Origin of the sequence: Oligella sp. HMSC09E12 (assembly GCF_001808505.1) — a bacterium.
GTDB classification, from domain to species: Bacteria; Pseudomonadota; Gammaproteobacteria; order Burkholderiales; family Burkholderiaceae_B; genus Oligella; species Oligella urethralis.
In genome coordinates this window covers 1-41,394 of sequence record NZ_KV793524.1, presented here as the reverse complement: position 1 = coordinate 41,394, position 41,394 = coordinate 1, and the positions used below count along the sequence as shown (strand labels likewise).

Genomic DNA, 41,394 nt, shown 5'->3' with positions numbered 1-41,394 from the left:
ACTTTCGGGCTGTGTTAAGAATGGGGTAGGTTCAAATGGATTGTGTTGTTACTGCATTGATTTATCTATTCAACCGATGGTGGCTACTCGCTATCATTGCGATGCCATTGGCTTATTTTATTTTTTATAAAAGATCGGGCAGTCCATCCCTTTTGGCACTCAGTGTGTTTTCTTTCTTAGGTCTTATCATTGTGTTGTCTTTTTTTCTCAGCGGGGTATTGTCGGCGCCAGTGATTCATCATTTTGGGAAGTTGGGTATTGGCTACGTCACCGCTTCAGAGAAGACGATGTTTTTCTCAGCAACGTATAAGAATTACTCCTCTGTTAGTGCAAGACTTGAGGCTTTGGATGGTGAGACCCAGCAAATTCGTTATTGGGATATGCGTTGGCGCGTGTATCCGGTCTTTGAGGGTTACGGCATACCGACGGGTAAGGAGTCATTTTTTGTGGCGAAATACATGCCTATAAAGCCCAGTGAATTTGTGTTTATTGCTAAGTTTAGCGAAGGTGATAAAAAGCGCTATTGCCCTCAAATAAAGGACGAACTAGCTAAGATACTGCAAGAAAGAAAGCTTGTAGATCAGGAGGTTCAGCACCTGCAGCAGAGTTTATTTGGGAGTTTATCGGAAGAAGAGACAGACGCTAGGCTGCGTAAAATTCGTCGCGCCAAGGATTTGGATGAGGCTGAGCAACGCTTTAAAGCCTTATCGGAAAAACGAGATTATCTGTGGTTAAAGCGTGATTATTTAGAAAGGCTACTGTATGGCGATAATTTTTGTGAAGAATGAGGTAGTGTGGTAACCATCCTCTAGATAAAACAGCTTTTACATTGTCCCTAGCATAGGAGCGTGATTTGTCTTTTGTAGCATCGCTCATTGTTTTTTTAATTAAACAGATTTGGCCATTTGTTATTATTGGCTTGCTTGTGGGTTTTTGGGCGACGATGCGTTTTCAACCATCGATCCAGCAGCCGCCAGCTGAACAAAAGAGGCTGAAAAGACTGCGAGCATTTTTTCAGTCATGGGTAGTCGTGTTGCCAAGCGTAGTTTATTTGCTAGGCTCATATATTAGTAATCCTTTGATTTATTACACGGGCATAGAGGCAAGCGCTAAAGTGATCTCTCAAGAGCAAACAAGGACATTGCGTAATTACGAGCGAGTCCTGCAAATGAACGTGGTGTTTGTGAGGGCGGATGGCGAATTGCAAAGGAGCTCTTTTAGAACTGATGAGTTTAACCTCTACCCTAAAGATGGTCCTGCCGTTTATCCTAGGCCAGGTGAAGAATTTAAGGTGAGGTACCTGCCTAAGATACCGCGTTATTTTGTTATTCTAAATACGCTACCGATTCGGTGATCATACAATCGCAACATGTTCCAATCTATTTTACAATCGTTGATCTGGGCTATTGATAAAGTATGGCCAGTGCCGATCCTGGTTCTTATTAGCTATTTATTATGGCATGTCATACGTGTCGCCTTATATTCCACCTTGCCCATCCTGAATAAAAATCGTGGGCGCTTGTTGAGGCCAGAGTTAAGTGATATTTGCTCTGTTTTTTGGTGGATCATACCCCTATGCCTTTGTTTTGTCTGCGTATTATGCTCCCTTTTATTGGTAGAAAACACGGTGGTACGTGCGGTTAGTCGCTTGGGCCAAGCGACTAAAGCAACGGTGATTAAGCGTGAAGTGGCAGATGTTGAGGTCAATTATCAACCCACTGACAGGCTCACATTGAGTTATACCACCGCCGATCAGCAAGTGGTTGAGAGTAGTTATTTGTCCTCGTCTTATCGCTATTATCCAATTCGAGAAGTCTATCGTTTACCCGTTGAAGGGAGTGTGATCGATATTAAGTATTTGCCATATAGACTGTCTGTGTTTATTATTTTGCAAGCCAATGAGTTCAATCAAGAGTAGGGAGCAAGAAGCCCGGTGATGCCCCAAGCAATTCATAACAAGTAGCAGTAGCGTATTTTAGGACCTTAAGTCATCATGAAAATTCTATCCATAGCGATTATTTGGGCGCTTTATAAAGTCTGGCCTTTATTTATAGTTATTGTGCTGGCATTAGTTATTGTGAATCGGCTAGCACCGCCTCCTAAGCGCCACGCCATGACCGTAGTTGTTGGCTTTTTGTTGCTTGTGCTGTGTGTAGTGTCAGCATTTTTTTTGCGACCAATGATTGTGGGCTTTTTAACCAATTATTATGGTGAGGTGGCGCAGGGCAAGGTGGTTTCAAGTGCTGGGCTTAGTCGTATCCATAATGAGCAACGCGTTTTTAGAAGTCATATTATTTATAAAACGGTGGATGGTCAATTGATTGAGACCTTTTTTGATAGTGATGATTTTAATTTCTATCCTTTCCGCAATTCGGTACGCTACCCGGCGGTGGGTCAAGAATTTAGCTTAAAGTATATTCCGGAGCTACCACAATATGTGATTATTTTGAGGGATGAGAAGAAGGAGCAATGCGAGAAATTGCGTCTTAAACTGTATGAGCTACAAAATAAATTGCAGTTTGCGCCGGGTAATGCCGACTTTTTACGTGAAATTCAGGAGCTGCTTGCGCAAATTGAGGTTCAAGGCTGTTAACGGCGGTTTTGAGACTCAACTTAGGTCGTTTAGATTTCTTTGTTTTGCCTAAAAAATCCCCGCTTGCTGAGTTGCCAAGCATTACAATAGGAGCTTTTATTAGCTCCTTTTTTCGTGAGTCATCGCAATGGATTTTGTCTTGTCGTGGGAAGTGCTATTGCTGTTGTTTGCATTAGCAATGCTTGCTGGTTTTGTGGATACTTTGGCCGGTGGGGGTGGCTTAATTACCGTGCCGGTATTATTGTTAAGCGGCTTGCCACCAATTCATGCCTTAGCGACGAATAAAATTCAAAGTGCTTTCGGGACCATGGTGGCCACTGGCAATATGCTGCGCAGTCGCTTAATCCAGTTTGAGACGATTCGATTCCCTTTTATGATGTCCTTAATCGGCTCCGCATTGGGTACCTTATTGGTGCAACAGCTGAATGTGGCGGTGCTGGATATTGTGATTCCTATCGTGCTGGTATTGATTGGATTGTATTTTTTATTAGCCAAAGGGGCGGGTGCAGTTGAGCGTAAACCACGCATGGCAGAAAGGCCATTTAATCTGTCGGTGGTGCCTATCATCGGCTTTTATGATGGTTTATTCGGTCCTGGCACTGGCTCGTTTTTCTCCTTGGCAAATGTCGCCCTGCGCGGTGAAAAAATTATTCAGGCCACTGCTCGCGCTAAGGCCTTTAACTTTGCCAGTAATATTGCTTCGGCGGTGGTGTTTATTGTTGGCGGTAAGGTGGTGTGGTCGGTCGGCATTGCGATGATGATAGGTCAAGTGATTGGAGCAACCTTAGGCTCCAAGGTGATGATTAGTCATGGCGCCAAAATCATTCGCCCCATTATTGTGAGCGTCTGCTTTTTGATGGTGCTACGCTATTTATGGGATAAATTCTGATTTTCTCAGTTTTACAATGGCTTAGCACGCTACTGCGGTCGCTTTTCCCTTATGATAGATAGTATCTTTAAATTAGCACAAGGATGATTGTGAGTAATCGCAAAGCAGATTTAGACGCCGAAATCCCTTTATTACTGATACCGGGCGATCAGGCCTCTGCCTATGATCCGGATGTACCAAGCCGTGAGGATATTCTGGCGTATTTTAGAGCGCATACTGATGGCCTTGCCTTAGATGATTTGACAGCGCACTTTAGGGTCGAGCGCGAAGCCACGTTGATTGGTCTGAAGCGTCGCTTGACGGCAATGGCACGTGACGGTCAGTTAATCACCCGTGCCGGTGTTTGGCATATGGTCAAATCCAATCCGGCCATTTTAGAAGGTAGGATTCAAGGTCACCGTGACGGTTTCGGCTTTTTTATACCGGACAACCCAGAGTTGCCGGATATTTTTTTACCACCCATTGAAATGCGCAAGGTATTGCACGGTGATCGGGTGCGTGTTAATCCCACGGGCAACTATAAGGGTAAGTTAGAGGGCAGTATTGTTGAGGTGTTGGAGCGTGGCACCACTGCCTTAGTGGGACGATTGCTGCACGAGGACGGTGGTTATGTGGTGGTGCCCGAGGATCGTCGCATTAAGCATGATGTGTATATTGCGCCCGGTGATTTAGGCGGTGCGGTGCATGGTCAGGTCGTGAGTTGTGAAATTATCCGTCAACCGAGTCGCCACTTGCCACCGCAGGGCAAAATCACTGAGATACTCGGAGAGATAGATGACCCCGGTATGGAGATTGAGATTGCGGTGCGTAAATTTGATGTGCCGCATCAATTTAGTGAAGCGACTTTAGCCGAAGCAGCTAAACTACCGACGCGGGTGATGGCGGCCGATCTGCAGGGGCGGGTAGACTTGCGTGAGGTGCCATTTTTTACCATTGACGGTGAGGATGCACGTGATTTTGACGATGCTGTGTATGGTGAGCTAACGGAGATTCCTAGCGGTCGTGGCAGCAAGCAGGCATGGCGTTTATTAGTCGCCATTGCCGACGTGTCGCATTATGTTAAACCAGATCATCCTATTGATGAGGATGCCTTGGAGCGGGGTACTAGTGTGTATTTTCCGCGCCGAGTGATACCAATGCTCCCCGAAAGTTTGTCTAACGGCATCTGCTCTTTAAATCCGCATGAGGATCGTTTGGTCTTAGTGTGTGACATGATCGTGCATGCCAGCGGTGCGCATGCGGGCACGGTGCAGGGGTATCAGTTTTATCCGGCGGTGATTTGCTCACACGCTCGTACCACCTATACCCAGGTCTGGAATATGATTCAGCAGCCAGATGGACCGACGGCTAGGGAGTTTGCCGAGATCAAAGAACAGGTGCTACAGCTGTATGAGTTATATCAGCTGTTTGCGCAGCAACGAGTGAATCGTGGCGCCATGGATTTTGATACGGTGGAGACGCAAATTATCTGCAATGAGATGGGTAAGATTGAGCAGATTGTGCCCTTACATCGCAATCATGCGCACCGGATGATTGAGGAGTTTATGTTGGCGGCCAACACCTGCGCTGCTGATTTTCTGACGCGTCATAAGCGCTTGGGTCTTTATCGCGTGCATGAGAGCTCAACACCTGAAAAACTAGGTCAATTACGTGAGTATCTGCGTGCTTTGGGATTGCATTTGGGCGGTGGTGATGAGCCAAGTAGCTTGGATTTTTCAGCCCTCTTGGCTAAAGCCAAGGAGCGTGAGGATTATGAAGTGATCCAAACCATGATTATGCGCTCCATGTCGCAGGCGATTTATACCCCAGAAAACTCTGGTCATTTTGGCTTAGCTTATAGCGATTATGCGCATTTTACTTCGCCGATCCGACGCTATCCGGATTTGTTGAATCATCGGGTGATTAAGGCGACCTTAAATCGTCGCAAATACACTCCCAAGGCAGACGGCGTTGTGCGCGCTAAGGGTGAACCGCTCAAAGAGTATGAGTTCAGTGTGTGGGATCGTTTAGGGGTGGTGCTGTCGGCGCATGAGCGTCGTGCAGATGAGGCTTCCTATGATGTGCAGGCCTGGTTAAAGTGCTGGTATGTGCGTGAGCATATCGGTGGCGTCTTTAGTGGCAAGGTCACCGGTGTCACCAGTTTTGGTTTATTTGTGACCTTGGATAGTTTGTATGTTGAAGGCTTAGTGCATATTTCTGAATTGGGTTCTGAGTACTTCCAATATAATGAGGCGATGCACGAGTTACGGGGTGAGCGTACGGGTAAGCGTTATCGCTTAACGGATGAAGTACATGTGCAAATTAGTCGGGTTGATTTGGAGGCTAGACGCATTGATTTTAGCTTGGTTAAAAACCCCCTAAGCTACGAGGCGGTGCAGCGCGAGATTCAACGAGGCGGTGAGGAACCGAGTCGACGCTATAAAAAACCCGCCAAGCCTAAACCCGAAGCATTGCGTGGCACAACGGCTAAGCAACGGCGTGAGGCACAACGCCAAGCGGCTAAGAAAAAAGCCGCCGCTGCTCGTAGTAAAAGCAGTAAAAGTAGTAAGAAGTCCGGCCGAAAATCACGTTAACTTTGATATCAATTAATCTACATGAGTGAAACACATATTTTGGCGGGCTTCCATGCGGTACAAGCCCGCTTACGTCATCATCCAGAATCCATTAAGGAAGTGTATTTTGATCAAAAGCGTCGCGATAAGCGCATGCAACAATTAGTGGATCGGGCGCAGTCGGCTGGTGCAGAATTAGTGCCGCTAAGCGCTGATGCGCTCAATGACTTAGCCAAGGGGATGCGTCATCAGGGCGTCGTCGCTTTGGCAACGCCCAGTCCCTTAGCGGTGACGGTGGATGAAGTACTGGACGTGCTAGATGAGCCGGCCTTGTTATTAATTTTAGATGGTGTCACCGATCCGCACAATTTAGGCGCCTGCTTACGAACGGCGGATGCGGCCGGTGTGCATGCGGTGATTGCTCCCAAAGACCGTGCCGTTGGCTTAAATGCCACGGTGAGACGGGTTGCTTGCGGTGCTGCGGAGACCGTACCCTACATCACGGTGACTAATTTAGTGCGTACCATGCGTGCTTTAAAGGAGCGCGATGTGTGGTTAGTCGGCACCTCCGATCAGGCTGAGGGTGATTTGCACTCAATCGATGCTAGGCGTGCTATGGCGTGGGTGATGGGCGCTGAAGGTGAGGGTATGCGTCGTTTAACTCAAGAAACTTGTGATGAGCTGGTGAGTATCCCGATGGCGGGCACGGTAGAAAGTTTAAATGTCAGTGTTGCCAGTGCGGTTTGTCTTTATGAGACCGTGCGTCAGCGCAAGCCATAGTCTATATAAACTGCGGTTATAAGTTTATTAGCCCTAAATAAAAAAAATATTGAATAATACTAGGATTTAGCAGTCGATTAAATCCCGAGATAGTGATGGAAAAATACGGATTAAGCACGGAAATCGTGCATGCAGAGCGTCGTCAACAGATTGAAAACGGTGCTGTTCACAAAGCCATTTATACCTCCAGTCAATACGCCTATGACGATGCCAATGATTTGGTAGCGGTATTCCAAGGTCAACCAGGTTTTTCCTATGCGCGTCAGGGTACACCCACCACGGCCAGCTTAGAAAAAGTGATTAATCAGATGGAAGCCGGTGCAGGTACTTGCACCTTTGCTACGGGGATGGCCGCACTAAGCGCGGTATTTTTTACCTTGTTAAAGGCTGGTGATCATCTGATCAGCAGTCAGTTCATTTTTGGTAATACCAATAGTCTGTTAATCAGTCTGGCTCGCTTAGGGGTTGAGGTGACGCATGTGGACGGCCGTGATGTGGAGCAGGTTAGAGCCGCTATCCGTCCTAATACTCGCATGGTGTTTATGGAAACTATCGCTAACCCCGGTACGCAGTTGGTTGATTTGGCGGCGATTGGTGATTTATGCGAGGAGCATAAGCTCTTGTATTTAATAGACAACACCATGACCACACCGTATTTGCTTAAGGGCAGGGATGTGAAAGCAGGTCTAGTGGTGAATTCGCTCTCGAAAATGATTTGTGGCCATGCGAATGCGCTCGGTGGGGCTGTGACCAGCACCGGTCTTTTTGATTGGAGCGAGTATGACAATATCTATGATGACTATAAAAAGGGTGACCCAAGGGCTTGGGGCTTGATACAGGTACGTAAAAAGGGGCTTCGTGATATGGGGGCGACCCTCAGTGCTGATGCGGCACATCGTATCGCTGTGGGGGCGGAGACCTTTGAGCTAAGAATGCAAAAAAGCTGTGCCAATGCCTTGGCTTTAGCGCATTTCTTAGAGCAACATCCGGGCGTGGTGTCCGTCAGCTATCCAGGTTTAGCCTCACATCCGCAACATGCACGCGCTAAGGCCTTATTTGGTGATAAAGGCTATGGTACCTTATTAGCTTTTGAATTAGCAGAGGGTATTGATTGTATTGATTTTCTGAATCGATTAGATATCGTGTTGTTGGCAACACATTTGGGTGATACCCGTACATTAAGTTTACCCGTGGCCAAAACGATTTATCACGAAATGGGGCCTCAAAAACGTAAAGCGATGGGAATTGCCGACGGTTTACTTAGGGTTTCGGTGGGTATTGAAAATGAAAGTGATTTAATTGGTGATTTTGCGCAAGCTTTGGATTATTATAGCTAGTAGAGCAATCAATAATCGCTTACTATAAGGGTGGGGATATGGCGATGATGAGCGTTTTTTGAGTGATATGATTCAGATTTACCATATTCTGCGGTTGTTAGGGAAGTTTAGATGTTATTTTTCTTGACAACTCTCTGAATTCTAGCGATTATAGAGCTAGTGGCGCGGTAGGCATTAGTATTGCTGTCGCATCTTTTTACTATTTTTTTATAATATTAATGATATAAGGGGTTACCTGAATGAATAAGACAGAGTTAATCGAAGCAATCGCTAACGAAGCTGAAATTTCTAAAGCAGCTGCAGGCCGTGCATTAGATGCCATGATCAATCAAGTTAAAGCGAGCTTACAAGCGGGTGAGGCTGTTACTTTAATTGGTTTCGGTACATTTGATACTTCTGTTCGTGCAGCACGTACTGGCCGTAATCCACAAACCGGCGCTGAGATTAAAATCGCTGAGGCCGTTGTGCCTAAATTCCGTCCGGGTAAAGCACTTAAGGATGCGGTTAACAGCAAGAAGAAGAAAAAGTAATTTTTAAGAATTACTTTACTAAAAGCTCGATAGGTTTATCGGGCTTTTTTAATGTCAATTTATGGTAAATAGCGTTGTAAATAGTTAACTATATTGTTGCTTTTTTGCCATTTAATCCATAGAAAATCATTTTTTAGAAAAAAGGGCTTGCATAAAATAAAAAACCTACCTATAATTATATCTTTAGTTCAGCACTGATGGGTGCTTAGCTCAGTTGGTAGAGCGGCGCCCTTACAAGGCGTAGGTCACAGGTTCGACCCCTGTAGCACCCACCATCTATTCCATCAAGTGCCCCGTCATTGCAGCCATAGCGCTGCTTTTTTTGTGTCCATTTGATTTGTCCCTTGAGCATTGCTTGGCTTATTTTGTGGCAAGTGTCAAGTCATGCAATTACTCGCCTTATAAGGTGGCGCCAAACAAATTCAGCCCTCCTTCGGAATTTTTTCCTGTCATAAGCGTATAATCAACTAAGCAATCAATAAGGAAAGATTATGCGATTATTACTGGTCGAAGATGATGTTTTCTTAGGTAGTTCCCTAAGTGAATTTCTTGCTCGTGAGGGCTATGAGGTGGATTGGGCTCAACGCGGTAGTGAGGCATTGGAGCGGATGCGGCAAGCGACTTATCCATTGGTTATCTTGGATTTGAATTTGCCCGATATGAGTGGCTTAGAGGTGCTGCGCATGATTCGTCGTGACAAAATGCAGATGTTCGTGATGAGTTTGACTGCGCGTGATACCTTGCATGACCGAGTCGAGGGTTTAGATGCGGGGGCGGATGATTACCTCACCAAGCCATTCGAGTTACAGGAGCTAGCGGCACGGCTACGAGCCTTAAGTCGTCGCGCCGAAGGGCAGCTGACGGATGTGTTGAGCGTCGGTGAGTTGACACTGGATTTAAAGCATCGTGAGGTGCTGTATAGAGGGGCGCATTTAACACTTTCGGCACGTGAATTTGCACTATTAGAGCGTTTGATGGCCAGAGCTGGGCATGTGGTGACGAAGCAGCAAATGGTGCAGTCTTTATCGGCGGCTGACGGTGAAATCAGTGATAATGCCATTGAGGTTTATGTATATCGCTTGCGTAAGCGTCTAGAAGATGTCAATGTCGAGATTCATACAATTCGTGGTTTTGGTTATTTGCTCGACGTCCAGTGATGATTGATGATGTCTAAACCCATCAAAAAAAGTTTTGCCGACAAAGCCAAGCGACTGTGGTTTTTATATCGACATGATAGCCTTTTTAGTCGTTTAATTAAAACCCTCGCCAAAAGTTTAGTGGTGGTGGTTGTGCTGGATTGGTTTTTGACTTGGTCCTTTGTGCGTGCGATATCTGTACGCACGATGGATGATAATAATTTGCTCTTATTAGTCCTAAGCGGTCAGTTATTTTTATTCATTATCGGTGCAGCAGCAGTCACTTATTTTGTGCGACAAGCCCTAGCCATCATTGACGATTTGGGGGTGCAGTTATCGCAGCGTAGTCAGGATGATTTATCACCGATTGAGGTGGCGGATTTGCCCTATGAGCTAAAGCCATTGGCCACTCGTACTAATTTACTGCTGGCGGATCTGCAGGAGGTGCTACAGGCACAACGGCGTTTTGTCTATCAGGCTTCGCATCAATTTCGTACGCCCTTAACTGCCTTGCGGATGGAGTCGGAGCTGATGCTTAGTCAGAATTACGACGAGGAGGTGCGAGAGCGTGCCGAGCGTATCCATCAAATTTCAGATCGTCTAATTCATTTAGGTCAGCAGCTCTTAGTGCTAGCCAAGGCCGATTCTGGTCAGCATATTAAGGACAGCTTTATTGAGGTCGACTTAAGTCAATGGGCCTTAGACGTGGGTTCTAGTTGGGTGCCTAAAATGCGTAAAGCGGGCATGGCATTGCAATTTGAGGGGCCTAGTGATGGTCTGCCGGTTATGGTCAAAGTGGATCCCATGTTGTTAGAGGAGCTGCTGAGTAATTTACTGGATAATGCTTTAAAGTATGCCAGCAATGCCAAGTTGGTGACGATCAGCGTTATGTCTCAGCCGCCACGTTTAGTGCTTGAGGATGACGGCATTGGCATCAAGGCGGGTGATGAGCATGTGGCCTTTGAATTGTTTTATCGGGGTAATGATAACGATGCCTCCGGTTCAGGCTTAGGGCTTGCGATAGTGCAGGAAATTGCGCGGGCTCATGGCGCTGAGCTACGTTTGGAAACGCGTCCGCAATTTGATGGTACCCGCTTTACGATTGAGTTTCCAAATAGTAAAAAGCCTCATTAAATCGCTTAATGAGGCTTAGCAGTGATGGTGCCTTGAGTGGCTTATCTGAGGGATTTAAGAAGCTTGGGTAGCCTCTTCCTCCTCATCTAAACGACCGAGTAATAAAAACTCCATCAAGGCTTTCTGTGCGTGCATACGATTTTCAGCCTCATCCCACACCACGCTTTGTGGACCATCGATCACGGTAGCTGTGACCTCCTCACCGCGATGGGCCGGTAAGCAGTGCATAAAGAGTGCGTCAGGTTTGGCGCGTGACATCATTTCACGGTTTACCTGCCAATCGGCAAAGGCACGACGACGAATCTCATTTTCCTCCTCATAGCCCATACTGGTCCAAACGTCAGTGGTGACTAGATCCGCATCCTTACATGCATCGAGTGGATTATCAAACTCCTGATAATACTGCTGTGGAATATTTTGAATACGTGCAGGGTCTAATTGATAACCGCGTGGGGCCGAGATATGCAGTTTAAAGTTAAGCATATGTGCGGCTTGTAACCAGGTGTAGGCCATGTTGTTGGCATCACCAATCCAAGTGACAATCTTACCCTCAATATCGCCGCGCTTTTCAATGTAGGTCAGCACATCGGCCAGAATCTGGCAAGGGTGATATTCATTGGTCAGGCCATTAATGACGGGGACGCGTGAGTGATGGGCAAAACGCTCTAAACGCTCTTGGCCAAAGGTACGAATCATCACTAAATCGACCATGCGTGAAACCACTCTGGCAGTATCCTCAATCGGCTCTGAGCGACCAAGTTGTGAGTCGGAAGAGGTTAGATTAATCACCATACCGCCTAGCTGGTACATGCCCGCCTCAAAAGAAACGCGAGTGCGGGTACTGGCCTTTTCAAAGACCATCGCCAAGGTACGGTCATACAGTGGCATATGCGGCTCATAGCGCTTAAACTTATTCTTAATAATTTGTGCACGCTTGAGAACATATTTAAGCTCGTCCAAGCTGAGGTCGGTTAATTGTAGAAAATGGCGAATCGTACTTTTACTTTGATTTGAGCTCATGATTTACATATCTCTCAATAGTCATAATCGTAAAGCTTAACATAAAGAGCACAGCTTTTTCTACGAAAAATGCAGGCGCTTAAACTAAATTTTGGGGGCGATTTAAAGCAACTTAATGTGGGTTGAAAAAGAAAAAGGCGCATCGGTCTGATGCGCCATTCGGAAGAAGAGAAGGCTTAGAATCTCTTAGGCAGAGATAGCCTTAATTGCTGCTGATAAGCGGCTTTTCTGACGAGCTGCTTTGTTTTTGTGAATGATGTTTTTATCAGCAACACGGTCGATAATGCTAGTGGCCTTAACAAAGGCTTCATTTGCCTTGGCCTGATCGCCGCTTTCGATAGCTTGACGTACGCGCTTGATAGCAGTGCGCATCATAGAGCGTAAGCTAGAGTTATGTTTGTTGCGCGCATCAGCTTGGCGTGCGCGCTTACGAGCTTGATTAGTATTTGCCATAGTAGTAAAACTTTCCTAGAAATCTTCTCTTCGTGAGTAAATAAAATGCTTGCGTGGCAAAAGGACGTACCACTGCCAAAGATAATTATTGTTGTGCTAACGGTAAGCTATAAATTTTAGCATAGCACAGGATAATTTCAATTAAATGGAGCCATTTCTGCTAATTAATTGCTTTTTTAGCTTTTTTGTAGGGATAAGGGCACAAAAACTCCTGCTTTGCTTTAGATTATCGCTTCAGAAAATCTCGCACTCTGAATCCACTCAGCAATAAGGTCGCAAAGTAAATCGCTACGCAGCATAGTAATACTAAGGCTAATATCACTAAGCGCCACAGCACAAAGCTATTTTGAGCGGCTAACGGCCATTGCTGACTAAGATAGTAAATCAGACCGTGACTGCTGTCTTGCTCCCAACTAATCACATGGCCACAGGCTACGAGCCAGAGCGCCATGAGTAGTAGCGCAGGTAGTAAGCGCAAAAAGAAGCTGAGCCAAGCGCCACTTGGTTGATAAATATTGCGTTTACGTAAGCCACGATAGAGCAAAAAAGCATTAAGTGTCGCACCCAAACCGATAGAAAGTGCTAAGCCACTATGCTGTAACAAAGGCACTAACACTAAATTCATTGCTTGCGTCATAACTAACACCAACACGGCGATTTTAACGGGCGTGCGAATATCTTGCTTAGCGTAAAAGCCAGGGGCTAGGATTTTGACCGCTAAAATCCCTAAAATACCAAAGCCGTAGGCGATGACAGCCTTTTGCGTTTGAGCCACATCGGTACTGCTAAAAGCGCCATAGTTAAATAAGGCGGCCACTAAACCGTCACTCAGTAAGGCAAGGCCCAGCATGCAGGGTAAACCAAGTAAACAAATTAAACGTAAGCCCCAGTCCATCAATTGACTGTAGCGTTGATGGTCTTCATTAGCATGGGCAGCCGCCAGATTAGGCAGTAGCACAGTGCCTAAGGCAATGCCTAGGAGGGCTGTGGGAAATTCCATCAGGCGATCGGCAAAGGAGAGCCAACTGACACTGCCGCCCGGTAACCAGGTGGCGATATTGGTATTAATCAGGAGGGAAAGCTGCGCTACCGAAACGCCGATGGTGGCTGGCCCCATCAGCTTGATAATGCGGCGCACCGTGCTATTTTGCCAAGCCGCTTTAAAGTTTAAACCGGGGCGTGGTAGCATGTCGATTCTTGCGAGTGCTAGCCACTGTGTGCCAAGCTGCAGCACGCCACCAATCATCACCCCTACGGCGAGGGCATAAATCGGTAAGGCAAGGTGCTCGACCAGTAAAAGCGCAGCACCGATCATGGAGAGATTTAATAAAATCGGTGTAAAGGCCGGTATCGCAAATTTGCGCCAAGTATTTAGTACCCCAGAAGCCAAGGCCACCAGGGACATACAAAAGATGTAAGGGAACATCACCCGTGTCATCCAAATTGCCGCCGCATAAGGCTCGCCACCATCACGTGCAATACCGCTTGCCATCAAGGTAACAATCAACGGCGCAAAAATTGCCCCTAAGATGCTAATCAGGAGAAGCGTAGCGCCTAGAATTAAGCTCACGTGATTAAGTAAACCTTTGACTTCAGCCTCACTGTACTGCTCCTTATAAGCCCCTAAAATCGGTACAAAGGCCTGTGAAAAAGCCCCTTCGGCAAAGAGGCGACGGAGCAGATTGGGGATTCTAAAAGCGACCCAGAAAGCATCGGTTAAGGCACTGGCACCGAAAGCACGCGCAATAATAATGTCGCGTGCCAGCCCGGTAATGCGTGATAAAAAGGTTAAGCCACTAATGGTGGCGGCAGATTTGAAAAGACTCATTATTTAGGTTGTAAGCGTATCGCACCGTCAAGACGAATGGTCTCACCGTTAATCATCTCATTCGTAATGATGGCTTGCACTAATTTGGCAAAGTCCTCTGGTTGACCGAGGCGAGATGGAAAGGGGATATCCGCAGCCAGTGCATCCTGCACCTCTTGCGGCATACCGTAAAGCATCGGTGTGCCCATAATGCCGGGGGCAATGGTCACGCAGCGGACGCCATGACGTGCCATATCGCGAGCAATGGGTAGGGTCATGGCTACCACCGCACCTTTAGAGGCAGCATAAGCCGCTTGGCCAATTTGTCCTTCATAGGCGGCCACTGAGGCAGTATTAATCAAGACACCGCGTTCGCCGGTGTCCAGTGGCTCATTATCCACCATACTAGCAGCTACTAAACGGATCATATTAAAGCTGCCGATAAGATTGATGTTAATGACTTTTTGGAAGGTTGCCAGATCATGCGGGCCGTTACGACCGACCACACGCGCTGCCGGCGCAATGCCTGCGCAATTAATTAAACCGTAGAGTGGACCTAATTCGAGCGCAGCATCAACGGCGGCCTGCGCATCGTCTGCCTGAGTAACATCGCAGTGAAGATAGCGCTGGCCGAGTTCCTGGGCCAAGGCTTCGCCTGCGGCGTCATTCAGATCGGCGATCAGCACCTTGGCGCCCTGTTGGCTTAGCATCTTGACTGTACCTGCACCTAGACCTGAGGCGCCACCAGTGACGATAAAGACTTTATCCTTAATATCCATGAGTTGTCTCCATTGTTTTGCAAAAAATAATAGCGGTAAAAGGCAACAAATGCTGTTTGCCTAATCCGCTATCATCTCTTTCTTATGAAAAATGAATAATTACTTGCCGCCTTTTAGGGCGTCCATAATTTGCTTGGTGATCTCTTCTACCTGACCCACACCCTTGATACGCACGTATTTAGGGGCTTTAGGGTCGGCCTCAGCAGCCCACTGAGAATAGTAGTCGACCAGAGGGCGGGTTTGCTTTTGGTAAACCTCTAAACGATTGCGAACGGTCTCTTCTTTGTCGTCATCACGCTGAACTAAAGGCTCACCGCTCACATCATCCACACCCTCAGTTTTGGGTGGATTAAAACGAATATGATAAGAACGACCGCTTGCAGGGTGAATCCGGCGACCGCTCATGCGCTCAATAATATCCTCGGCAGGGACATCAATCTCAACCACAAAGTCTAGATCAATGCCGGACTCCTTAAGCGCATCTGCTTGAGGGATCGTGCGCGGGAAACCGTCAAATAAATAGCCGTTTTTACAGTCGTCCTGCTGTAAGCGCTCCTTGACCAGACCGATAATAATATCGTCAGAGACTAAATCGCCTCGATCCATCACCTCCTTGGCGGCGATGCCTAATGGCGTCTGATTCTTGATAGCGGCTCTTAACATATCGCCGGTAGAGATTTGGGGAATGTTGAATTCCTGAGTAATAAAATTGGCCTGTGTGCCTTTACCAGCGCCCGGAGGGCCTAATAAAATAATACGCATGGTTTTTCCTCTACTTATATAATTATAATTGCATCAAAAGCATATGCTTCAACCTAAGTTTAATTGAAGTCCTTCATCAAGGTTGCTATCTGTCTCAAGATATTAAAAAAATTTACGAACGATTTCAAGATCCTCTGCGCTATCCACGCCCGGTGCGGGTGCGGAATCGGTGAGCATGACTTGGATTTTATAGCCGTGCTCTAGGGCTCTTAATTGCTCCAAGGACTCAAGTTGTTCTAAAGGGCCTTGGCTTAAGCTAGGAAACGCACTCAGAAAATGGGCACGATAGGCATATAAACCGATGTGATGATAGGCTTGCATCTGCTCAGGCAAGCGCTTAGGTTCCGTGTTAAAGCTATCGCGTGCCCAAGGAATCGGCGCACGAGAAAAGTATAAGGCCTCAGCAGTTTGCGTTAATACCACCTTAACCACGTTGGGATTAAATAGCTTCTCAAGTTGTTGGATTGGGTAGGCAGCAGTGGCAATGGCTGCCGCTGGAGAGGCAGCTAGCGTGGTCGCTACTTGATTAATCAGCCTTGGTTCAATTAAGGGCTCATCGCCCTGTACATTCACCACTATCGTGTCGGAGCTAAGCTTTAATTGCTGTACTACCTCGGCCAGCCGATCGGTGCCAGAGGGGTGCGCTGCACTGGTCATCAAGGCTTGAAAGCCATGGGCAGTGACGACCTCAAAAATGGCCTCATCATCGGTTGCTACATAGACGGCTTTGGCCGCTGAGGCTTCAGCACGGCGTACCGTATGGACCACCATCGGGGTGCCGGCAATATCGACCAACATCTTGCCAGGTAGACGACTTGAGGCGGCACGTGCGGGCACGACGGCAATAAAATCGGGCTGTTGCTTGGCTAAGCTCATGGCGCTATGGTCTAACTATAACTACTTCGATTTCAGTGTAGCGCTATCAATCGCACGCTCGGGTAGCAAAATAGGCAGCCCATTTTCGATAGGGTAGGCCTTGCCATTTTTATCACAAATTAGGTAGTTGCGATCCTCGCTTAGGCGTAGCGGTGCTTTGGCAATAGGGCAAAGCAATTTTTTAGTAATTAGTTCGTGCATTTTTTTAATTGATTCAACAAATAGAGGCTTAAGTATAAGTCAATTCTGAATCAGTTGCTCAACCCTATCAAAGAATTTGCTATCTGAAAATTCTGCGCGCACTTTTAAAAACCAAAAACGGGCATCGGCAAAGTCGCGACATTTGATGGCATCCTTTTCCGTCATTAGAATAATTTCTTCTTGTATTCCACTAAAATCCGCCGCGCTAAAGGCATGATGGTCAGGAAAAGCGAGTTGCTTTTGCATAGGGATTTGCAGTTCTTTTAAGCTGTTAAAAAAACGTTGTGGATTACCAATACCGGCTAAGGCAGCGATAGGGCGGTGTTGGAACTGCGCTTGCCACGCTGCGACGGCGATGGATTCACCGCTTTGCAGATTGATCATGTCGGTCGGACTTAAGTGCATCGCTAGCTGATAAGGCTTAGTCGTTGAGCTTGAGCTGGCACTGGGTGCGAGTTTGTGGTTGCGATTGGTGATAATAAAATCGACTTCAGCAAGCTTGTCGGCAGATTCTCTTAATGGACCCGCAGGTAAAAGACGACCATTGCCAATGCCACGCTCATCCTGCAGCAGGATTTCTACGTCACGATGCAAGGCGAGATGTTGTAAGCCATCGTCAGCAATAATCACATCAGTCTGGGGGTAGTGGGCGAGTAGGGCTGCAATTGCCAAAGCGCGTTTAGGGTGCACGGCAATGGGCGCATATTGCGCGAGCAGCGCCGGTTCATCACCAATAAGCTCGGCTTTAGCATGAGGGCCAGCGGCGACCCTAGCATCCTTGCCAATGCTTACCCCATACCCGCGGGAGATAATGCCAGGCACTCGACCTTTGCTTTTTAGGGCTTCTGTCAGGGCTGCCACGACTGGCGTTTTACCCGTGCCGCCAACGTAGATGTTGCCCACGACAATCACGGGGCAGGGCGCCTGATAAACACGCAAATAGCCTGTTTGATAGAGTCGCTTTCTAAGCTTTTGAAGCGCGCCGTTGAGCGCTGCCAGGGGAAGTAGGGCTGTACTCAATGCACCACCACTTTGCCACTGCGCCTGCAAGCGCGTGCTGAGCGTGTTGTTCGATTGGCTTTTGCTGGTGTAAGAATGCGTTTTCATTGGACAATCAATTAGCTAGGGAACTTACCCACAAAAGCTGTGGATAACTTTGTGAATAAATCACAAGATGTCTGTTATTATACGTAGCCTAGCGATGATTGTTCAATTACTGGGCAAAATCTCAAAAATGGAATTTACCATTTAAAATCAATAGCTTGTGATGGTTTTATTAAGCGAAGCTTGAGGAGCTTGCTGTAAACTAGCTGTTTCTTGATAAAAAACAGACATTCTCTTAGCTTGTGGACAACTTCAAATAATTTTTAGAAAAAAGCGTTGATACTACCGAATAAAATCGCATCAAGCAATCGCTATAATTAATTTTCAAAAAAATCCTCCATCTCATCATTTTTTAAGAATTCTTGTAAGATAGTAGAAGCCAAATAGGGGTGAAGTTTGAGGATGTACGTGTAAGTGCTTAGTTTCATGAGCGCTTTTGGGATTTGATTTTGTAAAAATCATTAATCCACAAAAAATGTGGATAACTTTGTGAATAACTTAGCGAGTATCCGTAGTTATACGTATCCTCAGGGCAGTTGCTTAAAAAGGGCGCAATATTTTTGAAATATTAATATACCTTATTTTTCAATAGTTTATGGGGATTTATTAAGGTATTAAATTAGAATTGAGCGCTAAGGAATCAATTTTTTCTGTGTTAAACCACTATTTTCGCAGTTGTGGAAAAGTAATTGTCTTTTTTAATAAACGAGTGGATTTTTGCGTAATTATTTGCTATGGACTTGGAAAAAGTACTTTCTGTTACAGAATTAAGTCATCTGATTAGTCAAACCTTGGAGTATCAACTACCCCTATTCCGGGTGGAAGGCGAAATCTCTCAAATCACCAAAGCCTCTTCAGGGCATTATTACTTTTCGATAAAAGATGAGTTCAGTGCTATGAATGCAGTGATGTTTCGCGGGCGTGCGATGGCCTTGGATTTTCAGCCGAAACAGGGGGATATGGTTGAGCTCAAAGGCAAGTTGTCTTTATTTGCGGCCAGAGGCTCTTTGCAAATTCAGGTCGACGAGATGCGGCGCGCGGGTCTAGGCACGCTCTTTGAGCGCTATCTGCAGATACTGGAAAAGCTTAAAAAAGAGGGCTTATTTGATGAAGATCGTAAACTCGCCATTCCCGCCTATCCTCGGCGAGTGGGCATTATTACATCTTTGCAGGCCGCAGCCTTACACGATGTACTAACCGCGTTAAGGCGTCGAGCGCCGCAATTTCAAGTGACGATTTATCCTAGTTTGGTGCAGGGGGCAGAGGCGGTTGATGCGCTGATGCGTGCCTTAACGCAGGCTGAATTACGTCAGGAAGTGGATGTGATTTTACTGGTGCGGGGTGGTGGTAGTTTAGAAGATCTATGGTGCTTTAATGATGAGCGCCTTGCGCGTATGATAGCCGCTTGTACGATACCGATTGTGAGCGGGGTAGGGCATGAGACGGATGTGACTATTGCGGACTATGTGGCCGACTTACGTGCGGCAACGCCCACGGCGGCGGCTGAGCTTATTAGTAAAGCGGCCTATACCTTACCAGCGATCTTAAAGGATTATCATCAGCGGATTGGTCGGGTGATGCTGCAGCTGCTAGCTGAGCGACAAGCTCGTTTTGATGAATTGCAGCCACGTTTAAATCGTCATATGGAACGTATTTTGCTAGATAAAAGCTTGCGTTATGATGAGTTACAGCAGCGTTTAGTGGCACCGCAACGTTTATTGACGCAATATGATGCACAACGCCTACAAATGCAACAAGCGTTGCAACGTCAATGGCTTAATTTATTTACAAATAAACACAAGCTATTGGAGGGGTTATGTTTGCGTTTAGCATCTAGAAAGCCTAATATAGAAGTAGAGTGCGATCGCTTAAGCCAGTGGCGGGAGCGACTCCATCGAGCCGTTGCGCAGCAATTAAAAACTCATCAACAAGTATTTGAGCAACAACGTCAGCTGTTGCATAATATGAATCCGAAGCAGGTTTTGCAGCGCGGATTTTCCATTGTGTATGATGCTGAGGGACAGGTAGTCCGAGATGCGGATCAATTGCGCGTTGATGATGAGCTTCAGTTAGAGTTTGCCAGCGGTCGTGCTGCAGTACATGTCAAATCATTAAATTTTAAGGAGCAATGATTTATGAGTAACTTTACTTTACCTCCATTACCCTATGAGATGAACGCTTTAGAGCCCCACATTTCTAAGGAGACACTTGAGTACCATTACGGTAAGCACCACCAAACCTATGTGACTAACTTAAATAATCAGGTACCTGGTACTGAGTTTGAGGGTAAATCGCTAGAGGAGATCGTTAAGTCTTCAAGTGGTGGTATTTTTAATAACGCAGCTCAGGTATGGAATCACACCTTCTACTGGAACTGCTTATCGCCTAATGGCGGTGGTCAGCCTAGCGGTGCTTTATTAGATGCGATTAATGCTAAGTGGGGCAGTTACGATGCCTTCGTTGAGAAGTTTAACGCTTCTGCTGCGGGTAACTTTGGTTCAGGTTGGACCTGGTTAGTGAAAAAGTCTGACGGTACAGTTGATATTGTGAATACTAGCAATGCCGGTACGCCTTTAACCACGGACGATAAGCCCTTACTTACCTGTGATGTGTGGGAGCACGCTTACTACATCGATACGCGTAACTCTCGTCCTGAGTACTTAAAGAACTTCTGGGCACTTGTTAACTGGAAATTTGCTGAGGAAAACTTCGCTTAATTGCTAGCTTAGTTTACGTCTTTCGCAAGGCGCCTTAACTGTCTACCAGTTGGGGCGCTTTTTGCTGTGCTTATCTTGCGGCTCTTATATCGCGACTTTTTATGCCGCCAATCATTCAACATCATGAGTACAAATAAAGCGACTTTAATCGGTCTTGTGGCTATTTTTCTCTGGAGCTCAATCGTCGGCCTAATTCGTAGCGTCAGTGAGTATATGGGTGCTACCGGTGGGGCCGCCATGATTTATACGGTTGCTTCGGTGTTATTGCTGTGCTCTGTGGGTTTTGTGCGGCTAAAGGACTTTCCTAAGCGCTATTTGGTTTGGGGAAGCGTGTTATTTGTGGCCTATGAGCTGTGCCTGGCTTTGTCCATTGGCTATGCCTCAAATGCCATACAAGCGATTGAGGTGGGGATGGTGAATTATTTATGGCCCACCTTTACCATTGTGGCAGCGATCCTATTTAATCGTCAGCGAGCCAATCTCTTAATTATCCCCGGTTTTTTAATTTCAATCTTAGGCATCTTCTGGGTTTTGGGGGCTGAGCATGGCGTCGATTTTTACCGCATGCTGAGTAATATTCAGACGAATCCCTTAAGCTACGGTTTAGCTTTTTTAGGCACATTGATTTGGTCGGCTTATTGTGTGGTGACGGCAAGAATGGCGCAGGGGCATAATGGTATTACGCTCTTTTTTATGCTGGTGGCGCTCAGTTTGTGGCTTAAATACGGGCTAGAGGCGAACCAAACCATTCACTTTAGCACTGAGGCATTGATTTATTTGATATTGGCTGCCATTGCCATGGGTTTTGGTTATGCTGCATGGAATGTGGGTATTTTATACGGTAATGTCACTATTCTTGCGGGCGCTTCCTACTTTATCCCTGTGTTATCGGCTGCCTTGTCGATGGTGCTATTACGTACACCGCTCTCATGGACCTTTTGGCAAGGGGCGATCATGGTGTGCTTGGGGGCGATTTTATGCTGGTTAGCTACCGGTGCAGGCAAAAAATCATCGCCATGTCGCGCTGAGGCGCCGGATGAGGGCGAGGCCTCATCCGGATCAAGTCGATGTTTATAAACACGCTCGAATGACATCATTAATTGCAGGCACCACAGGCTCACGCTGAAATACCTTGAGGTGCGCATGAATGGCGCCTTGACCATGGGTGGGGAGGGCAATTTCAATGATGGCTTGTGGTTGATTGCTGTCTGGGCTAGGTACCGCACCGCTCCAAATATCGGTTGTGCGAGGACGTACATAAGCGCTTTGCTGATAGGCTTTGAGCTTGTCATTTAAGCACATGGCTAGGACTTCAGGTACTTTGTCGGTGCCTTGATCGAAGGTACGTACATACGTTTCATTGCCCACAGTCTGGGTACCGAATGAGCCACACGCCGTGAGTAATAAGCCGCTAGCTAAGGCAACTGCCGGTAATAATCGTTTTTTCATAAATATCATGCTCCAAATCGTAAAAATACAGTGCCCCTAAGGCACAATGCCTTCCACGCGCTGCCCCACCTGAATCTGATGACGCTCAAACCAGCCCTGATTTACCTCTAAGGCAAATTGTGCCGGTGCAGTGGAGCAAACACTACGCTCATCAAGCGCTTGCATATCGAAAATCTCAATAATAGTGGCATCTTTATCCAGATAAGCAATGCTAAGCGGGATGTAGGTATTACGCATCCAAAAGCAGAGGCGCTCTGCTTGCTCAAACACAAAGAGCATACCGCGCTCCTCCGCCATAACATGGCGATGCATTAAACCACGTTGACGGCTTTGATTGGTAGCGGCAATCTCCACTTCTAAGGTACTGTTGCCAAGCCGTAGCAGTTGCGTTGGTAGTTGAGGCGCTGACTCAGTAGTGGCAGCTTGGCTTGTGGCTGGCATCAGCACGCTAGCCAGCATTAGACTAAGACTAAAGAAGAGGGGTTTAATATATCGCATTGACCGCCGACCTATTCCTTTGTAAATTAATCCTAAGTTCAACCACAGGACTTGAATTATTCGTGTTTAGACTTCATTTTAAACATCGTATTAAGATAATAGACTACTCTAGTATTTATCGCTTGTTAATTATCGGTGCCGATTTGATTTTTAATTTAAAAAATGTCGACCAATACAGAAATTTATCACGCAGCTAAAAAGCAAAAAGCCAAGCTTAAGCCACCTTCTTTTTATCAGGTTTTGATGCATAACGACGATTACACCACCACGGATTTTGTGGTGGAGGTGTTACAGCGGTTTTTTGCCTTAGATATTGAGCGTGCGGTAGCCATTATGCTTAAAGTACATCATGAGGGGAAGGCAGTGTGTGGCGTCTTTAGCCGTGATATTGCCATGACCAAGGTTGAATTGGTTAGGGATTATGCTAGGCAGCATGAGTATCCCTTGCGTTGCAGCTGTGAACCGGTTTAAATAAACGAGTAGCATAGTCAGTAGGTAGCCCTACGTCGACTCAATTTACAGAGGTATATATATGATTTCCCAAGAACTCGAAGTGACGATTCACCTAGCCTTTGTCTCGGCTCGTACGCAACGTCATGAGTTCGTGACAGTTGAGCATTTGCTACTGGCCTTATTGGATAATAATGAGGCGCTTGAGGCTTTGCACGCTTGCCACGCCAATATCCCTTTATTGCAAAAGCAATTACGCAGCTTTATTGAGGATAATACACCCACGCTACCCGAGGGGGATAGCACGGATGCGCAGCCTACGCTTGGCTTTCAGCGGGTGATTCAACGAGCGGTGATGCATGTCAATGCGGTCCAGGGCTCTGCCGCCGATAAAACCAGACGTCAGGTCACCGGAGCGCATATTTTGGTGTCTTTGTTTTCTGAAAAGGATGCGCATGCGGTTTATTTCTTGCAAGAGCAGGAGATTAATCGCATTGATATTATCGAGTTCCTCTCGCACGGACAAAGCAAGGATAAAGCGAGCAAGGATCCGGCATCACAGGCCAATGCGCAGGAGGGAGCGGGGGCAGCTGAGGAGGAACAAAGCACGCCCTTGCAGCAGTGGGCGGTTGATTTAAACGAGCTGGCCGAGCAGGGTAAGCTGGATCCGGTATTGGGGCGTGAGCATGAACTCGATAGAGTGGTGCAGGTGCTATGTCGTCGTCGCAAGAATAATCCGCTCCTCGTGGGTGAGGCTGGCGTCGGTAAAACTGCCATTGCCGAGGGCTTGGCACAACGTATTGTCGCTGCCAAGGTACCCGAGATTTTAAAAAGCGCCAAAATTTACTCGCTTGATATGGGTTCCTTGCTTGCTGGCACTAAGTACCGCGGTGATTTTGAGCAACGTATTAAGTCTTTGCTCAAGCAATTAGAGACGATTGATAATTCTATACTCTTTATTGACGAGATTCACACCATGATTGGTGCCGGTTCGACCTCTGGTAGCACCATGGATGCCAGTAATTTACTTAAACCCGCCTTGTCTTCAGGTAAGTTGCGCTGTATGGGTGCGACTACGTACAAGGAGTATCGCGGTATCTTTGCAAAGGATCACGCCTTATCACGCCGCTTCCAAAAAGTTGACGTGGTTGAGCCTACACCTGAGGAAACCATTGATATTCTCAAGGGCTTAAAAACACGCTTTGAGGATTATCACGAAATTCGTTATAGCCAAGCAGCGATTGAAGCGGCGGTGGAGTTATCCGTGCGCTATTTAAATGATCGCTTTTTACCGGATAAAGCCATTGATGTGTTGGATGAAGCCGGTGCCGCTCAGCGTCTATTGCCTAAATCACGCCAGAAAAAGCTCTTAGGTAAGGCCGAGGTGGAAGCCACGATCGCTAGCATGGCACGAATTCCGGTGGCTGCTGTTTCTAATGATGAGCGAGCGAAGTTGCAGGGCTTGGAGTCCGAGCTTAAATCGACGATTTTTGGTCAGGACGATGCAATTGTGGCCCTGGTTTCAGCAATGAAGATGGCGCACTCGGGTTTAGGTAGAGAGGATAAACCAATTGGTTCATTTCTATTTAGCGGCCCAACCGGTGTGGGTAAGACTGAGGTGACTAAGCAACTCGCTCAGAGTTTAGGCATTGAGCTGATACGTTTCGATATGTCTGAGTATATGGAAGCACATGCGGTATCACGCTTAATCGGTGCGCCTCCGGGCTATGTGGGCTACGATGATGGGGGTTTATTAACCGAGCAGATTAATAAGCATCCACACAGCGTGCTGCTACTTGATGAGATAGAAAAAGCCCATCCAGCCATTTACAACATCCTATTGCAAGTGATGGATCACGGTACCTTGACTGACACCAATGGTCGCAAGGCCGATTTCCGTAATGTGGTGATTGTGATGACGACTAACGCCGGTGCGCAGCATCTTAGTAAACGCAGTATCGGTTTTGCCGAGAGCTCGCAGCAGGGTGATGAGATGCAGGAGATTAATCGCACCTTTACGCCGGAGTTCCGTAATCGTTTAGATGCCATTATTTCCTTTGCGCCGCTAGACCGTGACATTATTTTGCGGGTGGTTGATAAGTTCTTAATTGAGCTTGAGCAGCAGTTACGCTTAAAGCAGGTTGAGGTGGTGTTTAGTGATCGATTGCGAGAGTATTTGGCGCAGCATGGCTTTGACCCGCAAATGGGGGCTCGTCCAATGCACCGCCTGATTCAGGATAAGATCCGCCGCGCCTTGGCTGATGAGTTGCTTTTTGGTCATCTGGCAAATGGCGGTTATGTCAGCGTGGATATTGATGAGGAGGCCAAGGTCTTGCTTGATTTTGAGCAGCCCAAAGTCAAACGACGCAAAAAGGTCGAAGTCGTCGATTAGTAGAGGCGTTTAGAAGCTACCCGGTTATTTGTTTTAGGGCATCTAACCGGGTATTTTTGTTTTTAAAGGCTTATAATTTCTATCTATTCAACTATTTTAATTTTGTCTTATACCATGAAAAAACAATTCATTAGCACGCTCTTAGCATTCAGCCTAGCTGGCGCCGTCAATGCAGAGGTGGTCGTTGGGGTGACTGTCTCCAGCACGGGTCCAGCGGCTGCCATCGGTATTCAATCGCATAATGCGATTAAATTATGGCCTGACACCCTAGGGGGTGAAGCGGCGCGTTATATTGTGTTGGATGATGCGACGGACGTAAGTAAGGCGGTGCGCAATGTACGCAAACTGACGTCTGAAGATGGTATTGACTTACTGGTAGGGCCTAATATTACCGCTGGTGCCTTGGCTATTTTAGATGTGCTGGTGGAGACTAAAACCCCGATGATTTCTTTGGTTGGCTCTGGTTCCGTGGTGCAGCCGGTGAATGAAGGCGGGCGTGAGTGGGCCTACAAAATGTCGCAAAATGATAATCTCATGGCCCAAGCCTTGGTTGAGGATATGCAAAAGCGCGGCTTTAAAACCATTGGTTATATTGGCTACGCTGATGCCTATGGCGATAGTTGGTGGCGTGAGTTTTCCGCAGCAGCCGATGGTAAGCTTGAAATTGTTGCTCGAGAAACTTATCAGCGTACTGATAGCAGTACCATGGGACAGGTGTTAAAGTTGCTCAGCGCTAAGCCAGATGCGATTTTGATTGCCGGTGCTGGTACGCCCACAGTGTTGCCGCAAAAAACCTTAAAAGAGCGTGGTTATGAGGGTCAAATTTATCAAACACATGGTATTGCCACACCTGAATTTTTGCAGGTAGGTGGTGCCGCGGTTGAGGGTACCTTATTCCCTACTGGCCCCAGTGTGGTGGCCCGTACGCTACCGGACGAGCATCCAGCAAAGCAAAAGGCCTTAGACTTTGCTGAAACATACGAGGCAAGCTATGGTGAGGGTACCGCGACGCAGTTTTCCAGCGACGCGTGGGGCGCGTGGGTGCTAGCGGATTCCGCTGTGGCACGCACCTTGGCCGAGGGATTAAAGCCTGGTACCACAGCTTTCCGTGAGGCCTTACGTCAACAGTTAGAGCAGACTAAGGATTTAATTGTACCCACTGGTGTGTTAAATGTGACGCCACAGGACCATCAGGGTTTTGATGCACGTGCAGTGGTGATGGGCCAGGTCAAAGACGGTAAATTCGTGTACGCCGAATAGCTCATTCGACGCCACGGTATTGTTGCGTTATTTAGTAGAGGCAGAGGGTTGTTGACTTTCTGTCTTTGCTTTTTTTGAACGTAGGGTAATGGAGACGATTTCTGATTCTACCCCAATACGGACGGGTAAGCCGCCCCATAAGCCGGCCCCTCGACTAAGGTAGAGGTACATATCGCCAATGTGATAAAGACCCATCAAATAGCCTTGATTCGCCATTTTAGTGACTAGATTCAGCCCCAGCAGTTGGCCGCCATGGGTATGCCCCGAGAGCTGTAGACTCACACCTTTAGCGGCATGGCGCTTGGCGTCAGCGGGGCGATGACTCATGAGAATAATCATATCCTCAGCACTAGTCCCCTTAAGGGCTTTATCAATATCCGGCATCTCTTTGCCAAAGCGCTTGGCCACCGGATCCGTAATGGCGGCAAGCACTATTTCATCACTGCCACGGACAATGCGCACATTTTCATTGATTAATACCGGTAAAAACAGCTCTTCTTTAAAGGTTGTTAGCCATTCGTCTAGGCCTGAATAATACTCATGATTGCCTAAGGAGATCCACACCCCATCCTTGGCAGTGATGCTCTTAAAGGGGCGAATATCGCGGTGACGGTGTTGCGGGGTGCCGTCAATTAAATCACCAGTGATTAGGATTAAATCGGGATTTTCATGCATGGCGATTCTAAGTGTTTCCTCAAGCCATGATTCCGGCAGTAAGCGACTGGCATGGAGATCGGTGAGATGCACCACCTGATAACCATCAAAGGCGGGGGGCAGTTTATCAAACTCCAATTCCAAATGGGTGACATTGGGAAAGCTCACCGCACGCCACACACCGACAGCACAAACAAAGGTTGAAAACATCAACATAAAGCTGCTGTTGAGCGGTGATAAGAGTGCACGTCGCACCCGCTCACCTTTATCGAGGGTATAGCTTAAAGCCAGCAGGGTGTCGCGCAGCAGTAAGGCAATGGCCAACACCATCATGGAAGCATAGGTCCAACCCATGGTCATGACGATCCAAGCGGGTAACTCAGGTGCCGCTAAGCCGCCGGGGAGCAGTTTTTGGATAAGGTGAATCTGAGACGCGAGCAGTACGATGCCGGCATAGCTCAGCTTAAACCACCAACGTAGCGGCAGTGGGCGTATCAGACGTATATAAATATAAATAAAAAGCAGTAGACCAACGAGGTGAATTAACATTTACATCCTTTTGATAGATTGCTTTGCTGCTTTGCTAATTGCTTTTTTAGCGACGCTTTTGCGGACAGCGGGGTGTGGTAGCTTGTCTTTGAACTCGCACAGATCACTAATCCCGCATTGCCAACATTTGGGTGAGCGTGCCGTACAAACGTAGCGGCCATGCAAAATTAACCAATGATGCGCATCTAATAAAAACTCCTTAGGTACCAAGCGCAGTAAGCGTTGCTCCACTTCCAATACGTTTTTGCCTTTGGCAATGCCTGTACGGTTGGAAACCCTGAAAATATGCGTGTCCACCGCCATTGCAATCTCGGAAAAGGCCGTATTAAGCACTACATTGGCGGTTTTACGACCTACGCCCGGCAAGGACTCAAGGGCAGCACGATCATTAGGTACTTCACTGTTATATTGCTCAACTAGAATCTTGGCGGTAGCTAGGGCATTTTTCGCTTTAGTTTTGTAAAGTCCGATGCTTTTAATGGCTTCAGTAAAGCGCTCTAAGCCCATATCCAATAGGTCTTGTGGGGTTTTGACGGTAAGGAATACTGGTTCCATCGCCTTATTAACCGAGACGTCGGTGGCTTGTGCTGATAGTAATACCGCAATTAATAATTGAAAATTATTGTGGAATACCAACTCAGTGGTGGGTTTAGGATTGGCAGCACGAAAACGCTCAAAAATTGCTTGACGTTTTTGTTTATTCATCAGTTCTTATCGTTAGAAGTAGCAACTGCGTTACGGCGTGCCCGTGCTTTAGCTAGGGCAGCGGCAATGGCAGCTTGCTTGGGGTCAGTACGCTCATCTGTCTTGCTGACGGTGTTAGCGAGTTGGGCAGGGCGACTTTGATTTAGACTGCGTGCAGCGGCGGTGGCTAAGCGCTGTTGCTCCGCAGCGGCTTCTTTTTCAAGACGCGCCTCTCGTGCTTGATAATGTTGCCAAGCGGCGCTTGCATCGTCCTGGGTCCATTGGCGTTGAGCCGGCACCATGCTAATACAGTCGACAGGACAGGGGGCAACACAGAGTTCACAGCCGGTACAGCGTGCAGCCATAATCGTATGCATGTATTTATTCGCACCGATAATGGCATCGACCGGACAGGCCTTGATACAGAGGGTACAGCCGATGCAATGACGTTCCTCAATCCGTGCTAGTTGCAATGGCACATGTTCGCCGCATTCCTCCGTATTTAGAGGTAGCGTAGGGCGAGACAAGAGTGCGGCTAGTGCAGCAATGCCGGCTTCACCCCCTGGCGGGCAGCGGTTAATTGCCTCGCCCTCTGCGATGGCTGTCGCATAGGGGAGGCAACCGTCATAACCGCACTTGGTGCATTGGGTTTGAGGTAAAACAGAATGAATTTGTGCGACTAATGGATTCATTGCTTTAGATTGTTTTGCCTCATGATTGTGCGTTTTTAGGGGCGGCTTTATTAGCAGCTGCTGGACTTGTCTTTGTTGCTGCCTTGGTGGCCGTAGTAGACGCTTGGGTGGAGCGTTGAGCTTCAGCCGGAGGCGTGACCGCCGTGCTTGGCGCAGCTTGTGCTGGGGCAGGCGCTTTGGCACTTTGCTCTACGCCCTCGAGACTGCCTTGTTTAGCGGTCGGGGTGTTGGAGCTGCTTGCTTTCGTGGCCGCCTCGGCCGTTGCTTTCGCTGTGGCAGCGGCTTTCTTCGCAGCGTCAGCACGGGCGCGCGCCTCAGCCGCTTGGCGTGCTTTTGCTTCGGCAGCAGCCTTTGCTTCAGCCTCAGCTTTCGCCGCAGCCTCTGCCTCCACTTTTTTCTTGGCCTCGGCGGCTGCTAATAACTTAGCTTCGGCCTCGGCTGCTTCTAGCGCCTCTTGCTTGGCTTTTTCAATGGCCTCTTCGCGCTCTCGCACTTTAGCTTGCTCTGCCTCTTTGGCAGCCTTGCTTGCTGTGCGAGCCGCTTGGCGGGTAGCCGCACGCGCCTTGGCCTCATTTTCTCGGCGAATGGCGATTTCTACTTCAGCTCTGAGGCGTGCCAACAGCTGCTCCTCTTCATCAATTTGAGCTTCATGAATAAAGTCAGCAACCACAGGGAAAATATGATTACGCCAACGGCTACCGGAGAAAATACCGTAATGACCGCTACCCTCAGCCACAAAGGCCTTTTTCTTATCTGCTGGGATATTAGGCGTCAATTCAAGGGCCGCACTGGTTTGACCGATGCCAGTAATATCATCCAGCTCACCTTCAATCGTCAATAAGGCGGTTGCTTTGATGCTGCTAGGATCGATTAAATGATGACCTACATACCAAGTGCCGTTGGGTAAGGCATGATCTTGGAACACGACTTTGACCGTTTGTAAGTAGAACTCTGCCGGTAAATCACACACGGCATTGTACTCATCATAGAAGGTACGGTGCTTTTCTGCTTCGGGTTCATTACCACGCATTAGATCAAGGTAGTACTCGTGGTAGGACTTCAAATGTAAGCGTGGATTCATGGCAATAAAGCCCATCAGCTGCATAAAGCCCGGATAGACTAAACGACCATTACCGGGGTAGCGGGGCGGTACGCGCTGAATCATTTGCGTCTCAAACCAAGCGAGCGAATGGCGGTCGGCCAGGTTATTGACAACCGTCGGTGACTCGCGGGTATCAATCGGTCCACCCATTAAGATCATGCTGAGTGGCACGAGTGGGTCATCTTGTTGAGACATGAGGGAAACCGCACCCATCACTGGCACGGCTGGCTGACACACCGCCATCACGTGTACACGCTTATTGATGGAGTGTAAGAAAGAGATTAAATAGTACACATACTCGTCAAGGTCAAAGGCCCCTTGGTTGACTGGAACCGTACGTGCATCCAACCAATCAGTCACATACACATCAAAATCAGTCAACATACGGCGTACGGTGTCGCGCAACAAGGTCGCATGATGGCCTGAGTAAGGCGCCACAATCAGCACAGAAGGATCGCCGCCAGGGTCTTTGGAGGCACTGCGCTTAAAATGCAATAAATTACAGAAGGGCTTGTTAACCAAGGTTTCAATGCTTACCTTAGCCATTTCACCGTTAATTTCAACCTCATCAATCCCCCATTCTGGCTTGACATACTCCTTGCCAAGCCGGTTAAAGAGATCAAAACGTGCAGCAAAGCGACGTGAACCCGGCACATAGGAATAGGGGCTGAAAGGGTTGGTAAAGGTTTCTGCTACTAGTGACGATGCATAGCTCAAAGGCGACAGCATCAGACGATTCATTTCATAGATGTTGTATAGCATGATTGCTCTCCCCAGCGTGTGCCATAAAAGCCGTCAGCACGAGCGCAAGTTGAAGGTGATGATGATAGAACTACCAGTATTTTTCTACAGCTAAGTTGCCTAAATTACCACGGCGACCGGATTTAAATCCTAACTCGCCCAAGCGCTTACGCGCTTCAGTGGTCATGCCTGGATTGCCGCACAGCATAATGCGTGCGACCTCCGGATCCATCGCATGTCCGGCAAGCTCCGCTAACTCACCACTAACAATTAAGTCAGTGAGACGCTTTTGCGGATAGTCTTGATGTGCTTCGCGCGTCGAAATGGCTAAGTAAACAAAACGATCACCATATCGCTCCTTGACATCTTGTATCAAGTCAGTATAAGCGAATTCATTAATAAAACGAGTACCATGGCATAAAATCACACGATCGAAGCTTTGCCATGTTTTTTCATCGCTCAGCATGGGTAAAAAGGCGGATAAGCCGGTGCCTGTTGACAGTAACCATAAATCGCCGCCTTGAGGGAATTGATCAATGGTTAAAAAGCCAAAGACCGATTTGTCTATATAAATCGTATCACCGGCTTCTAATTCATAAAGACTGGGACTGAACAGACCGTCGGATACCAAGGTGGCAAAGAATTCAAGCTGTTCATCGTCCGGCTGATTTACCATAGAAAACGCACGCCACGTCATATCCGCAGCGGGCGGTGTTTTTTCATCCTCGTCTAAACCCAGGGCTAGACCTAAGCGTGCGTACTGCCCCGGCTTAAAACTGAACTCAGGACTACGTGTGGTTTTAATTGAGAACAGTTTGCCTGGAACCCAGATCTTTTTATCTACAACAGTCTGGACGGTATAAGGTAAATCAGAAACTTCAGTCATTGCGATGTCATTATCTTTCTAAATATTGTAGTTTATTCTCAACCCCGTTCCACTCGTCCGCATCAGGCAAGGGCTCACGGGTACGGGTAATGGAGGTAAATAAGGGCGTCAACTCAGCGTTTAACTGGATAAAGTGGACTTGATCCTCGGGTACATCCTCCTCCGCAAAAATTGCATTTGCCGGACACTCGGGGACACAGACGGCACAGTCAATGCACTCATCAGGATCAATCACTAAGAAGTTAGGACCCTCTAAGAAACAGTCCACAGGACAGACGTCCACACAGTCGGTGTATTTACACTTAATACAGTTTTCAGTTACTACATGTGTCATGATGAAGACAACTCCAAATAAAATCGGGCGATAAAAGCGCACCCTTTAGAATTACGTTATTTTAACCAATCCTAAGCACTGAAGTGTTGAAAACCCTTTACTGTGATAATGTATTGAATAATTGCGCTTTTTATCGGATATGAAATGATTATTAATTCATTATTGGACACGGATTTATATAAATTCAGCATGATGCAGGTGGTGTTACATCAGTTCCCTGCTGCTCATGCAGAGTATCGTTTCAAGTGTCGTAACGACAATGTGAATTTACGTCCCTACATTGATGAGATCCGAGAGGAGGTCAGGCATTTATGCAGTCTGCGCTTTAAGCAAGATGAGCTTGATTATTTGCGCAGTTTACGCTTTATTAAGTCGGATTTTGTGGATTTTCTCGGCTTGTTCCAACTCTCCGAGCGTCATTTCTTTATCGGCGAGGGCGACTCACCTAATGAAATTTCAATTGAGGCAAAGGGGCCTTGGTTACATACCATCCTTTTTGAGATCCCCGTCCTTGCCATTGTAAACGAGGTTTATTTTCGTAATAACTACCCAAGCATGGATTTGGCGGAGGGGCGGCGCCGTCTACAAAGTAAAATTGAGCAGGTGCATGCCTTTGACCCAGAAGCGGCGTTTTTCCGATTGGCGGAGTACGGTACGCGGCGTCGTTTTTCTCGTGAATGGCATTATGAAGTGGTCAGAACCCTGCGTGAGCAGATGGGTCAATGCTTTGTGGGTACCAGTAATGTGCTATTGGCGCGTGAATATGATACCTTGCCCTTAGGTACTATGGGGCATGAGTATTTGCAGGCGTGTCAGGCATTGGGACCGCGCTTACGTGATTCGCAGATATTTGCTTTTGAGCGTTGGGCTCGGGAGTATCGTGGTGACCTAGGGATTGCCTTATCCGACGTTTATGGATTAGATGCGTTTTTACGTGATTTTGATCTCTATTTTTGTAAGCTCTTCGACGGAGCGCGGCATGATTCAGGCGACCCCTTTGAATGGGGTGAGCGCATGCTGGCTCACTATCAATCGCATCGTGTAGACCCTAAAAATAAATCCTTAATTTTCTCCGATGGTTTGGATATCCCTTTAGCCATGAAAATCGCCGAGCGCTTTAAGGACCGCTGCAAAACCTCCTTTGGTATTGGCACGAATTTGACTAATGATATGGGCGTGCCGGCCTTACAGATTGTGATGAAGATGGTGCGTTGCAATGGTCAACCGGTGGCTAAGATTTCCGATGAGCCTAGCAAGACCATGTGTGATGATCCAGCCTATTTGGCTTATTTACGGCATGTGTTTAATATGCCGACACCCGATGAGGCTGCCACCATTGCAAGAGATGCGGGTTAAGCGCCTAGGTTGAGATAAGCGCCATCAGGGTGGCGCCGATTTCCTCAGCCTGAGCGACCTGCGCTACACCGAGTTGCTTGGGCGCTAGGATTTGCGCTTGGCTTGCTGCCGCTGTGTTTAGAATAATGGCAGGCACCGCCTCATTTAAGCGCCATCCTCTGCAGATACGTTGTAGTTGCTTCAGCGCAGCCGTGCCATCCGTACCCGCAGCGATAATGGCACTATAGTAGCGCCCCTCGATCTGCCCCAGTAATGGATAGTAGTAATGGTCAAAAAACTCCTTCATTTGACCACTTAAGCTAGCGAGATTTTCTGGCGCACAAAATAAATAGGCGTGCGCACTGAGTAGCTCCGCCAAGCTCACCTCAGCCGCCTTTTTTACTAGCACTTGGTACGGCGTATCATCCATACTCGCTAACTCATCAATCAATGCCTCAGCGGCTGCCGCTGCTGCCTTTGCCGCCTGCTCGGAGGCGCCCGTGCGGCTGTGCCAAATAATGAGTAGCGTTTTATGTTTAGTTTGCATCGGCAACTCCATGCTAAGGGGCAGTGTGATGAAATATCAAAGCCTTTTCAATAATCTCGGTTGCAACGAGTGTAAGCGGTACAATAGTTATCATGGTAATGCACTACCGTCATGGTTAATGACCCTGGTGCATAAGTATATAGCCTAAGTTTATCAATCCTTATTGTAGACTGATGGCTTGCAGTAGCAAACTACATTCATTGATCCATTTTTTAAGTAATCTACATGATTAAAAAAGTGCTTGCAGGTGAGGATGACCACCATTTTAGTGAGTCTTGGTTAAGCCCTATTTATGAAGACTTGACTGAGGAAGACGCAGCGAAACTACGGCTGGCGATTGAGTGGGCTGAAAAGCATCTCACTGGCAAGTCCATGTTTACGACTGAGCCTTGTGTGCGTCATGCCAAAGGCGTATTGCACTCCTTATCCTTGTTGCAAATGGATGTGACCTCAATGATTGCCGGTATCTTGGCTTCATTGCCGAGCGAGCCGGATCCAAAGCAAGCACACGAGATTCGCCAAGAAATTTTGGCGCTTTTTGGGCTAGAGGTGCTGAATTTAGTCCAAGGGACTCGTCCCTTAATTCGTATTGGGGCTCAAGCCACGCTGGCTGAAAAAAAAGACAGTGAGCAAGTGCAGGATCAGCAGGAGATGTTGCGTAAGATGCTGCTGGCTCTGGCTAGTGATTTGCGCATTGTCATCTTGCGTTTGGCTTCACGCCTACAGACCTTACGTTGGTATAGTGATTCCAAGCGGCCATGTCCACTGATATTGGCTCAACAAACGCGTGATATTTATGCTCCCTTAGCTAATCGCTTGGGGATCTGGCAGATTAAATGGGAGCTAGAAGATCTTTCCTTCCGTTTTTTAGAGCCGGCAATTTATCGTGATATTGCCAATAAATTAGAGGTGCGCCGGACTGAGCGTGAGGAATTGGTGCAGCGCTTTATTGATAAGCTCAATACCAATCTGCAGCAGCTTAATATTCATTCTGAAGTGACGGGGCGAGCGAAGCACATCTACAGTATTTACAATAAAATGCGCAATAAAAATCTCTCGTTCGAGGAGATTTATGATTTACAGGCGATACGTATTATCACCGAGACCGAGCGTGATTGTTATACCGTATTATCATTGACGCATTCATTGTGGACCCCGGTGATGGATGAGTTTGATGACTATATCGCACGTCCTAAACCCAATGGTTATCGCTCTCTGCATACGGTGGTGCAGGACGAAAGCGGACGTAATTTTGAAGTGCAAATTCGCACCCACGAAATGCATCAGTTTGCCGAATACGGTATGGCAGCACATTGGCGCTACAAGGAATCCGGCGCCAAAGGTGGCGAAACCACGGCATCTAGTCTTTACGATCGGCAGATTTCTTGGATGCGGCAGTTATTGTCGTGGCGTCGTGAAGAGGGTATTTCTGAACAAGAGGCCACGCAGCTACAAGAGCAGGTCTTGGCGGCAGGTGATACGGACGAGGTGCTGTCGCTTGAGCCTGCGGCAAGCACTAGCAGTACGGCAAAGGCAGCCACCACCGCTACCCCTAAAAGTAAAGAGGCCAAGCCAGTTAAGGCAGCGCTTGACAAAGACAGCGAAGCGCCTGAGGCGGCGCCGGCACGGATTTATGTACTAACTCCGCAAGCACGAGTGATTGAGTTGCCTGAGGGAAGTACGCCGGTTGACTTTGCCTATCGCTTGCATACTGATTTAGGGCACCGTTGCCGGGGCGCCAGGGTCGACGGCCAGCTAGTGTCTCTTAATACGCCTTTACAAACCGGGCAAACGGTGGAGATTATAGCGGCTAAATCAGGTGGTCCTTCACGCGATTGGTTAAATCCGCAATTGGCTTATCTGGCCAGTCCGAGAGCCCGTGCCAAAGTGCGTCTTTGGTTTAATGCCATTGAATTGCAAAAACGCATTGTGAGCGGTCAGGAATTGGTTGAAAAGGAATTGCAGCGTCTCGGCAAGACCGCCACCAATCTTGAGCACTTAGCTGAAAAGCTGGGCTTTAGCCAAGCTGAGGATCTCTTTGTGGCGGTGGCAAAGGATGAGTATAGCCTTAGAAATATCGGCTTAGCCTTTACCGAGCCTGAAGCGGTGGGACCAGATGATGAGGTGCTAGCGCGACTCCAATATAGCCACAGTCAGAGTGATAGTAAAAACGGGGTCTTAGTGGTTGGGGTGGATTCATTGCTGACGCAATTAGCACGTTGTTGCCATCCTGTGCCGCCGGATAAGATTCATGGTTTTATTACCCGTGGTCGTGGTGTGACCATTCACCGTGAGGGCTGCCCAAGTCTTAAGGCTTTGCAACTAAAGTATCCAGAGCGAATTATTGAGGTAGATTGGGGTAATACGGCGGACCGTATTTACCCGGTCAATATCGCCGTGAGCGCCTCCGATCGTCCTGGTTTGATTCGAGATATTACCGAGCTTTTTGCTAAGCACAAAATGAATGTTGCCGCTTTAAATACACAAAGCCGTCAAGGGGTGGTGAATTTATTATTTACCGTTGAGATTAAAGACGGTGAGCAAGTGCCTAAGGTTGTGAATGCCATTGCGGAAATGCCTGAAGTGCATTCTGTGAATCGTTCTTAGTCTGAAATATCTTCGGGCAATTTAGGTTAAAATCAAGAGTTTATATGAATACGATGAATCTGCGGAGGTCTCTTGAGAGAGTATAACTATCCTGATGAATCAGGACATTTCGGGCGGTTTGGCGGTCGTTTTGTGGCCGAGACCTTAGTGCACGCCTTGGATGAGCTAAAGGAAGCCTATGCCAAATACAAGGATGATCCCGATTTTCTAGCTGAATTTCATTATGAATTAAAGCATTTTGTCGGTCGCCCTAGCCCCGTGTACCACGCTAAGCGCTGGTCAGAGATCTTGGGAGGTGCGCAAATCTGGTTCAAACGTGAGGATTTAAATCACACCGGAGCGCATAAGATTAATAATTGTATCGGTCAGATTTTACTCGCCCGTCGTATGGGCAAGACGCGCATTATCGCTGAGACTGGTGCTGGTCAGCATGGCGTCGCTACCGCTACCGTTGCCGCTCGTTATGGTTTAGAGTGCGTGGTCTATATGGGCGCCGAGGATGTACGTCGGCAAGCGCTTAACGTCTACCGCATGAAGCTGTTAGGCGCTACTGTGGTGCCTGTCGATAGCGGTTCCAAGACGCTTAAGGATGCCTTAAACGAAGCCATGCGTGACTGGGTGACGAATGTCGATAATACTTTCTATATTATCGGTACGGTTGCTGGCCCCATGCCTTATCCAGAGATGGTACGTGATTTCCAATGCGTGATTGGGCGTGAAGCGATTGAGCAGATGCAGGAAGCGGCTGGTCGTCAGCCCGACGTGGTGACAGCGGCTGTGGGTGGCGGTTCGAATGCGATCGGTATTTTCCATCCCTATCTGAGTAATGAGCATGTGCGCTTAGTCGGGGTTGAGGCAGGCGGTAAGGGGGTCGATACCAAGCTCCATTCAGCCTCGATTAATGCGGGGCAAGTTGGTGTGCTGCATGGTAATCGCACCATGGTGATTCAGGATGAAAATGGTCAGGTACAAGGCACCCATTCTATTTCTGCGGGTTTAGACTATCCCGGCGTGGGCCCTGAACATGCCTTATTAAAAGAGCTTGGTTTGGCGAGCTATGAAATCGTTAATGACGACGAAGCCATTCAGGCTTTCCACGATTGTTGTGCGATTGAGGGCATTATTCCGGCTTTAGAGTCTTCGCACGCATTAGCGTATGCGGCGCGTATCGCACCGCAAATGGCGCAGAATCAGATCATTTTGGTGAATTTATCTGGTCGTGGCGACAAGGATATTCACACCGTTGCCGACTATGGCAATATCCAGTTGTAGTAGGGGCAATACATGTCTATTAAACGAATTGATGAGGCTTTTGCACGTTGTGGTGAGCGCACGGCATTAATCCCTTTTATTACTTGCGGTGACCCGAGTGCTGAAGCCACGCTAGCGATGATGCATGCGATGGTTAAAAGTGGCGTGGATGTGATTGAATTGGGTGTGCCTTTTTCCGATCCAATGGCTGACGGTAAGGTGATTCAATTAGCCACCGAGCGGGCGATTGCTAATGGCATGACGCTTAAGGGAGTGATTGAGGTGGTGCGCCGGTTCCGTGAGGATAATCAGCATACGCCTATTGTGTTTATGGGTTACGCTAATCCGATTGAAGCGATGGGCTGGGAGCAATTTACGCAAGCGGCAGCAGAGGCCGGTGTGGATGGTGTGCTAATCGTGGATTATCCACCTGAGGAGTTCGCTGAGGTAGCGCCTTATTTTGAAGCGGCTGAGTTGGCACCAATTTTCTTGATTGCACCGACTTCAACGGATGAACGTATTAAAAAGGTCGGTGAAATTGCCAAGGGTTATGTATACTATGTGTCACTTAAGGGGGTGACAGGCTCCGGCGCTTTAGATACGGATGATGTTAAAATCAAGGTTCAAAATATCAAGCGCTTTGTTAATATTCCCGTCGGTGTGGGCTTCGGGATACAGGATGTTGACAGTGCTCGCGCCATTGCTGCCGTAGCAGATGCCGTGGTGATTGGCAGTAAGTTAATTACGACCGTACAGGCTGCGTTAGCGGGACAAGTTGAGGAGCGTCATGCCGAGTTGGCCGCTGCGGCTGCGGGTGCTTGGTTAGCCGATATTCGCCAAGGCCTTGATACATTAGAAAAAGAGTAATATTCATGAGTTGGTTAGATAAGATTTTACCCCCGCGAATTAATCGCGAAGATAAAAATACTAAACGCGTTCCCGAGGGTGTTTGGGTTAAGTGTCCAAGCTGTGACTCGGCACTTTATAGTGATGAGCTAAAAAAGGCCCTGAATGTGTGCCCTAATTGTGGTCACCATATGCGTCTTAATGCCCGTGCCCGGATTGATTCTTTATTGGATCCCGAAGACAGGGTAAAGATTGGTGAGCATTTACGCTCCGCCGATCCGCTGAAGTTTAAGGACTCTCGCCGCTATACCGAGCGTCTTAGTGAAGCGGTTAAAGACACCAAGGAAAGTGATGCGCTGGTGGTAGTGGGCGGCACTATTATGCGGATGCCGGCAACCCTTGCTTGTTTTGAATTCGGCTTTATGGGCGGTTCAATGGGCTCGGTGGTGGGTGAGCTATTTGTGCGCGGGGTTCAGCATGCAATTGAGAATCGCACTGCCTTTGTGTGTGTCAGTGCCTCCGGTGGGGCGCGTATGCAGGAGAGCTTGTTTTCGCTGATGCAAATGGCCAAGACCAATGCGATGTTAACTCGTTTGTCTGAGGCTGGCTTACCTTTTATCAGCATTCTGACCGATCCGACCATGGGTGGTGTGTCCGCCAGCTTTGCGTTTATGGGTGATGTGGTGCTGGCTGAGCCTAATGCTTTGGTGGGTTTTGCTGGTCCACGGGTGATTGAGCAGACAGTGCGTGAGCAATTGCCTGAGGGCTTCCAGCGTGCCGAGTTCCTGCTGCAAAAGGGTGCCTTAGATATGGTGGTGCATCGTAAGGAGATGCGCGAAACAGTTGCCCATCTGATTGCTTTATTAACCCAAAAGTCTGAACAGGCAGTGGGCGAATAGCCCGTCATTTTTTGTACGGATAGTGTAAAGGCCGGGATGTTTGTGTATCTCGGCCTTTTTAGTTTGTTCAGGGAGATTGGTAAAGCGCTTGGCTTGGAAGAGACTAATCAGCAGCCGCAGCCTCCATAGCCCCTAAATTTGCAGAATAATAATTCCCATCACAATGATCGCCACGCCAGTGATGCCTTGTCTGCCTAAGCGCGACTTAAAGAGGATGCGATCAATGGCGACGGTACCTAAAATACCCAAGCTGCCCCAAACAGCATAGGCGATGCCCAGAGGAATATAACGTACGACAAAACTCAGTAAAACAAAGGCCAAGATAATAAAGATAATACTGCCTGCGGCCCAGACTTTTTTCTTAAAGCCTTTGGAGCGTTTGACGCAATAATTTGCGAGGAGATCGAGCGTCACGGATCCTAATAATAAAGAGGCGGGAATAATCATAGCGCCACCTCCGTGCTTGTTGATGGTTCTGCTGATGGTTTTGCTTTACTAGCGCTTTCATCCGCTGTGCTATCAAAGGTGATAAGCATGAGTCCTAGCATCATTAAGCCAATGGCAATAATCTCTTTAAGATTAAGGTACTCGCCAAATAGCATAATACCCGCCATGGTCGTTAAGCTTAAGCCCAAGCCCTCCCAAATGGCGTAAGAAACGGCCAGTGGAATGCGCACGACGGCACGGGAAAAGGCATAAAAGGAAAATGAAATCATGGCCACCATCAAGGGGTAACCAAGGAGCGGCGAACTTAGGGATGCATACTTCATGCCAATAGTACTAATTACCTCTGCCACGATTGCCAGAAATAACATGAGCCAATAATACATGTGAACCTCGTTTAGACGTCGCTTTTTGCTGTGACGGAACACGCCATAAGCGTCTTGTAATTGCAAATACGTCTGAATTGTTAATTAGATGGTGTGTTAATGACGATTAAACACACAAGGGGAAGACAACTAAGAGGAAGGAAGTGACGCTATCGACCGCCGCGCCAGCCGATTTCGTAGAAATGGTGATGTTGAAGAAAGGGTGTAGAAAATTGAGGAACGATGCTTAAAAAAGACATAAAAAAGTTTCAGGAACCATTCGTGGTGGCAATTATAGCATGGATTCTATTCAAAGAAGGATGTCGCTGCTACATAGATGATTTCTGAAAACAATAAGCTCTCCCTTAACTTAACACTAGCGCACATACGCCCTCTCTAAACTGGTGTATTCATTGATTTTGCTCAACGTTTGACAGTGAGTCTAGGGTTTAGAATACAATTGTTAGGGTTAGCCCTAGTCTTTTAATTGTCACGCAGTATTTCTCTTTACAAAAATCTGCCATTGTGATGTATTAGAACGATTAGCGATGGTTTTCGACACAAAATTATGTAGCGCCAATCTTAAGTCTGCTGTTGTATTTATTGACTTCATTGCGTCATTTGATTTGCTTACACTATAAACGGCTTTGTGTTATTGTGATTTTTCTGTTAGCCTACTTTTCGTTGTTGTTTGAAGTTTTTTGGGAGGGTGTAAGGTATTTTGTGTAACTTGATTTTT

40 protein-coding genes, 1 tRNA gene and 1 pseudogene are annotated in these 41,394 nt (G+C 47.5%); 23 read left to right on the top strand and 19 right to left on the bottom strand.

Annotation, left to right across the window (positions count from 1 at the left end; translation table 11 throughout):
• The first annotated feature begins 35 nt into the window (after positions 1-35).
• The 12 genes from HMPREF3179_RS01850 (at position 36) to HMPREF3179_RS01795 (ending at position 10,951) form a co-directional block, all read left to right on the top strand.
• A complete protein-coding gene (locus HMPREF3179_RS01850) occupies positions 36-788 on the top strand; it encodes a hypothetical protein (RefSeq protein WP_018026937.1) in 753 nt (250 codons plus the stop codon).
• 65 nt (positions 789-853) lie between these two features.
• Positions 854-1,354, top strand: coding sequence for a hypothetical protein (locus HMPREF3179_RS01845; RefSeq protein ID WP_018026938.1), 501 nt, complete (start codon positions 854-856; stop codon positions 1,352-1,354).
• Positions 1,355-1,369: 15 nt separating this feature from the next.
• A complete protein-coding gene (locus HMPREF3179_RS01840; RefSeq protein WP_018026939.1) occupies positions 1,370-1,918 on the top strand; it encodes a hypothetical protein in 549 nt (182 codons plus the stop codon).
• 75 nt (positions 1,919-1,993) lie between these two features.
• On the top strand, positions 1,994-2,593 hold the full coding sequence (locus HMPREF3179_RS01835) for a hypothetical protein (RefSeq protein WP_048767066.1): 600 nt from the start codon (positions 1,994-1,996) through the stop codon (positions 2,591-2,593).
• A 127-nt stretch (positions 2,594-2,720) separates the two neighbouring features.
• Entirely contained in the window at positions 2,721-3,482 is a 762-nt protein-coding gene (locus tag HMPREF3179_RS01830; RefSeq protein ID WP_070469449.1) for a TSUP family transporter, read from the top strand.
• A gap of 83 nt (positions 3,483-3,565) precedes the next feature.
• Complete coding sequence (gene rnr / locus HMPREF3179_RS01825) at positions 3,566-6,055, top strand: ribonuclease R (protein ID WP_102705381.1); 2,490 nt, start codon at positions 3,566-3,568, stop codon at positions 6,053-6,055.
• A 21-nt stretch (positions 6,056-6,076) separates the two neighbouring features.
• Positions 6,077-6,814: a 23S rRNA (guanosine(2251)-2'-O)-methyltransferase RlmB gene (gene rlmB / locus HMPREF3179_RS01820; protein ID WP_018026943.1), complete on the top strand. Its 738-nt coding sequence runs from the start codon at positions 6,077-6,079 to the stop codon at positions 6,812-6,814.
• Positions 6,815-6,909: 95 nt separating this feature from the next.
• Positions 6,910-8,151 (top strand): cystathionine gamma-synthase family protein, encoded by a 1,242-nt coding sequence (locus tag HMPREF3179_RS01815; protein ID WP_070469447.1) that lies wholly within the window; start codon positions 6,910-6,912, stop codon positions 8,149-8,151.
• Between the two features lie 239 nt (positions 8,152-8,390).
• On the top strand, positions 8,391-8,681 hold the full coding sequence (locus HMPREF3179_RS01810; protein WP_018026945.1) for an HU family DNA-binding protein: 291 nt from the start codon (positions 8,391-8,393) through the stop codon (positions 8,679-8,681).
• A gap of 199 nt (positions 8,682-8,880) precedes the next feature.
• A tRNA-Val gene (locus HMPREF3179_RS01805) sits at positions 8,881-8,956 on the top strand.
• Between the two features lie 216 nt (positions 8,957-9,172).
• On the top strand, positions 9,173-9,838 hold the full coding sequence (locus HMPREF3179_RS01800; RefSeq protein ID WP_070469446.1) for a response regulator: 666 nt from the start codon (positions 9,173-9,175) through the stop codon (positions 9,836-9,838).
• 6 nt (positions 9,839-9,844) lie between these two features.
• Entirely contained in the window at positions 9,845-10,951 is a 1,107-nt protein-coding gene (locus HMPREF3179_RS01795; protein WP_083290669.1) for a sensor histidine kinase, read from the top strand.
• Positions 10,952-11,005: 54 nt separating this feature from the next.
• Here the strand turns inward: HMPREF3179_RS01795 and argF are convergent, their stop codons facing one another.
• From argF to lpxK, 8 genes are all read right to left on the bottom strand, one after another.
• Complete coding sequence (gene argF / locus HMPREF3179_RS01790) at positions 11,006-11,971, bottom strand: ornithine carbamoyltransferase (protein WP_070469445.1); 966 nt, start codon at positions 11,969-11,971, stop codon at positions 11,006-11,008.
• 186 nt (positions 11,972-12,157) lie between these two features.
• Entirely contained in the window at positions 12,158-12,424 is a 267-nt protein-coding gene (gene rpsT, locus HMPREF3179_RS01785) for a 30S ribosomal protein S20 (RefSeq protein WP_018026949.1), read from the bottom strand.
• Between the two features lie 226 nt (positions 12,425-12,650).
• Positions 12,651-14,252, bottom strand: a complete 1,602-nt coding sequence (gene murJ, locus HMPREF3179_RS01780) for a murein biosynthesis integral membrane protein MurJ (protein WP_070469444.1) — start codon at positions 14,250-14,252, stop codon at positions 12,651-12,653.
• On the bottom strand, positions 14,252-15,010 hold the full coding sequence (locus HMPREF3179_RS01775) for a 3-hydroxyacyl-CoA dehydrogenase (RefSeq protein WP_070469443.1): 759 nt from the start codon (positions 15,008-15,010) through the stop codon (positions 14,252-14,254). Before HMPREF3179_RS01775 ends, murJ begins: the two co-directional genes overlap by 1 nt.
• Before the next feature lie 99 nt (positions 15,011-15,109).
• Positions 15,110-15,772 (bottom strand): adenylate kinase, encoded by a 663-nt coding sequence (gene adk, locus HMPREF3179_RS01770; protein WP_018026952.1) that lies wholly within the window; start codon positions 15,770-15,772, stop codon positions 15,110-15,112.
• Between the two features lie 102 nt (positions 15,773-15,874).
• Positions 15,875-16,648, bottom strand: a complete 774-nt coding sequence (kdsB, locus tag HMPREF3179_RS01765) for a 3-deoxy-manno-octulosonate cytidylyltransferase (RefSeq protein ID WP_070469442.1) — start codon at positions 16,646-16,648, stop codon at positions 15,875-15,877.
• Between the two features lie 21 nt (positions 16,649-16,669).
• Entirely contained in the window at positions 16,670-16,849 is a 180-nt protein-coding gene (locus HMPREF3179_RS01760; RefSeq protein WP_018026954.1) for a Trm112 family protein, read from the bottom strand.
• Positions 16,850-16,888: 39 nt separating this feature from the next.
• The gene (gene lpxK, locus HMPREF3179_RS01755) at positions 16,889-17,956 is read right to left on the bottom strand and encodes a tetraacyldisaccharide 4'-kinase (protein WP_070469441.1); all 1,068 of its coding nucleotides are present in this window, start codon (positions 17,954-17,956) and stop codon (positions 16,889-16,891) included.
• 731 nt (positions 17,957-18,687) lie between these two features.
• Between lpxK and xseA the strand changes: the two genes are divergently transcribed.
• From xseA to yddG, 3 genes are all read left to right on the top strand, one after another.
• Positions 18,688-20,085, top strand: a complete 1,398-nt coding sequence (gene xseA / locus HMPREF3179_RS01750; protein ID WP_070469440.1) for an exodeoxyribonuclease VII large subunit — start codon at positions 18,688-18,690, stop codon at positions 20,083-20,085.
• A gap of 3 nt (positions 20,086-20,088) precedes the next feature.
• The gene (gene sodB, locus HMPREF3179_RS01745; RefSeq protein ID WP_018026957.1) at positions 20,089-20,670 is read left to right on the top strand and encodes a superoxide dismutase [Fe]; all 582 of its coding nucleotides are present in this window, start codon (positions 20,089-20,091) and stop codon (positions 20,668-20,670) included.
• Positions 20,671-20,790: 120 nt separating this feature from the next.
• The gene (gene yddG, locus HMPREF3179_RS01740; protein ID WP_141743415.1) at positions 20,791-21,747 is read left to right on the top strand and encodes an aromatic amino acid DMT transporter YddG; all 957 of its coding nucleotides are present in this window, start codon (positions 20,791-20,793) and stop codon (positions 21,745-21,747) included.
• Here the strand turns inward: yddG and HMPREF3179_RS01735 are convergent.
• Positions 21,742-22,119 carry a hypothetical protein gene (locus HMPREF3179_RS01735; RefSeq protein WP_018026959.1) on the bottom strand — a complete coding sequence of 126 codons (378 nt, stop codon included), beginning with the start codon at positions 22,117-22,119 and terminating at the stop codon, positions 21,742-21,744. The genes yddG and HMPREF3179_RS01735 overlap by 6 nt on opposite strands.
• Positions 22,120-22,155: 36 nt before the next feature.
• A complete protein-coding gene (locus HMPREF3179_RS01730; RefSeq protein ID WP_070469438.1) occupies positions 22,156-22,617 on the bottom strand; it encodes a DUF192 domain-containing protein in 462 nt (153 codons plus the stop codon).
• A gap of 162 nt (positions 22,618-22,779) precedes the next feature.
• On the opposite strand from HMPREF3179_RS01730, the gene clpS reads away from it, so the two are divergent.
• The 3 genes from clpS (at position 22,780) to HMPREF3179_RS01715 (ending at position 26,719) form a co-directional block, all read left to right on the top strand.
• Positions 22,780-23,088, top strand: coding sequence for an ATP-dependent Clp protease adapter ClpS (gene clpS, locus HMPREF3179_RS01725; protein ID WP_018026961.1), 309 nt, complete (start codon positions 22,780-22,782; stop codon positions 23,086-23,088).
• Positions 23,089-23,149: 61 nt separating this feature from the next.
• Positions 23,150-25,459: an ATP-dependent Clp protease ATP-binding subunit ClpA gene (gene clpA, locus HMPREF3179_RS01720; protein ID WP_070469437.1), complete on the top strand. Its 2,310-nt coding sequence runs from the start codon at positions 23,150-23,152 to the stop codon at positions 25,457-25,459.
• A 114-nt stretch (positions 25,460-25,573) separates the two neighbouring features.
• Entirely contained in the window at positions 25,574-26,719 is a 1,146-nt protein-coding gene (locus HMPREF3179_RS01715; RefSeq protein WP_070469452.1) for an ABC transporter substrate-binding protein, read from the top strand.
• 27 nt (positions 26,720-26,746) lie between these two features.
• Here the strand turns inward: HMPREF3179_RS01715 and HMPREF3179_RS01710 are convergent, their stop codons facing one another.
• From HMPREF3179_RS01710 to fdxA, 6 genes and pseudogenes are all read right to left on the bottom strand, one after another.
• Positions 26,747-27,922 (bottom strand): metallophosphoesterase, encoded by a 1,176-nt coding sequence (locus HMPREF3179_RS01710; protein WP_070469436.1) that lies wholly within the window; start codon positions 27,920-27,922, stop codon positions 26,747-26,749.
• On the bottom strand, positions 27,923-28,627 hold the full coding sequence (nth, locus tag HMPREF3179_RS01705; RefSeq protein WP_070469435.1) for an endonuclease III: 705 nt from the start codon (positions 28,625-28,627) through the stop codon (positions 27,923-27,925).
• Positions 28,627-29,298 carry an electron transport complex subunit RsxB gene (rsxB, locus tag HMPREF3179_RS01700; RefSeq protein WP_070469434.1) on the bottom strand — a complete coding sequence of 224 codons (672 nt, stop codon included), beginning with the start codon at positions 29,296-29,298 and terminating at the stop codon, positions 28,627-28,629. Before rsxB ends, nth begins: the two co-directional genes overlap by 1 nt.
• Before the next feature lie 643 nt (positions 29,299-29,941).
• Positions 29,942-31,162, bottom strand: a pseudogene (locus HMPREF3179_RS01695) (polyhydroxyalkanoate depolymerase); the annotation flags it as partial.
• A gap of 70 nt (positions 31,163-31,232) precedes the next feature.
• Positions 31,233-32,027, bottom strand: a complete 795-nt coding sequence (locus HMPREF3179_RS01690; RefSeq protein ID WP_018026968.1) for a ferredoxin--NADP reductase — start codon at positions 32,025-32,027, stop codon at positions 31,233-31,235.
• 10 nt (positions 32,028-32,037) lie between these two features.
• Positions 32,038-32,361 carry a ferredoxin FdxA gene (fdxA, locus tag HMPREF3179_RS01685; protein WP_026156897.1) on the bottom strand — a complete coding sequence of 108 codons (324 nt, stop codon included), beginning with the start codon at positions 32,359-32,361 and terminating at the stop codon, positions 32,038-32,040.
• A 144-nt stretch (positions 32,362-32,505) separates the two neighbouring features.
• Between fdxA and pncB the strand changes: the two genes are divergently transcribed.
• Positions 32,506-33,717 (top strand): nicotinate phosphoribosyltransferase, encoded by a 1,212-nt coding sequence (gene pncB / locus HMPREF3179_RS01680; protein WP_070469433.1) that lies wholly within the window; start codon positions 32,506-32,508, stop codon positions 33,715-33,717.
• 4 nt (positions 33,718-33,721) lie between these two features.
• Here pncB and HMPREF3179_RS01675 read toward each other — a convergent pair whose 3' ends face one another.
• Entirely contained in the window at positions 33,722-34,243 is a 522-nt protein-coding gene (locus HMPREF3179_RS01675; RefSeq protein ID WP_036559980.1) for an NAD(P)H-dependent oxidoreductase, read from the bottom strand.
• Between the two features lie 225 nt (positions 34,244-34,468).
• Here HMPREF3179_RS01675 and HMPREF3179_RS01670 point away from each other — a divergent pair, with 225 nt between their 5' ends.
• From HMPREF3179_RS01670 to accD, 4 genes are all read left to right on the top strand, one after another.
• Positions 34,469-36,850, top strand: coding sequence for a RelA/SpoT family protein (locus HMPREF3179_RS01670; RefSeq protein ID WP_210398740.1), 2,382 nt, complete (start codon positions 34,469-34,471; stop codon positions 36,848-36,850).
• 72 nt (positions 36,851-36,922) lie between these two features.
• Positions 36,923-38,122 (top strand): tryptophan synthase subunit beta, encoded by a 1,200-nt coding sequence (gene trpB, locus HMPREF3179_RS01665; RefSeq protein ID WP_036559978.1) that lies wholly within the window; start codon positions 36,923-36,925, stop codon positions 38,120-38,122.
• Between the two features lie 12 nt (positions 38,123-38,134).
• Positions 38,135-38,968 (top strand): tryptophan synthase subunit alpha, encoded by an 834-nt coding sequence (gene trpA, locus HMPREF3179_RS01660; protein WP_036559975.1) that lies wholly within the window; start codon positions 38,135-38,137, stop codon positions 38,966-38,968.
• A gap of 5 nt (positions 38,969-38,973) precedes the next feature.
• Positions 38,974-39,846 carry an acetyl-CoA carboxylase, carboxyltransferase subunit beta gene (gene accD, locus HMPREF3179_RS01655; RefSeq protein WP_048767094.1) on the top strand — a complete coding sequence of 291 codons (873 nt, stop codon included), beginning with the start codon at positions 38,974-38,976 and terminating at the stop codon, positions 39,844-39,846.
• Between the two features lie 132 nt (positions 39,847-39,978).
• Here accD and HMPREF3179_RS01650 read toward each other — a convergent pair whose 3' ends face one another.
• Together HMPREF3179_RS01650 and HMPREF3179_RS01645 are read right to left on the bottom strand one after the other, a co-directional pair.
• Positions 39,979-40,293, bottom strand: a complete 315-nt coding sequence (locus HMPREF3179_RS01650; protein WP_018026976.1) for a DMT family transporter — start codon at positions 40,291-40,293, stop codon at positions 39,979-39,981.
• Complete coding sequence (locus HMPREF3179_RS01645; protein WP_070469432.1) at positions 40,290-40,676, bottom strand: DMT family transporter; 387 nt, start codon at positions 40,674-40,676, stop codon at positions 40,290-40,292. The genes HMPREF3179_RS01650 and HMPREF3179_RS01645 overlap by 4 nt, the downstream gene beginning before the upstream one ends.
• Between the last annotated feature and the right edge of the window lie 718 nt (positions 40,677-41,394).

What these genes read in the sequence shown, in the direction of transcription:
- HMPREF3179_RS01850 (WP_018026937.1), top strand. Translation starts at nt 36, where the DNA reads ATGGATTGTGTTGTTACTGCATTGATTTATCTATTCAACCGATGGTGG.
- HMPREF3179_RS01840 (WP_018026939.1), top strand. Translation starts at nt 1,370, where the DNA reads ATGTTCCAATCTATTTTACAATCGTTGATCTGGGCTATTGATAAAGTA.
- HMPREF3179_RS01835 (WP_048767066.1), top strand. Translation starts at nt 1,994, where the DNA reads ATGAAAATTCTATCCATAGCGATTATTTGGGCGCTTTATAAAGTCTGG.
- HMPREF3179_RS01830 (WP_070469449.1), top strand. Translation starts at nt 2,721, where the DNA reads ATGGATTTTGTCTTGTCGTGGGAAGTGCTATTGCTGTTGTTTGCATTA.
- rnr (WP_102705381.1), top strand. Translation starts at nt 3,566, where the DNA reads ATGATTGTGAGTAATCGCAAAGCAGATTTAGACGCCGAAATCCCTTTA.
- rlmB (WP_018026943.1), top strand. Translation starts at nt 6,077, where the DNA reads ATGAGTGAAACACATATTTTGGCGGGCTTCCATGCGGTACAAGCCCGC.
- HMPREF3179_RS01815 (WP_070469447.1), top strand. Translation starts at nt 6,910, where the DNA reads ATGGAAAAATACGGATTAAGCACGGAAATCGTGCATGCAGAGCGTCGT.
- HMPREF3179_RS01810 (WP_018026945.1), top strand. Translation starts at nt 8,391, where the DNA reads ATGAATAAGACAGAGTTAATCGAAGCAATCGCTAACGAAGCTGAAATT.
- HMPREF3179_RS01800 (WP_070469446.1), top strand. Translation starts at nt 9,173, where the DNA reads ATGCGATTATTACTGGTCGAAGATGATGTTTTCTTAGGTAGTTCCCTA.
- HMPREF3179_RS01795 (WP_083290669.1), top strand. Translation starts at nt 9,845, where the DNA reads ATGATGTCTAAACCCATCAAAAAAAGTTTTGCCGACAAAGCCAAGCGA.
- argF (WP_070469445.1), bottom strand. Translation starts at nt 11,971, where the DNA reads ATGAGCTCAAATCAAAGTAAAAGTACGATTCGCCATTTTCTACAATTA.
- rpsT (WP_018026949.1), bottom strand. Translation starts at nt 12,424, where the DNA reads ATGGCAAATACTAATCAAGCTCGTAAGCGCGCACGCCAAGCTGATGCG.
- murJ (WP_070469444.1), bottom strand. Translation starts at nt 14,252, where the DNA reads ATGAGTCTTTTCAAATCTGCCGCCACCATTAGTGGCTTAACCTTTTTA.
- HMPREF3179_RS01775 (WP_070469443.1), bottom strand. Translation starts at nt 15,010, where the DNA reads ATGGATATTAAGGATAAAGTCTTTATCGTCACTGGTGGCGCCTCAGGT.
- adk (WP_018026952.1), bottom strand. Translation starts at nt 15,772, where the DNA reads ATGCGTATTATTTTATTAGGCCCTCCGGGCGCTGGTAAAGGCACACAG.
- kdsB (WP_070469442.1), bottom strand. Translation starts at nt 16,648, where the DNA reads ATGAGCTTAGCCAAGCAACAGCCCGATTTTATTGCCGTCGTGCCCGCA.
- HMPREF3179_RS01760 (WP_018026954.1), bottom strand. Translation starts at nt 16,849, where the DNA reads ATGCACGAACTAATTACTAAAAAATTGCTTTGCCCTATTGCCAAAGCA.
- lpxK (WP_070469441.1), bottom strand. Translation starts at nt 17,956, where the DNA reads ATGAAAACGCATTCTTACACCAGCAAAAGCCAATCGAACAACACGCTC.
- xseA (WP_070469440.1), top strand. Translation starts at nt 18,688, where the DNA reads ATGGACTTGGAAAAAGTACTTTCTGTTACAGAATTAAGTCATCTGATT.
- sodB (WP_018026957.1), top strand. Translation starts at nt 20,089, where the DNA reads ATGAGTAACTTTACTTTACCTCCATTACCCTATGAGATGAACGCTTTA.
- HMPREF3179_RS01735 (WP_018026959.1), bottom strand. Translation starts at nt 22,119, where the DNA reads ATGAAAAAACGATTATTACCGGCAGTTGCCTTAGCTAGCGGCTTATTA.
- HMPREF3179_RS01730 (WP_070469438.1), bottom strand. Translation starts at nt 22,617, where the DNA reads ATGCGATATATTAAACCCCTCTTCTTTAGTCTTAGTCTAATGCTGGCT.
- clpS (WP_018026961.1), top strand. Translation starts at nt 22,780, where the DNA reads ATGTCGACCAATACAGAAATTTATCACGCAGCTAAAAAGCAAAAAGCC.
- clpA (WP_070469437.1), top strand. Translation starts at nt 23,150, where the DNA reads ATGATTTCCCAAGAACTCGAAGTGACGATTCACCTAGCCTTTGTCTCG.
- HMPREF3179_RS01715 (WP_070469452.1), top strand. Translation starts at nt 25,574, where the DNA reads ATGAAAAAACAATTCATTAGCACGCTCTTAGCATTCAGCCTAGCTGGC.
- HMPREF3179_RS01710 (WP_070469436.1), bottom strand. Translation starts at nt 27,922, where the DNA reads ATGTTAATTCACCTCGTTGGTCTACTGCTTTTTATTTATATTTATATA.
- nth (WP_070469435.1), bottom strand. Translation starts at nt 28,627, where the DNA reads ATGAATAAACAAAAACGTCAAGCAATTTTTGAGCGTTTTCGTGCTGCC.
- rsxB (WP_070469434.1), bottom strand. Translation starts at nt 29,298, where the DNA reads ATGAATCCATTAGTCGCACAAATTCATTCTGTTTTACCTCAAACCCAA.
- HMPREF3179_RS01690 (WP_018026968.1), bottom strand. Translation starts at nt 32,027, where the DNA reads ATGACTGAAGTTTCTGATTTACCTTATACCGTCCAGACTGTTGTAGAT.
- fdxA (WP_026156897.1), bottom strand. Translation starts at nt 32,361, where the DNA reads ATGACACATGTAGTAACTGAAAACTGTATTAAGTGTAAATACACCGAC.
- pncB (WP_070469433.1), top strand. Translation starts at nt 32,506, where the DNA reads ATGATTATTAATTCATTATTGGACACGGATTTATATAAATTCAGCATG.
- HMPREF3179_RS01675 (WP_036559980.1), bottom strand. Translation starts at nt 34,243, where the DNA reads ATGCAAACTAAACATAAAACGCTACTCATTATTTGGCACAGCCGCACG.
- HMPREF3179_RS01670 (WP_210398740.1), top strand. Translation starts at nt 34,469, where the DNA reads ATGATTAAAAAAGTGCTTGCAGGTGAGGATGACCACCATTTTAGTGAG.
- trpA (WP_036559975.1), top strand. Translation starts at nt 38,135, where the DNA reads ATGTCTATTAAACGAATTGATGAGGCTTTTGCACGTTGTGGTGAGCGC.
- accD (WP_048767094.1), top strand. Translation starts at nt 38,974, where the DNA reads ATGAGTTGGTTAGATAAGATTTTACCCCCGCGAATTAATCGCGAAGAT.
- HMPREF3179_RS01650 (WP_018026976.1), bottom strand. Translation starts at nt 40,293, where the DNA reads ATGATTATTCCCGCCTCTTTATTATTAGGATCCGTGACGCTCGATCTC.
- HMPREF3179_RS01645 (WP_070469432.1), bottom strand. Translation starts at nt 40,676, where the DNA reads ATGTATTATTGGCTCATGTTATTTCTGGCAATCGTGGCAGAGGTAATT.